This is a genomic window from Marinilactibacillus piezotolerans, from assembly GCF_900114235.1.
GTDB classification, from domain to species: Bacteria; Bacillota; Bacilli; order Lactobacillales; family Carnobacteriaceae_A; genus Marinilactibacillus; species Marinilactibacillus piezotolerans.
Map to the genome: position 1 here is coordinate 1 of NZ_FOSJ01000016.1, position 49,460 is coordinate 49,460.

Genomic DNA, 49,460 nt, shown 5'->3' on the forward strand with positions numbered 1-49,460 from the left:
CCTGAATAATTCATACTTTTTAATTGAAACCGTCTGAAACTGCCTAACGGCAGTCTGATAATTACTTTTTTATTTTCACCCCTTAAGTGATGAAAAAAGAACCCCATTCTGCTATGGTAAAGGTGACGAAACCAACCATAAGAAAGGAGTTCTTCTCATGACTAGATTACACGAAAATCAAGTTAAATTCAATTCAAATATCACTATTTCACATACTGGTGGTCGTCTATCAAGTGATTCGGGGTTAGTCCTGGTTAAAGAATTGATGAATACCTTCGGCTTTTCACAATTAGCTAAACAATGGCTCCATATCACAGATCATCGGGCTTATTTTACCCATCATAACTTAGCGATATTGGAACAGCTTATTATGCAGTTAATTGCTGGTTACTCGGCAGACTCATCAGCTAATCTATTAAGACAGGATCCAGTCTTTCAAGCTGTACTCGGTAAAAAGCAGTTGGCCTCACAATCGTCAATCTCACGGTTTCTGGATCGTTTCACCGAGGAGAACATCGATCAACTCCAAGCATTAAATCAGTCGCTGATTAATAAAGCGCGTTTGATTCGCAATGATACCGAGTTAATCATTGATGTCGATTCCACACATTCGGATACCTTTGGACGCCAAGAACAAACAGATTATAATGCCCATTATCAAACCTACGGCTATCACCCATTAGTTGCCTTTGACGGACTGACCGGAGATTTCTTAAAAGCTGAACTGCGTTCAGGCAATCAGTACACATCTAAAGGGGTAAAAGCTTTTATCGCCCCGCTGTTATACCAATACAAGAGCACGTTACCTCATACCGAGATATTGGTTCGGGGGGACAGCGGCTTCGCCACACCAGAGGTGTATGAGTCTTGTGAAGCAACTGAAAGCCAGTACGTTATCCGATTAAAGAGCAATCGGAGGTTAAGTCAGTTAGCTGAACACTCTGTTCTTTACGGGGACAATCAAGAATGGGAAGAGCGAGAAGTGCAGTATTTTTCACTACCTTATCAAGCACAATCCTGGTCGAAACCCCGTCGTGTCTGTATACGTTCCGTCCGTGAAGGAGGAGAATTGCTTTTTCATCATGCGTTTATTGTGACTAATCTATCCGACAACGTCTCGCCTGAAGTCATATTTTCTCTTTACGGCAAGCGTGGAACAATGGAAAATTTCATCAAAGAAGCGAAAGGTGGCTTTTACTTCGATAAAACAGATAGCCCGCGTTTCTTAGAAAATCATGTCAGAATGATGATCAGTGTCCTTGCATACAACCTCGTCAATTTTTTAAAAACCATTGGTTTTGATAAAGTGAACCAGGGCATGACGATCCATTCCATCCGGCTGACATTGCTTAAAGTAGCCGGTAAACTTGTTCAAACTGGGAGACAGGTCTATCTCAAACTGTCAAGCTATCATGTGTATCAAACTGAATTTTATAAGGTTTTTGAACGCCTGCGGCGATCCAAACAATGGATTTAGACTAGTTATCACACAAATTTTTAAACCGATTTTTTTCAAGGGATTCGTCTGCCCTTAAATAGACAAATTTTTTTATTATGACCTTCTTCCGTAGGCATCCTGTTCGAAAACACATTATTTTGGAAGGAAGTATCTGCCTAATTTAAAAATGGGCAATTTCTTCAAAAAAAAAGCTTGAATTTAGATCTATGAATTATTCAGGTAAACATATATAGTTGCAGGCTTTCAGAAATTTGATTATTAGAACCAATTATAATAAAGCAAAGCTTTATTAAATCTGTAGGGATATTTTAATTAGTAACTCCCTGTAAAGTAAATCTCAACTTACAAAAGATAAAAAGTAATAAAGGGCAAAAATATTTTTTGTTTAGATAATAAGTAGGATTTGAATGAAATTTATACATTTATTCTATGTATTCAATATTCAGTTCGTTTACTTACTAAAAATGAGAAAATACCTTTTTTTAATAATTATCAGCAGATCCATGATAAAATAAAGCATCACATTTATAAGGGGATCATTATTAAATGACAAATGCACTTGAGATAAAAGATTTAAAAAAAGTCTATGCCTCAGGCGTCGAGGCGCTGCGGGGTATTGATTTAACTGTAGAAGAAGGGGATTTTTATGCGCTTTTAGGTCCTAATGGTGCTGGGAAATCAACAACAATTGGAATTATTACTTCACTCGTCAATAAAACTTCTGGAAAAGTAAAGGTTTTCGACTATGATCTGGATTCTGATCTGGTACGTATGAAACAGCAGATTGGTCTAGTTCCTCAAGAATTTAACTTTAATCCATTTGAAACAGTTCAACAAATCGTTGTCAATCAGGCTGGTTATTACGGTGTTTCACGTAAAGAGGCAATGGAGCGCAGCGAAAAATATCTTAAACAGTCGGATTTGTGGGAAAAGCGCAATGTTCGTGCTAGGATGCTTTCAGGGGGGATGAAACGTCGCTTGATGATTGCCCGTGCCTTGATGCATGAGCCGCGTTTGCTGATTTTAGATGAACCAACAGCGGGAGTGGACATCGAATTAAGACGGGAGATGTGGACTTTCCTGAGAGAATTGAATAGAAATGGAACAACGATTATCCTGACGACACATTACCTGGAAGAAGCAGAAATGCTTTGTCGTAATATCGGAATCATCCAGTCAGGTGAACTGATTGAAAATACCAGCATGAAATCCCTGCTGGCAAAACTCCAGTTTGAAACATTTATCTTTGATTTAGCACCTTCTACTAATAAGCCTGAAATCACTGGATATACGAGTTACCTCGAAGATGAAAATACACTTGTTGTAGAAGTCGAACGTAACCAGGGAATCAATGAACTATTTGAGCAGCTTAGTAAAAAAGGAATAAAAGTTCTTTCTATGCGTAATAAATCAAACAGATTAGAAGAGCTATTCTTGAAAATCACAGAAGAAAAACATCCAGTGGAGGAAAAAAATGTTTAATCTTTATTTTACAGCTTTAAAAAGTCTGGCAGTAAAAGAAACTAATCGTTATTTGCGTATTTGGGTACAAACGTTAGTGCCGCCAGTAATCACAACATCGCTATATTTTGTTATCTTTGGAAATCTGATTGGAGGACGAATCGGTCAGATGGAAGGATTCTCCTATATGGAATTTATCGTTCCTGGACTAATTATGATGTCTGTCATTACCAGTTCTTATTCCAATGTATCGTCATCATTTTTCTCTCAGAAATTTCAGAAGAATATTGAAGAATTATTGATTGCACCGGTACCAACCCATGTCATCATGTGGGGATTCGTCTTTGGGGGACTAGGAAGGAGTATTCTAGTAGGCATATTAGTTACTGTTATTTCTCTATTCTTTGTACCGCTTCAGGTTTATTCCTGGTTGATTATTATTCTGACATTGCTTATGACATCCATTTTATTCTCGTTAGCAGGATTATTAAATGGAATCTTCGCTCAGTCATTTGATGATGTATCCATTGTACCGACTTTTGTGTTACAGCCTTTAACTTATCTTGGAGGGGTCTTTTACTCTATCTCTATGTTACCACCGTTCTGGCAGACAATTTCAAAAGTTAATCCGATCGTTTATATGATTTCTGGGTTCCGTTACGGATTTCTAGGTGTGATTGATGTGCCAATCATGGTATCTATGGGAATACTAGTCATTTTTATCATAGCATTATATGCGATTTGCTGGTACTTGATTGAAAGAGGCCGAGGGTTAAGAAGTTAACTGAAAAGATTCTGTATTAATGCTGATTTTGAGTAGCTTTATGTTCGAAATCAGCTGTTTTTAAAATAATTGGTTAAAAAATTTTCTAAAATGTTAAGATAGTTCGGTAGTTCTTAGAAGCAAAGCAATTATCACAGTAAACAAAGAAATGACTCAATTAAAAAAGAGGTTTTAAGATGACAATGAATAACGATTTTTCAGATATAATTTTTAACAGAAAATCGATTCGGGTATATGATGAAAAGGTTAAAATTTCTCATGAAGAAATGCTGGAGATGATTCAAGAGTCAACAACGGCTCCTTCATCAGTTAACATGCAGCCGTGGCGTTTTGTAGTTGTAGAAACTGAAGAAGAGAAAGCAAATCTGAGACCACTGATTCGTTTTAATAAAAGACAGAATGATACCTCATCAGCAATGGTTCTGATTTTTGGTGATATGCAGTGCTACGAATATGGGGAACAAATTTATAATAGAGCAGTAGCAGAAGGGAAAATGTCTCCGGAAGTTCGAGATGAACAGTTAGCTGTAATCATTCCGCATTATAAAAACTTTACAAGACAAAGAATGAGGGATGTTATAAAAGTTGATTCAAGCTTAGCAGCGATGCAGTTCATGCTTGTTGCCCGCAGTCATGGATACGATACAAACCCAATTGGTGGCTTTGAACATAATCTTCTGGCAGGAGCATTTGGATTAGACAAGGACCGATACATTCCAGTAATGATAATATCGATTGGAAAAGCTGTAGAGGCAGGCTATAATTCAATACGATTAGATGCAGAGAAGATTACGACTTTCACATAGAAAGAATCTATTATTCAGTTAGGGTAGAATTTTGTAATAGTCAATCAACTGCAGATGGATTTAATATCATTTTCTAGTTTCAATAATTAAAATGAACGAAAACGAACACATAGAAAGCAAAGGTAATCAGTTCGAGTCTTGTAAAAGCATCTTTCATAGGAGAGATGCTTTTTTACATAAATTGTATAAATAATCTTTTTTTCTATATACATTTACAGATATTTTAAAGGGACGATTATTCGTTTATAAATGTTTAAAATTATTTATTAAAGTGAAATAATTATAAAACAGAAAATAAAAGCGAATGATTTTGTTAGAATATACAAATAAAATTTGTTAATGAGTGAAGTAATCTGATATGATAGTCTTTAAAATATAGTTCAAAGGTAAAAGGAACTGAAAGCAGGAGAGTAATAATGAATAGAGAGTGGATTAAATCATTACCGAAGGTAGAATTGCATTGTCATCTAGACGGATCTATACCTATAGAGACTTTAAAAGAATTGGCTGAAGAAGCAGGATTACCAGAGAATTGGATGAATCATGCTGTGGCACCAGCAGTATGTGCCGATCTAAATGATTATTTGTCCACTTTTGATGCTGTTTTACCTGTTCTGCAAAGTGAAGATAATCTGACGAAAGCAGCTTATGCAGTTGCAAGAGCAGCACATCAGGAAAATGTGGTTTATCTGGAAATGAGATTTGGACCATTGCTGCATCAGAGAGAAGGGTTAACGACCAGACAAGTTATCGAAGCAGTCTGCAAAGGTATAGAGCAGGCAACCGCTGAATTTCCTATCATCGTTACTATTCTAGCATGTGCTTTGCGCCATCACTCAGAAGAAAGAAATACTCAACTGTTCGAAGAGATACACAACCTGCAGGTAGAACTAGTGAGTGGAATCGATGTAGCTGGAGATGAAGGGAATTTTCCAAATGAATGCGTTGAGTCTGCTGTTAGAACTGGAGTGGCATCGGGTATGCAGTTGACGATGCATTCAGGAGAAACAGGTAGTTATGAGAATGTACTAACTGCGATAGCATTAGGAGCGACACGAATCGGACATGGCGTAGCTATACAAAATAATGTTGATGCCATTGCGAGTGTTAAGGACAGAGATATCCTTCTTGAGCTCTGCCCAACCAGTAACTTGCAGACAGGCGCTGTCACTGGCTGGGAAGATTATCCGCTTAGAACGTTTTTGGATCAAAATGTACCGATCAGTATCAACACAGATAATCGCACTGTCTCTGATACGACTTTGACGGATGAATTCATGTTATGTGCAGAACATTTTCAATTAACTGCTCAGGAAATCAAAGAGTTGAATATAACAGCAATGCAGCATGCGTTTACCAGCGATGAAGTGAAACAGTCGGTCATAGATAAAATTGACCGCTTTCGAAATAAATAAATTTATCTAATATACTGATGATATCATGCTTAAGAACTGCTCCTAGAATATTTTCTAGGAGTAGTTTTATGTTTAAGGGATACGATTGTTATCTTCATACAAGAAAACAGGTCATACATTACATAAATTATTTCATCTCAAATATCTATAGAATGATACAGTGAGCGCGATAAAAAATAAAACTCAATGCGACTTCTGTTAATAAAATTAGATTTTTTGAAACAGCCTTAATTATTAAAATCTATAGCATATTAGTAGAGTTATTTTAGAGTGAGTTTGGATAATAACATTCTAAAAGTCAGATTTGAAAGTTCGACTTTTGGGTTTTTAATGAAATTTACAGAAGAAGTCTTAGAAAAAATGTTAGTCTTTTTCTAAACATATTCCTTTGATTCGCTCAGGGAATGACTAAATAGATTGTGTTTCTTACTAAACAGACTAGATTCATTACGATATGGTGCTGCAAATTCAAAATAATTGAATGAAAAACTGAGTGGGTGTAAGGTAAGGGATGTAAGGAGAAGAGTTTATTTTCTCATGATGATAGTTTAGCTTAATTAATAAGCTAGACTACTGAATATATACTAATAATGAAGAATTTTTTTAATGACAGGAGGAATGGAGAATTATGAATAAACAAACTGGTAAAATCGAAGCAGGGGTTGCCGCGATCAAGGTATTAGAAAACTGGGGAGTAGAACAGATCTACGGAATACCGGCAGGATCTTTGAACTCTTGGATGGATGCCTTGAAGCATGAAGAAACGAATATGGACTTTATCCAAGTGCGTCATGAAGAAGTCGGAGCATTGGCCGCATCCATGCAGTATAAATTTAATGGGAAAATTGGAGTAGCTTTAGGATCAGGTGGACCGGGTGCGACGCATTTAATGAACGGGCTATATGATGCACGCGAAGACGGGGTACCCATGCTGGCGATTATTGGACAACGTGCTGAGAATGAGATTAATATGGATGCTTTTCAAGAAATGAATCACAATCCGGTATTTGCGGATGTTGCAGTTTATAATCGACGAGTAGCGTATCCGGAACAATTACCGAAAATAATCGATGAAGCAATTCGAACAGCGATTACGCGTAATGGAGTAGCCTGCGTGGAGGTACCGGTCAGTTATGGCTGGGTCGAAATTGAAGAAGACAGCTGGTATTCATCCGCAAGTGCTCACCGTGAATTACCATATCCAGTTCCAGATGAAAAAGATATCGAGGCAGCAGTTGAAATTCTGGAAAATGCGGAGCGTCCCGTTATTTATGCCGGAATCGGAACACGCGGTAATGGGGAAGCTGTTATGGAATTATCTCGCAAGCTGAAAGCACCCGTAGCTGTTACAGGAATCAATTACGATACATTCCCGCATGATTTTGAGGCATTACTTGGTTCTGCTAACCGGGTTGCTAGAAAACCGGCAGTAGAAGTGTTTGAAGAAGCAGATGCCGTACTGTTTGCTGGAAGTAACTATCCGTTTACTGAAGTGACGGGTGTATTTGATCACGTTAAGAAATTTATCCAAATCGATATAGATCCATATAAACTAGGAAAAAGACATCCAGTCGATGCATCGATTCTGGGAGATGCAGGCGCAGCAATTCGTTCTATTACAGATAAAATCTCTGAGAAACCAGAGAGCGGCTGGTATCGTGCAAACTTGAATAATATCAAAAACTGGGCTGCTTATATCAATAAGCTGGAAAATAAAACAGAAGGCAAATTACAAGTCTATCAAGCCTACAAAGCAATCAATAAAGTGGCAGATGAAGATGCCATCTATTCTACAGATGTTGGGAATACCACACAAACTTCTATCCGTCATTTGAAAATGACACCGAAGAATATGTGGAGAACATCAGGCGTATTCGCGACAATGGGAAATGGGCTACCTGGTGCCATTGCCGCCAAGAAAAATTTCCCGGATAGACAAGTATGGGATCTGACTGGTGAAGGTGCATTTGCGATGGTGATGCAAGACATTATCACGACTGTTCAGCATAAACTGCCGAGCATTCATGTTGTATTCTCAAATGACGAGTATGCGTTTATCAAAGCAGAACAGGAAGACACTAACCATTATTACTATGGTGTCGATTTTCAGTCAGCTGATTATGCCAAAGTCGGCGAAGGGCTGGGTGCTGTCGGATTCACGGTAAGAGAAATCAGTGAGCTCGAGGAAGTCTTCCAGAAAGCTGTTGAGCTGGAAAAATCAGGACGTACTGTGGTCATCGATTTAAAAGTCAGTGACGACCGTCCGATTCCAGTAGAAAAACTGAAACTGGATCCGAAATTATATTCAGAAGAAGATATCAATCAATTTAAAGAACGTTATGAAGCAGAAGAGCTCGTCCCGTTCAGTCAATTCCTGGAACAAGAAGGATTAGACGTGCATGTGCATAAACGCAGAGGGAATAATGGATTAAAAGAATCAAACGTAGATACTGAAGAACAGATTTAAATCTATTTTATTTTAAAAGGATAGAATGAGTAAAGGACGCTGGGATTTTTCACCAACGTCCTTTTTGCTTGTATTAAAATCATGGGTTAAGCTATTTTCTGAACCGTTTGAGTCCGTAGTATAGTTTGGCTTGCAGCCGTCTAAAGAACAGAAACTGTTTATGAGATTTCCACATGCCTTTATGCCGCTTTGGGTTCTTCTTATAAAACTGCTGATGATAATTTTCAGCCGGCCAGAAGGTTCCGGCGGATTTGATTTCAGTCACGATCGGCTGTTTGAACGTATGAGATTCCTCCAGCTGCAGCTTGGAACGTTCAGCGGTCAACCGCTGTTCTTCATCTTTGACAAAGATGATTGAACGATACTGTTCCCCGCGGTCCTGGAACTGACCGGAAGCATCTGTTGGATCCGTTAATTTCCAGAAAATGTCCAACAGTTCTTCATATTCAATCAACCGTTTATCAAAAAGGATTTCCACGGCTTCTACATGACCGGTATACTGACCCACTACCTGGTCATAGTTGGGGTTCTCAAAATCTCCTCCGGTATATCCGGATAAGACAGATAGGATTCCATTCCGTTCTTCAAAGGGTTCGACCATGCACCAGAAACAGCCTCCAGCAAAGGTAGCCGAATCCTGATATTCTGCACTCTCAAGCTGATGGTTGGAGAAATCAAATGAACCAACCGTCGAATCATTTCCCGTGATCTGGTTATAAAAATCCATCACGTCCGGCGTTAGATTGTTCCTTAAAGCCAGCGGACGCAATTGAGCCTCAATTTCTGCCAAGTGGCGGTTCAGATTTCTATCGTCATCTAACGTATCTTTAGCAGACTGCAGTATAGAACGCTCAAAGTTCCGAGTCGCCGGATTCAGAATAAGGTTGTACAGCGTATTGAGTAACGTTTCCTGATCAGGTTTCATTTCAACCTCCACCTCTGGTTCAAGTTTGCTCCTTCTGTTAGTAAAAGGTGGACTAAGTATAGCATAACGAATTGTATAGCAAGTACATCTCTGCAGTTTGTTTTTCTAAAATTCTATTATATTTCGTTCGTTAGCGACTAGGTTTGATGACTGTGCGGTACCAAAGTGATCGCAATCTCCATATTAGAACCAGTTCGTGCGCGTATTCCAGATTAACTGGTTCCAAAAAGGATATTGCGACTAGTTCTGACAACTGTGCTGCAAGGAAGTGGTCGCAATCCCCCTATTAGAACCAGTTCGTGCAAGTATTTCAGATTAACTAGTTCCAAAAGAGATATTGCAACTAGTTCTGCCGACTGTGCTGCACGGAAGTGGTCTCATTCTCCTTAAAAAGAAATACTGACAGTAAAGAGGATTGAATATAGTAATTCCTCTGCCGTTAAATGAAAATAATAATCCGATTAATGATCTTTTATACAAATAATAAGTCATTCCATGTTAAAATAAAGCATCAAAGTTTAAGGAGATTGTTCGTACATGACATATGCACTAGAAATAAAAGACTTGAGAAAAGTCTATGGAACCGGGGTTGAAGCTCTGCGAGGCATTGACCTGACCGTAGAAGAAGGAGACTTCTATGCGCTATTAGGTCCAAACGGTGCCGGAAAATCAACAACAATCGGTATTATTACCTCACTCGTGAATAAGACTTCTGGAAAGGTAAATGTACTTGGGTATGATTTGGATACGGATTTAGTCCGCTTAAAACAACAGATTGGATTAGTGCCGCAGGAATTCAACTTCAATCCATTTGAGACCGTACAACAGATCGTCGTCAATCAAGCGGGATATTATGGTGTATCGCGTAAAGAAGCGTTGAAGCGCAGTGAAAAATACTTGAAGCAATCTGACTTGTGGGAAAAACGGAATGAACGTGCTCGTATGCTGTCTGGCGGAATGAAGCGGCGTTTGATGATTGCACGCGCATTGATGCATGAACCTCGTTTACTGATATTAGATGAACCGACAGCGGGCGTGGATATCGAGCTGCGCCGGGAAATGTGGACTTTCCTGAAAGAATTGAATCAGAACGGAACCACCATTATCCTGACGACCCATTATCTGGAAGAAGCAGAAATGCTGTGCCGCAATATCGGAATCATTCAAAAAGGCGAACTGATTGAAAATACCACCATGAAATCACTGCTTGCAAAACTGCAGTTTGAAACGTTCATTTTTGATCTGGACGATCATACTCAGGCACCCGAGATCAAAGGGTATACTAGCACGCTGGTAGATGAAAATACACTTGAAGTTGAAGTGGAGCGGAATCAGGGAATCAATGAGGTCTTCAACCAGCTTACACAACAAGGAATAAAAGTTCTTTCGATGCGGAATAAATCCAATCGTTTAGAAGAACTGTTCCTGAAGATCACAGAAGAAAATCAAGTGGAGGCTGCACATGTTTAATCTTTATTTAACCGCACTGAAAAGTCTGGCGGTCAAGGAAACAAACCGCTATTTGCGTATCTGGGTACAGACATTAGTACCACCAGTTATCACAACATCACTATACTTTGTTATTTTCGGAAATTTGATCGGAGAACGAATTGGACAGATGGAAGGCTTCTCTTACATGGAATTTATCGTTCCGGGTCTGATCATGATGTCTGTCATTACCAGTTCTTATTCCAATGTTTCTTCATCATTTTTCTCTCAAAAGTTTCAGAAGAATATTGAAGAACTGCTGATTGCGCCAGTACCGACACATGTCATTATGTGGGGATTCGTGATTGGCGGACTCGGCAGAAGTATACTTGTTGGTACACTGGTAACGATCATTTCACTCTTGTTTGTACCGCTTCAAGTGTACTCCTGGTTTATGGTCATTCTAACACTATTAATGACCTCGACATTATTTTCATTAGCAGGATTGCTGAACGGAATTTTTGCTCAATCATTCGATGATGTATCGATCGTACCAACATTTGTCTTACAACCGCTGACTTATCTAGGTGGAGTATTCTACGCGATCTCGACACTACCGCCATTCTGGCAGACAGTTTCTCAGGTCAATCCGATCGTTTATATGGTTTCAGGATTCCGTTACGGATTCCTTGGCGTAATCGACGTACCTGTTTTACTATCAATAGCTATTCTCATCATATTCATCGTAGTATTGTATGCAATCTGCTGGTACCTGATTGAAAAAGGCCGCGGATTGAGAAGTTAATAATAGAAAAGCTGGTTCTGAACAAACTCCTGTTCAAAATCAGCTTTTTATTTTACCTGCAGCTTTAAATGATTAATTTTGTTGCAGCAGTTATATGCAAATCATGATGACAAATTAACTCATTAAATGATGAATTTAAGTATTTAAACTGAACTGCAAATTATATGTATAAAGTTGTTCTTGTTATTTATTTCTTTTAGTTGAAGTAAAGACTTTTTTACTTTATCGTTAGGAATGTAAAAAAAGTAAGTTACAACCATATTGTTTTAATAAAAATAAAGGAATATTGATTATAGATTTATTAAGGTTAAGGAGAAGGAAGATGGAACTCTACAAGTTATCAAAGCTCAGCTCTGTTACTGAACTTCAAAACTCGACAGAAAATAAGGATATCACAGGGATAACAGAAAGTTCTACTAAAGTAAAAGCAGGGTATCTGTTTATTGCAGTAAAAGGACATGAAGTGGATGGTCATGATTTTATAGAGGAAGCAGTCGAACGAGGCGCTGCTGTTGTGATTGGAGAATATCCGGCTGAACAGATTTCTGTTCCTTATATTCAAGTAGATAATTCAAGAAAAGTATTAGGTCAGTTGGCTGCGGCTTTTTATGGATTCCCCAGCCGCGATAAATTAGTTATAGGGGTTACAGGTACGAATGGAAAAACAACGACATCATTATTTATTCAGCACTTATTGAAAAAAATAGGCTATCGGGTAAGTTACTTTGGGACAATTTTCAATGAAGTAAATGGTGTTCGAACTAAAAGTGCATTGACTACTCCGCCATCATGCTTCATTCAAGAACAGTTATCGCAATCTGATGATGAAGCAGTAGTCATTGAAGTTTCCTCTCAAGGCTTAGCTCAGCACCGTATGGAAGGTCTAGAATTCGACTATGCGTTATTTATGAATTTGCAACATGATCACTTAGATTATCACAATACAATGGAAGACTATTTTTATTCAAAAAAACGATTATTCTCATATTTGAAAAGCAATGGGAAAGCCATCGTCTATACAGACGATGACTGGGGAATGAAACTTAAAAACTTGTTAGAACAAGAAGGTCAGGAAGTACTGACAGTCGGAAGTAAGAATAATGCTAATATTCAAATAGATGAAATTCTAAAGACGAATGGTATGATATCAATAGAACAGGATACTTATAAGGTGAAATCTCCGCTGCCAGGAACTTATAATGTAATCAATACAATAATGGCAGGATCAGTTGTTTATGATATGGGTAAGTCATTTGATCAAGTAAATGATTGGATACAAGATATTGAACAGATAGCGGGAAGATTTGAGAGCTATTTAATAAAGGATGAAGTCTATTCAGTAGTCGATTATGCTCATACTGCTGAAGCTGTAGATCTGCTGCTGAAAACGGTAAGGGAAATTTATCCAAAGTATCATCTGATCCATATTTTTGGATTTAGAGGAAATAGAGATATAACGAAACGAAATAAAATGATTGAGGTCTCTTCTAAAAGAAGCGACAAAACGATTTTAACTTTAGACGATTTGAACAAAGTACCTGAAGAAGAAATGAAAGAAGAGTATAAAAAATATCTAGATAAGAGTATTGTCGTAGAAATGGATCGAACGCGTGCTGTTTATAAAGCTGCAGCTGCAGCTGCTGGCCCGACGATCATCGTCGTAACAGGTAAAGGACATGAAACTTACCAACAACACTTTGAATTAGGAACTGCTACAGATACAGAGACAGTCAAATTGATAAGAAAACAATTGAAAAATGAAGAATATTGTTGAATCCAGCATCCAGCTCTCGACACGCAGTGAAAGATACTCTCCAATTGGAAAGTATCTTTTTTCTTGTCTTCCTGATTTTTTCGCGCTGACGTACATCCATACTGGCTTTTACACTTTGATCCAATTCGTCTTGCCTGAGCACAAAATCGGTCAGTTGATGACGGCTTTCACTACATTGAAATCTACAATGGAACTGGCGACTGTCGCTGCGGTAAGCGGATTGGGTAATTTTTGTGATATAAGACTCGTGCTGATAGAGACGGAGCTAGTAGTGGTGGGCATTGTCATTATTATTTTTCTATCACTGATTAAAATAAGGAAAGCTGAATGAGTATCTATACAGTTGCTATTATCACTATCTTGTCACAAGGTCTCTTACTCAATCATTCTGCTGCTGGATGATATGATGAAAATACGAGTAAAAAATATCAGATGAGTGAAAAGAGGAATGGCATATGGCTTTTAACTATGATTTGGACTTCGACAAAATTGATTTTCGCGAGCAACCCGAGCTGTATAGAATCGGACGCGGCGAGCAGGGTGTACTGATGGTCGAGCCGTACAAAGGTGAGATCCTGCCGCACTGGCGCTTCAAGACACCTGAGATTGCCAAGAAATCATCTGAAAAAATTTATCAAATGTATCTGGATTACAAAGAAGCAGAGGACTTTGTCGGAATGGATATGGCCAGGAAATTTTTGCAGATGGGCTATACCCGCTCGCGCCGCTATGCAAACTATAAAGGCGGGAAAAAATACGACGAGAACGGTGAAGTAAAAGAGCGGGAAATCAATGAAGAAAAAGCTGAGTCAGCAGCAATCTTTGAGGAAAAGTGGAAGATTGTCCGCGAAGATAAAGCATACCTGGAAATGAAAAGGGCTCATCAGAAAAAGTATGGTTGATTGTTCACTTCATTATACTTCCTTATAAAAGTCAATCGACTTATTTATTCAAAGTTCATTTGACAAAATCGCTATAACAGCTAAAATAGATAGAGTTAGTCTAGGTAAATTGAAAGATGAACTTACCTATTTAAATGAACAGAATAGTGGATTTGAATAAGAAAGGATTCGTTATTAAATATGGAAAATAATTTTTGGAAAGACTTGCCGAAGCCGTTTTTCGTCTTGGCACCAATGGAGGATGTCACGGACGTTGTCTTCAGACATGTCATCGCTGAAGCCGGCAGACCGGATGTCTTTTTTACGGAGTTTACGAATACAGTGAGCTACTGCCACCCAGAAGGACGCAATAGTGTACGCGGACGTCTGACCTTTACAGAAGATGAACAACCGATCGTGGCGCATATCTGGGGAGACCAGCCGGAATTTTTCCGTGAAATGAGTATCGGGATGGCGGAAGCAGGTTTCAAAGGAATCGATATCAACATGGGCTGCCCGGTACCGAACGTGGCTAAAAAAGGAAAAGGAAGCGGTCTGATCAAGCGTCCAGAAGTCGCTGCTGAACTGATTGAAGCAGCAAAAGCTGGAGGACTTCCAGTCAGCGTGAAAACAAGACTGGGTTATGCGAAGTTAGATGAGTGGCGCGAGTGGATTACACATTTGTTGAAACAAGATATCGTCAACTTGTCGATTCATTTAAGAACCAGAAATGAAATGAGCAAGTATGATGCACACTGGGAAATGATTGGAGATCTCAAGCAACTGAGAGACGAAATCGCTCCCGACACCTTACTTACGATTAATGGAGATATTCCTGACCGCAAAACCGGCTTGGAGCTGGTTGAAAAATACGGTGTCGACGGAGTCATGATTGGACGCGGAGTCTTCACAAATCCGCACGCTTTTGAAAAAGAACCTAGAGAGCACAGCGGCAAAGAACTGCTGGATCTTTTAAGAATGCATCTGGATTTGTTTGATCAGTATTCTGTTGAAGACGGACGTTCATTCAAACCGCTGCGTCGTTTCTTCAAAATCTACGTCCGCGGAATAAAAGGTGCCAGCGAGTTGAGAACAAAATTGATGGAAACCGTCACCACCAATGAGGTTCGTGCATTGTTAGACGAGTACGAAGCACATCATCCGGAAATACTAGAAGTACCAGAAAAAACGGTATCTGTAAAATAGTAATCAAAAAATAGGCTTCGCTGATTAAATGCCAGCAAAGCCTATTTTTTATTTTGTGATTTCAGTTAAAAAGCTCGCTTCAATCATCCAGAAAGTGTCTGCTGACTACAGCGTCGTAATGATTGGGCCAGATTTTGAAAGAATGATTGTATGCTCATATTGAGCGACATAGCTGTCTTTGACTAAAAAAGTCCATCCGTCATCGCCTTCAAAAACTTCTTCTTCAGAGGTAGAGATAAAAGGTTCCCATGCAATGACCATACCTTCTTTTAATAGCGTATCGTCATAACGAGTGTAGTAATTGAAAATATGGTTGGGTGATTCATGGATAGAACGCCCGATGCCGTGACCAGTCAGATTTTTGATGACGGTCAAGTTATGTTTTCTGGCAACATTATGTGCCGCTTTTCCGAGTCCGCTGGCGTTTGAACCAGGTTTTGCCTTTGCAAGTCCCGCTTCGAAAGCTTCTTTTACGACTTCACACACCTTATGTGCATCAGGATCCCCTTTTCCGACGACAAATGAAACACCCGTGTCCCCAAAGTAACCGTCTTTAGAACCGGAAACATCAATATTGACCAAGTCACCTTTTTGAATGATTCGATTACCAGGAATACCATGCGCTACTTCTTTATTTACGCTGATACAAGTATACCCGGGAAAGTTGTATTCTCCTTTAGGGGCAGACTGAGCTCCAGCCTTTTCAAAAAGGTCTTTTGCCATTTCATCCAGCTCGTTCGTCGTTATACCCGCTTTTGTATGCGCCACTAATGCGTCACGAATGGATCCGCAAATTTTGCCGATTTCTTTTAATCCATTAAAATCTTCTTCTGTTTTTGCTATCATGTTGTTTCCTCTATTCATTATTTTAATTTGGGGTATTTTGTCGGTTAAAGTGTATCATAAATCGAATGGTTCTATCAGGTATTTATTTTTTTGCTTATTAAACCTGGCGGATAGAATCATGTGTTCTGTTCAAATATCCAAAAGGCTTATTTATAAGACTATTCATTTTCCACACTATTCACATAAAAATGAGAAATACGACAGTTTTGCTTCTAAATGATCGAGTCATATCTCAGTGACTTTGTTATTATACAGTTATGAAAGGAGGAGACCATGTTAAAAGAACTGAATCAAGTAATTGACTATATTGAGGAGCATTTGACTGAAGATGACTCCCTTGAAAAACTATCGGAATATGCGGGGGTTTCTGATTATCACTTAAGGACGTTGTTCTTTCATTTATCTGGTATGACGGTTACTGAGTATATAAAAAACCGTAAATTAACAGAAGCCAACAAAGACTTATTGAATGGAGAAAAAGTAACAGTAGTGGCATTCAAGTATGGATACCAATCGCTTGATGGATTTACGCGAGCCTTTAAGAATTGGTGTGGGTTCTTACCATCAGATGTTCACAAAAAAGGGATGAGTAAATTTGTACCAAGACTATCTTTCTTCATTGATGTAAAAAGAGGCATTTCAATGAACTACCGAATCGAAGAAAAACCGGCATTTACCTTCGCAGGGGTCAGCAAACGAGTTCCAATGCAGTTTGAAGGCGTCAATAATGCAATTGTCGAGCTGGCTCAGAGTATTACAGAGAAGCAAAGGAAAGAAATGCATACTCTTCAAAATATAGAACCACGTGAAATTGTAAATGTGTCTTATGATGCTGACGAAAACTTTATGAAAGAGGAGGGAGAATTGACGCACTTGATTGGGGTAATGACAACCGAAAGTCAAATCAGCAACGATTTAGATACTATATTCGTTGAAGCTTGCACTTGGGCAGTATTTCCATGTGAAGGACCTTTTCCTTCAGTATTACAAGAAACCATGGCAAGAACTTACTCAGAGTGGCTGCCGGCTTCTGATTATGAATTGATTCAGGCACCGAATTTTTCATTTACTAAAATGGATGATCAGAAAAGTGGGTATGCGTACAGTGAAATATGGTTGCCAGTCAAGAAAATTACGAAGTAAACATAAAACGCAATAATAAATCAGTAAAAAAAGTATTTCTTTAAGGAGAAATACTTTTTTGCTTTTCATTCAATTTTAAATGGATACATCAGTATTTAGTCAGACAGCGCAGTTATTCTTCTACAGTAACATTTTCAACAATGGGCTGAAGGCGTTTGATGAAAAAGCCTAAAAGCGGGGCAAAGATCAGCATGCCGATTACAGTTCCTTCTCTTGCAGTCATCGGAACGCCAACTGATAAGGTCAGCAAGACAGTAAGGAGAACAGCGAGGACATCGACCATCTGCCGTATGACAGCGAAGCGGGTGTGAGTTTTTTCTGCCAGTGCCATACAAAAGCCTTCCAGCGGAAATGTGACGATATTCAGTGTCATAACCATACTTACCGCAAAAGCAGCCAAGACGGTTCCTGTTAAGAACAACAGCAAAGTAAATACATAGTGAGTTAAAGTCAGAGAAGCAAAGAGGGTATAGTAAAAATAATTAATTAAGACGCCTAGTAAAACGCTGACTGGAATTTGCAGCAGTTGTCTAGGCGGAAATGCGCTCTTTAATAAAAGCAGTTGTCCGAATACACAGGAAATATTTAAAATCATACCGATCGTGCCGACTTTTATGGCAGAAAGGTGCGCCAGAGACTGAGCGATGGCATCCCATGCGGCTAGACCAATAGCTGCTTTGATTGTCAGTGAAGCCGAAAATGCTACAAATACCATAGAGATTACCATCAAACTCAGTCTTTTCATCTGCTGCACGTTTATATCTCCTCATCATTCATTCATCGTTATTACAAGCTAAGTCTATCACAGTCAGGATATGATTTTAAGCTTTTATCGAAATGACCCTGTTATTTAATGATATACCGGATAGTGAAGCAGTAAATCAGTTGATCATTTAGTATAGAGCATCGAAATTTGTTATAGTGTAAAGAAAGCGATAGAATCAAGCAAATGAGATCAATTCAAAAGATAAAAAATAAAGCAAGGAGATCGTTAAGGAAATGACCACAATAGAAGCAATCAGACAAGAAATCATGGCGGATCCGATGAATGAAAGCTATACAAAGCGCGGCGTTCCTCCGTTGTTTAGTGCACCAAAAGAAGCCCGCATTGCAATCGTCGGCCAGGCACCAGGACGAAAAGCAGAAGAAACCCAAATGTTCTGGAATGATGCCAGCGGAGATAGACTGCGTGAGTGGATGGGTGTTTCTAGAGAATTTTTCTATAGTACGAATGAAATTGCTCATCTGCCGATGGATTTTTATTATCCTGGCAAAGCGAAATCAGGGGATGTTCCGCCCCGTAAAGGATTTGCTGAAAAATGGCATTCTCGTCTATTAGCAGAGATGCCGCATATTGAAACCATTATACTGATCGGCAGTTACGCTCAAAAATACTATCTGGGAAAACGCCGGGAGAAAAACTTGACCGAGACCGTTCGGAACTTTGAACAATATGCACCTGAATATTTACCGCTTGTTCATCCATCGCCGTTGAATTACGGATGGATGAAGCGGAATCCCTGGTTCGAAGAACAGGTATTGCCGGTTTTGAAAGAACAAGTGCTCAAAAGCTTATAAGCCTATATTAGGTAATAATGAGTGGAAAAGAGGATGATCACAAGATAAAAAAGTACGAGTTCACCCAAAATTTACAGTGAACGCGTACTTTTTGATTTAAAGGGCTTTAAGATCTAATTCTAGTAATGTGGCGTCGATAAATTCTCTGCGCATGATAAAGTCGCTCCCATACTGCTTGACGGCGGCGATTTTTCCCTCGTCTGAATAAACACCAGCATATTTTTCAGGATGATCAGCGGCTAAAATAATCGGCTGGGCACCTTCATCGACCGTCACGAATAAAGGATCCAGCAGCTTGAAGACAAAATCTCCAACTTTCTGACTGACGTTGTTTCTACCGATATTAGTTGAGACCATTCCCGGATGAACGGCAGTTGTTTTTAAGCCTTGTCGTGAATACTGTTCATGCAGTTCCTGTGCCAGATACAATGTTCCGAGTTTTGATCTGCCATATCCAGCGAGTGGATTAAAATGCTGCGGGCTGAAGAAGGGTCTTTTCATCGGGACAAATTTATAAGCACCAGAAGAAACCACTATGACTTGTTTGCTTTCACTATTCATAACCAGCGGCAGCAATTCATGCGTAAGTAAAAACGGTCCAAGATAGTTTGTTGCCATCATCAGCTCATAACCATCGCTGCTTTCTCTTTTTGTTGTAGAGACCATGCCGGCATTATTGATCAGACAGTCGATGTGATTCACTTGTTTATGAGTCGTTGCTGCAGCTGTTTTGACAGAAGATAAATCACTCAAGTCACATTCAATCAAGTCGACTCTTGCTTGCGGATTGATTTCAAATAACGCCTTCTTTAGCGCTTCTCCCTTAGTGAGATTTCTGCACAACAGCAGAACACGGTCATATTGCTTTACCAACACTTTGACCGCTGCTTGTCCAATACCAGAAGTTGGACCGGTAATAGCTAAAATAGATTCATACATAACATATTCATCCTTACTAATTGTTTTACTAGCTGTTTTATCTAGTATACCAAAAAGAATGCCACCTTTAAGCCAACGTGTCTTTTAGTCGTCATCCAGCTCGTCATCTCTTTTCTTTCTTAAACGAAAAACGTAATAAGCAGGGATAATACAGCAGATAAACAGTATTCCCGGCATAATGACGGCATTCATCCAGCTGAGGCCATCGATCACGGAATTGAGAATTCCGCTGACGATCACAAGCAGACTGATAATGATCAAGGTGATGATGAATCCTTTATTAGGAGAGGTATTTTCCTTTCCTGTTCTACACTAACAGTGGCTGATTGATAGGCAGCTATAATCCCTGTTATCACCAGTAAAAACCATAATGGCCGATCCGTCATTTCACTGAACCCTCTAGTGATCAAGTCGTAACCTAGTATCCCTAAAATTCCGACCATTTGAATCGCAAACAACACTCTGATCTGTTTTAGGTTTTTTAGTATAAGTCGCTCATCCGTGATTTTCTTCATGTTTCCGTTCCTCCTCGTTTATCCAGAACAGTTCATCCAATGTTTTATTGACGATGTGACAAATGTTCAGGCATAACTTTAGCGTCGGGTTATAACTTCCTTTTTCAATCAAACTGATTGTCTGACGAGTTACACCTGCTTTTTCCGCTAACTGCTGTTGCGTCAGGTTAACGGCTGCGCGTGCACTCTTTAAATGATTTTCCACAAACTGAATCATCCCTTCCATGTAATATATAGTGTACGTTGTACAGTATATATTACATTATTCAAGATATATATTCCGTGATTGATGAAAATTGATTCTAAAGGAGATCTGAATTAATATGTTTACAATCGTAAACGTATGTGATATAGTGTATCCATAGTTAAGGTTACAATCGTAAACGAATAATAAAAAATCATCAAGCAATAGAGGAGGAAGCCTTATGTTAAAAGAAACGTATGAAATAGAAGGAATGTCCTGTGCATCTTGCGCACAGACGGTTGAAAAGGCGGTAGCCAAGTTAAAGGGTGTCGACTCGGTCAACGTCAATCTGGCGACAGAAAAAATGAGTGTCGCTTACGACACAAACGTCCTTAAAAATCAAGAAATCGAACAAGCTGTTAAAGATGCCGGGTATAAAGCCAGTAAAAATACCCTGAATCATACTTATGAGATTGAGGGGATGTCTTGTGCATCTTGCGCATAGACAGTTGAAAAAAACGTCAGTAAACTCAGTGGCGTCAGCAGTGCCTCAGTCAACTTGGCCACTGAAAAGATGACTGTTGAATACGAGGCAAAAGCTTTATCTAAAGCGGACATTATGAAAGCAGTCCAAGATGCCGGCTACAAAGCAATCGATCTGGAAGAAAACAAAGAAGCAGGAGAAGAACAAGCAGACTAGAAGCAAGCACATATAAAAGAGATGTGGACCCGTTTCTTCTGGTCAGCCATTTTTTCCGTACCGCTTCTTTATATTGCAATGGGAGAAATGATTGGACTGCCGATTCCGGGATTTTTACATCCTATGGAACAAAGTACCGCTTTTGCGACCACACAATTGATTTTGACACTGCCGGTCATGTATTTCGGGCGTTCTTTCTTTACAAATGGATTTAGAAATCTATTTAAAGGTCATCCCAATATGGACTCTCTGGTTGCATTGGGAACAAGTGCCGCATTTCTATACAGTTTATACGGCACAATCTTGATTTACATGGGAGACAATCATTTTGCGATGAGCCTGTATTATGAATCAGCCGCTGTTATCCTAACGCTGATTACTTTAGGGAAATATTTTGAAGCCGTCTCAAAGGGCAAAACTTCTGAAGCTATCAAGAAACTGATGGACTTAGCACCAAAGACAGCCAATGTTGTCCGTGACGGTCAAGAGATAGAGATCGGCATTGATCAAGTGATGACAGACGACATCGTGATTGTTCGACCAGGAGAGAAAATTCCAGTCGATGGTGTGATCGTTGAAGGTACATCTGCAGTAGACGAATCGATGATCACTGGAGAAAGTCTACCTGTAGAAAAGAATGAAGGAGATAATGTCGTCGGTGCCAGCATCAATAAAACCGGCTCGTTCAAATTCAAAGCAACAAAAGTCGGAAAAGACACCACGTTATCTCAAATCATTCAACTAGTAGAAGAAGCACAAGGATCAAAAGCACCGATTGCACAGCTGGCGGATAAATTATCTGGTGTATTCGTACCGATCGTTATTGGCTTAGCGATTCTCTCTGGACTTGTCTGGTTCTTTTTAGGACAAGAGTCTTGGGTATTTGCCTTGACAATCACAATCTCCGTACTGGTGATCGCTTGTCCCTGTGCACTTGGCTTGGCAACACCGACAGCGATCATGGTCGGAACGGGCAAAGGAGCAGAAAACGGCGTCTTAATTAAAAGCGGAGATGCGCTGGAATCTACCCAGAAAGTCCAAACGATTGTATTTGATAAAACCGGAACGATCACAGAAGGTAAGCCCGTTGTGACAGATATCCTCAACTACAATGGGTATAGCCAAGAAGAGGTATTGGAATTAGCGGCTTCTGCAGAAACAGGTTCTGAACACCCGCTTGGTGAAGCAATTGTGGAAGGGGCCAGAGAACGCGGCTTGCGGTTAGAGTCAGTGAAGAACTTTAATGCAATTCCGGGACAAGGCATCAAAGTAACCGTTGGAAAGCAAGACTTGCTGTTAGGAAACAAAAAACTGATCACAGAAAACAACATCGATCTATTGGATTCACAAGCAGCAGCTGATCATCTGGCAGCTGAAGGAAAAACGCCTATGTTTATCGCAGCGGACGGTCAACTGATTGGGATCGTTGCAGTAGCCGACACGATCAAAGAACACAGTGTCCAGGCAATCGAAAAACTGCATAAAATGGGTATTCAAGTAGCGATGATTACCGGCGACAACAAAGGGACTGCAAACGCAATTGCCAAACAAGTCGGCATCGACCGCGTATTCAGTGAAGTCTTGCCTGAAGATAAAGCCAACGAAGTACAAAAACTTCAAAGCGAAGGGATACACGTGGCAATGGTCGGAGATGGTATCAATGATGCACCGGCATTAGCACAAGCGGACATCGGAATCGCAATCGGTTCAGGAACAGATGTCGCGATCGAATCAGCGGATATCGTTTTGATGAGAAGCGACTTGATGGACGTACCGACAGCAATCGAGCTCAGCCGTGCGACGATCAAGAATATCAGAGAAAACCTATTCTGGGCATTTGCTTATAATGTACTTGGAATCCCGGTCGCAATGGGTATCCTCTATGCATTCGGGGGACCATTATTGAATCCGATGATTGCCGGAGCCGCAATGAGTTTCAGTTCAGTATCTGAATTGTTGAATGCACTAAGATTGAAACGATTTAAAGCGAAACGCATAGATTGAAAATAAAGAAAGGGTCAACTTCTCAATCATAGGAGAGGTTGATCCTTTTATTATGGATTTTTTTGCTTATGTAAAGCAGCTGCCCCAATCCAATTGAAACGATTTATTCATTTGTACAATCATTTATACATATAGAAGCGGTTTAATTGTATTCAGTATCCAGATATGATAACCTTTAGACCGTTGTAAATTGGAGGAAATATAAGTGATCAAAAATTCATTCAAGTTTATCTTTTTATCATTATTGGGACTTGTCTTTTTCTTAGTTCCGTTTGAAATCGGCGGCGAAAGCAGCATTATGATCTCGCATATCATTGACTTTATTACGGAGAATATCTTTAATGCCTTTATTTTATTTACTCAAATCAGTGCTTGGATCGTTTTGCTGGGAACAATCATTTTTCTATTTTATACTTCTAAAAATAAATATGTGAATTCAGTATTTAAGGCTTCTCCTTTGAATGTAATATTGCGGATTGTCGGATCTTTCTTATATCTGATGGTGATCAACAAATGGTTCCTGCAGACGGGCGTTGGAAGTATTATTATAGATCCGGGAACCGGCGGGACCATGGCAGGAGAAGAAGGCCTATTGACGACCTTATACATCACATTTCTGGTCGGACTGCTGGCACTGCCTTTGCTGACACACTTTGGGATCGTTGAATTCCTGGGTGTGATTCTGGGACCGGTTATGGAAAAAGTTTTTAAAGTACCCGGCTTCTCAACGATTGATGCTATTGCCTCTTTCGTAGGAGATGGAACGATTGGAATCGTCGTGACGGATAATCAGTATCAGAGAGGGTACTACAGCAGAAGAGAAGCTTATGTGATATCGACTAGTTTTTCGGTCGTAGGGATCGCTTTTGCGGCTGCAGTGGCACAGGAGCTGGGGTTCAGCTCAATTTTTCCAATCTTTTACGGTTCAATTTTAGTAGTAACACTGATACTGGCATTTATCACAGCGAGATTGCCAAGGAAGAAGTTTCCGGCAGCCTACTATCAGGGGAAAGAACCGAAAACGGCAGAGACCCCGGAGGGTAAATCGAAGTTCAAACATGCTTACGAATCAGCGATCGAACAAGCAGAGTCTTCTACAGTCGGTGGAGCTTTAAAAGAAGCCGTTAAAAATATCATTAATATTTACGTCAGCTTTTTGCCGATCATTATGGCTGTTGGAACGGTTTCACTGATTATCGCAGAGTACACGCCGTTTTTCGACATCATTAGTGCTCCGCTGTTTTATGTCTATGACTGGATCGGTTTCAGTTCGGAAGTAGCCAGCCAGATGGCACCAGCATCTCTAGCAGGATTTGCAGATATGTATCTGCCGGCACTATTCATTACGGATGTGTCTTCTGAAGCAGCTCGCTTCTTTATCGGCGTTCTCGCTTTCACACAGCTGGTCTTCATGTCAGAAACGGGCATGATTTTGATCAAAACAAAAATCGGACTGAATTTCTGGGATATTGTAAAAGTCTTTATTTTTAGAACCGTTATTTCAATTCCGATTTTGATGGGCATTACTTACGGCTTATCCTTGATTGGCGTTATTTCATTTTAAATAATCATTCTATACAGTATCTGGATCAGTGAGAGCCGCTGAGACGGATGCTGTATTTTTTATAGAAAAGCAAAAGTCTCTTTGCATAAAGCATGTAATTTCTATAAAATTTACCTAAGAGAATAGGAATCATTACATAAAGAACAAGTTGAATAGAATAACAGAAATTGGGGAGAACAAATTTGAAAGTGAATAATCGACTGTTTCTGAGTATACTTGGAAGCATCTCAACCATCGCAATCATAGGTTTTTTATTTTTAAGTTACATAAAATTGGACGAACCGCTGTTTTTTGAACAGTATTATGAGCAGCAAGTGACCGTTTTGTCAGATGGAGATTTAGACTCGCATGGCGGGGAATTTGAGTTGAAATACCTTACAAATGCGTTTGAAGATAAGACAGTCATTCATGTGGAGTTTCCAGAGGAACCGGATTTAGCATTTCAGGCTTCAGAGTATCCATTTGGTATAAGTCCGAATTCAACTCCAACTCCAGAGGAAACTAAGGGGCCGTATTCTGTCCGAACCGTTTATGTACAACCGCTTGAACTATTTGGGGCTGAACAATTCGACCAGACAACCTTGACCCAAGTAAAACTTTTCTTCAGTGATAACAGTTCAATGACTGTCGATATAGGGGAAGTGAACTTCTATACTGTTTCTCCTGATCAATTAGATACAGAGCCGCTCAACTTCTTTAGTTCCACCAGCACCTCTGAAGGAGATACTAGTCATTTTTATGAAGTGAAAAGTGAGGTCACACTGACAGGGATACATTCTGAGCATTTAGACAAGTATGCTGACTGGATAAATTTTAAAATAAACGACCAGCCCTTAGAAACCTGGATTGGAAAAACATTCCAATCTGGGGAAACGATCAGTGGCAGCAGTGAAATGGTTGAAAATTATAATAGAGATACTCTGGACCGCTTTACCGAAATCAAGATTCGTCCAGAACTCACTCTCACGGATGCGGAGGGACAGCAGCATACGAGCCGAACGTTTGAAATAGAGGACAGAGAAGCGTTTACGTTCTTCAACTTGTTGGAATATGTAAAAGCGAGAGGAGCATTGTAATGTCAGAAGCATATAAGAAACTATTCTGGGGTGTGTTTTTTGCGAATATCCACCTGCACATTGGGGCCATCACGCTGCTTCCGGCATTTGTCGGATTTCTGATCGCCTATTCAGGACTGTCAGATCTAGATATGAAAACGGAGACGGCAGCAAAATCATTTGACTTGCCGCAAGGAACACTGCTGGCTCTCGTAATTTTGACTGCTATCTATTCTGCATTCAATTTATTTACAGGCAGTCAGTATGAAACAATGCCGCTGGTGTCGTTTATTCCGACTGTATTCTCCGTGATGGAGTTAGTCGCTTTTCATAAGATTCTTGAAGTGTCCGTAACTGAGTTCCAAGCACGCGACTTTACATATGGAGTGGAAAAATACAGCCGCCGAGACAGAGTCTATATCCTTTTAAAAGGACTCTCTGCGCTGTTGCTGACGCTGAACCTCGTATTCAGCAGTCTGGTATTGTTCATACCAGGAACTTTGCTGGAAGTCGCTGCCATCATTTACCTGCTGGTGATCTTCCACTCATTGAAAAAAGATACAGAAGAAATGGAGATAGAGTATTTTAGGGATATTCTTTAATAGGAAGTGGTTAAACTGCTTTGATTTTAAAAAGAGGTTGGAGCATAAGTCTTTGATTAACATTGTTTTGCAAAATCAGAAAAGTATAAAATCCGTTAAATCAAGGATTAGATATCCTAGATTTAACGGCTTTGTTCTATTCGGCTAGTTTTGTTCCAACCTCTTATTTTTGATCGGTTAAATTAAAGAAAGTGTTAGAGTTGTAATGTCCTATTCAGCTGCTAAATAAGAAAATAATCTAAACGTGTCTGTAACTTGTGCATGATCTGGATCGCTGATGTTTTCTAAAGGAACCCCCATGACAATGCTGATATACTCCTGGCCGTCTACTAAGCCGAGAGTTGCCCAATTCTGTCCAGATTCTTCTGTGGTTCCGGACTTGCCGCCGATAATTTCAAACTGTATATAGAATAAAAGAACAATTTTAAATTTGAACTAGGGTAATCCTTAAACCTTTCTTAAATCAAGATTGGCTGTTCTCTAGAGGCAGTCTGACTTCAAAGACGGTTTGAACAATATCACTTTCAGCAGAAATCGTTCCGCCATGTTGTTCAACAATATTCTTAGCAATAAAGAGTCCTAGACCAGTGCTGTTTTGTTGCTGTGTACGCGAACGGTCTCCTGTTGGAGATGCAGGTACAGCTTACTTGATCAATAAATATAAGACGCTCGCAGTTTTATCGATTATCCTGATGGCGCACCTTTTGTTTTTCGCTGTCCTTTAAACTGAGATCAAAAGTTTTTTTACAACTGGTCATGATGCACGCTGCGTTTTTGCATCCGAGACAAAGAGCAGAAGCTGGCAGAATATGATTAAACTAGAGCCCCGGATAAAATGAACCGGAAAATAAAACTCCGTCAAATGCAGGGAATCATTTCCTTGATTTGATGGAGTTTTTAATGCTTTCCTTTCCAATACTCACTCAAAAAGATGATTATTCCTGATCTATTATTATTCAGTAGCAGTATCCAGCTTTAGTGACTAATTCCGGTGGATTTTCTTCAGGAAGTGGTTCCAAACGGGATATTGTGACTAGTTCAGGCGGATTTTCTTCAGGAAGTGGTTCCAAATGCGGTATTGTGACTAGTTCAGGCGGATTCGCGTCAGGAAGTGGTTTCAAACGGGATATTGAGACTAGTTCCGGTGGATTTTCGTCAGGAAGTGGTTCCAAACTCGATCTAGGCACCTGTTCTGTGATCAGAGAAAGGGTCAAATCATTCCATCAGGTCTTTTGGCAATCGTTTATGACCTGTCCAGGTTTATTCTCGCATGCAAATTCCTATTTCTATTGAAGAATAGATATGGCTATAATGGAACTAATAAACGTTCTGCTTTCTAGAGAATGTATCATAAAGAATAAAAAAGAATAAAAAATTTATTTAATTCTGCAACATTATGACTTGTTGAGTTGTATATAAGGTAAGACAGCTTTTTTAAGCCGTCTGATTTACATGGTTAAAATGGGTAAGGAGGAAAACAGATGCAGCAAGCTGACTTAATGAGTAATAGAGGAAGGAGGAGCGGACGCTTTTTTCAGACAATCTGTCATATGATTCAAGCCGTTTATTCTTTTGCGTTTAGCCGCCCTGAATCGGCGCAGTCAAAGCAGAAGGAGACCCATCAGGAACAGGCAAGCAGGTTAATGACATTATACGGGAATGCAATTTTCCGTCTCGCCTATTCTTACTTGCATAATAAAAGTGATGCGGAAGATATTTTACAAGATACACTGATCCAATATTTGAAAAAGCATCCGCAGTTCGAATCCGCTGAACATGAAAAGGCCTGGCTTTTGAGAGTGGCAATCAATCTCAGTAAAAATAAAATCAAGTACAACCATATACGCAAAACGGACGAATTGAATGAGACACTGACTGCAAAAAAGAGTGAGGACTTGAGCTATGTCTGGGAAGCCGTAAAATCGCTACCGATCAAATACCGAGAAGTGATTCATTTATATTATCAAGAAGGCTATTCTACTGCCCAAACAGCTGATATGCTCTCCAAAAAAGAAGCCACGGTCCGCTCTTTACTTAGACGTGCCCGTATTAAGCTGAAAACAGTATTGAAGGAGGCCTATGATTTTGAAGAATAACTATAATCAGGTGATGGATCATCTTGAAGTGACGGAGGAGATGCAAGACAGCATCCTGTATGCCATCAGTAAATATGACTTTGACCTATCTGAACAATCAGAACCTCAGAAGAAAACTTTCCGGATGCCGAAACATACCCTGTCTGTGGTAACAGCCGTCTGTTGTATAGGGCTATTCATTTTCGGAAGCGTCCTGATCTACAATCAGAGCAGCCGAAACGATCAGACAGAAATAGCCAGCGAGGATTCAGCGCTAGAAAGTGCACCATCGAGTGATGTTTATGCTTCAAGAGCGGCATTGTCAGAAAGTGTCGGTTTTGAGGTAGAGAACATCCAAACAGTACCATTTGAGGTGAAGAGCCGTCAGTATACATCCGGAGAAGCGGGTCAAGCCATGATCGAATTCTTTGGGGCAGAAAATACTCTGACATTTATTAAAGAAGAAAGATTTTATGAATTTGGAGACGGAGAGAACTCCGCTGCGGTGACTGAGACAATAAAAGTTAACGGCGTAACCGTCAGCTTGTCAGGAGAAGAAAATCAAATTTACTTGGCTGAATGGCAAAACGATGGATTCAACTATCGTCTTCAATTCGACCAGCCGATCTCAGAATCAGCTCTCATAGAAGTAATCAACAGTATACAGTAAAGAAAAAATGAATATAGAAATAGACGCGATAGCCATTAAGAAGACTATCGCGCCAATAATACTCATTAAAATTTCTTTTTCGGATGCTTGTCGATGATCTCAGGATATTTTCCAAGCAGTGCCAGACCAGGAGAGGTCAGCTTGTATCCGCGAACAGAGAAAAGTGATTCTAATTCATCTTCCAAGTAAGCAGAACGTACACGCTGCATCAGCTTGCCTTTGGTCAAGTTGGAAAAGCCGGATCCGCCTCTTTTCTTCAGCAGATCTTTTAACTGAGCAGCGTTTAGGTAGGTCAGAGATTCAAAGGTAGACATCTCTTTAACATAATGTTTTTCCAATAATTCATCCAAGGCCTGCTCTGCATTGATACCGTAAGTATATTCGAAATATTTTGGAAAAGGACTTTCGTTGGTAAAAGTCGAGAAACTGATACGCCAAAGTAAAATCAGATAGCCAGGCAGAATCCCTTCTTCTAAACGCACCATGTTACGCTTAGGAACAAGCGACTCAGAACCAATCTCTACAGCTTCCAGCCACTCATCCAGGTTTCGGTTAGGAGAGATATAAGGTGCTTCTTCATGCTGGTCATACAAAGATAGTGCCTTTTGAACTGCTGGATCTTCTAAGTCCAAGTGACTGTTCTGTAATTCAATATGTTGTGTATTCATCTTTCGTCGCCTCCTGCTTGCTGTTTATTACAGTTTACTAGAGGAAAGCGCAGAAGACAACGCTAATGCAGAACGGAATAACAAAGGGGAAAAGTGTGGAACATTAACAGTAGATTTAATATGTTTACATGTTGAGGAATTATAAAACAGCATAACGATCATCATTAGGGGGAAAGAAAATGAGAAAAAGAATAGTATGGATAGCATTAGTAATTATAATGATCCTGTCAGCCTGTTCATCAAACGGTGACGGCGACATGGCAGAAGAATCAGCTGATTCAAGTGTTGAAATGTCCGATTCGGAAATGGCATCAGAACCTGGGTCTTCACCCTCAGAAAATACAGTGATAGAACCGAAAGAAGGAGCTTCCAACACCAATCAAAGTGGGGAATTGATTGGTGAAAAAGTCATCAAGACAGTATCTTTAGAATACGAGACCTTAGATTTTCAGCAGACAACCGACACAATCGAAGATCTGGCCGACCAGTTTGACGCATATATAGAATTTTCCAATGAAACAACTGATGAACCGGGTGGTATTTCCGGGCAACAATATAAAAGCATCAGCTACACACTGAGAGTGCCGACAGAATCGCTGACAGACTTTCTAAATGCCTTGGAAGACATGAAGGCTTATAAAAAGAGTGAGACAATCGGAACACAGGATGTCACGCAAACGTACCGCGATACAGAAGCCAGAATCGAAGTCCTCAGAAACAAGGAAGCACGGCTGACAGCTCTGCTGGAAGAAGCAGGGTCTATTGAAGACATTATTGAGTTGGAAAACAGCTTGAGCGAGACGATTCAAGAACGAGAATCGTTACAGGCTGTACTGGAAACATTTGACAGTCTGATCGATTATACTGAGGTACAGCTGTATGTTATGGAGCGTCCAAGCCTATCAGATTCCAGCGGTGATCATCTGCCATTTATCGACAGAGTGAGCGAAGCCTTTATGGAATCGATGTACGGATTCTTTTATTTCCTGCAATCCCTTCTGATCTGGATCATCTATGCCATTCCTTTCCTGATCGTGATTGGTTTGATAGGCGGTATTCTCTATTACGTTCATAAGAAGAGAAAGAAATAAGCCATACCGAATAATAAAATAAGGCAGCAATAAAGAGGCGTTTTTTTTCTAGAAAAGACGTCTCTTTACTTGTCCTACTAAACAATTAAATAAATAGCAGATTTTACAGTAAATATATATAACAAGTTATGTCAATAAGGTAGAATAACAAGTGTTAAAGGATGATTCGAAGAAAAGTTGCGGGGTAAAAGGGGAGAATGCTCATGGAAAAATCGAGGGAATATGCTATTGAAGTCAGGGGGCTGACGAAGCAGTTTGGTGATTTTAAAGCAGTAAAGAAAATAGATTTGAACATCGAAAAAGGCATGGTCTATGGGTTTTTAGGACCAAACGGAGCGGGGAAAACAACAACCGTGCGGATGCTGGCGACACTGCTTGAGATTGATGGGGGAACAGCTACGATCTTCGGATACGATGTGCAGACAGAACCGAAAAAAATCCGTCCGCGAATTGCTTTGACAGGACAGTATTCCTCGGTAGATGAAGACTTGACAGGAAAAGAAAATCTGGTCATGATCTGTCGATTGATGGGCTTTTCCAGAAAAGATTCAAAGAAGCGCGCGCTGGATCTGCTGGAAGCTTTTGGGTTATTTGATGCTGCAAACAAGCAGACAAATCAAGCACTATTAAAAAGGTGGGCATTTCTTAGCTTTTCCATACAGCTGCTGGAATCTTTCCGAAAATACACATGTGAAAATCGGCAAATGACGATAACCTTTGGAGGAACTAAGTAAGCCAATGCACATGCAATGGATGAATCCTTATTGATAATTATAGAGTTTGTTGAAATCATTTATAAGGCCAACCATATCAAAAGGTTAAATAAAAATAGCGTATTCCAACTATCTTGGATTTGTACCCAAAGTAATTGTTATACGCTTTTTTTATTTGCAGTTAGTCAAAATAGAATATCTCTTCAAAGGTTTTATCTAATGCGATACATAAAATTAAAGCAAGCTTTGCCGTCGGATTAAATTGCCCCGTTTCGATTGAACTGATAGTTTGTCTCGATACCCCTACTTCTTTAGCTAATGCACCTTGACTAAGATTTTTTTCAGCTCTAGCCACTTTCAAACGATTTTTTAAAATAAGGGAATCATTGTTAGTCTTCATCTAATAAACTCCGTATTGGCTGAGCAAGGCAGCAAAATTTAGAGCGACAGCAACTAAACTTATGACTCCGGTAACCAAGTGTTTTTTATTATGAATATTGGAATACTGATAAAATGATGCTGCTGCAAGTTGAGTCATTAGAATCAGCAATATATCGCTGACAGTTTCTTTATTGAGCATCCTTAATACAAGAATAAACAGTGTAACTAGTACTACACCAATCCATCCAATACGAAATGCATAGGTTTTAATAACCTTTTCTCGTTCGTCCTGTTCTTTTCTGGCTTTTTTTAGAATTTCTTGCTTATCCATATGAATTCCTCCTTAACCTTACTTTATCAAAACTTGAGTTATTTGACAAGTTTTATTGTCATTTTGTAGTTAAAACTTGTCGAAACATTGAATTGACTTTTTATTGTTTTGTATAAATTTTTCGTAACAAGTTATAAATAGAAATGTTCATATATTTATTAAAAAGCGGTTTCTACTGAGTAGTCTTTTTTGTTAAAATAGAATAAATTAAACATACCACAATCATTTTTCAATAAAAGATGAATAGACAATTGATAAACAGGAGGTTCGAATGAAACTATTCAAAGACTGGTCACATATTGTATTAAAAAGCACCGTATTTTTAGTTATTCCTATTGCACTATTGATGCACTTTTATTATGGCATTCGTTTTTTGGAAGCTGATGCACTGCAGTGGATTGTGTACCTTTTATACATATTATTGATTTACAGATGGACGATTGATATTTATAGAAAGATTCAGAAAAAAGTTGAAGTGCAATCTTTTTCTGGACTAGAACAGCTGATAACAAAATACAAATGGAAAGTGATTGAGCGCCGCGTTCACCGGCTGATCGTCAGACCTAGATTCGATTTTCCCTTCAATAAACTATTTAATGGAAAAGTTGAAGTCATCTACGCTAACCAGCAAGTCACAATGATCGGGCAGAAATATTACGTAGATATTTTAAAAAAGAATCTGCAAGGAAAAAACAGTTTTGCAAATGGGAAAATCGTGACGGGATTGAAGATTGCTTTTGTCCTTTTCATTTTAGCGGCACCGGTTCTTCAAGGAAGAAATCTGGTCTGGGAATGGAAGGTGTATCAGCATAATGCAGCTGCAGAATCTATGAGCACTGTTTCTGGACTGGATCACAATGGACTGGGGAATACTGTAGAAAACACTAATAACTACGGATACGCCGTAGAAAATGAAGATCATGTATTTTACGTTGAAGACAGTTTGAATCTCGTTCGAACAAATCAGTTATTTGAACAGAAAACGTATCTATCTGAACAGACACAGGGTATAGGGATAGATGAACTGAATATTGTGGGAGAATGGCTGTATTACACCAGAGGAGAGGAACTGATCCGCAGTCGATTCGACGGGTCGGAACGAGAGATTATTTATAACTTGAGCTACTCATCTGATATACATATATACGAAAACTGGATTTATTTTATTAATTTCAACGAGGATAGCGCTCTCTACAAAATGGATTTGAACGGCGGTCAGCTGCAGAAAATGATGGATGGAGAAATCCAGGACCTGGCTCTGTATGGTGAGTTCTTATATGTCAGCCATCAGAACGAAGCAGGTCAATCGGTTGTTGAGCGCATGACGCTGGACGGACAGTATACAGATGTAGTGTTAGAAGCATCAGCAAGAGCGCTTGTTAAGCGAGAAGACGAGTATTACTATGTTGGGGAAAATGATCGGTTATATCGGAATCAGTTGAATAGTAGCACACACCCGGAGCTGATTATCGATGAGCGGGTGGCATACTATACGATTCATGAGAACCAGCTTTACTATAGCCCTTATCAGGCGGAAATGGGACACGAAGGAAAGGGGATCTATCAAACTGACCTCTCAGGCGCAGAACCTGCTCGAAAACTGTCAGAAGATACAATTGAAGGACTGTTCAAAATAAAAAGTGCCCTTTTATATAATGCTGTGAATGAACAATCGGGAGAATCTACAGTTCAGCAATTGGATACTGAAACAGGAGAAAGCAAGACACTCTAAGAAATAGACGAAAAGAACAATCAGCATGTTTACACTGAATGCTTCAGTACTTGGGGGAGAATAAGGATGAATAAATATCGTAACTGGATCGAGATAGCTGTCAGGAGTACTATTTTCATGCTTTTGCCAGCATACTTGCTGCTATTTTTAATTTATCGGTTGCTGTTCAATGCAGATTTAGACGTTTACTGGTTAGCACTGATTCCAATCTGGTGGATGACAAGCTCGCGACCAAGTTAAATATTACAAACGAATCAATCTATTAATACGATGTTTAGATAGAGAAGTATAGATTAATTATATAAACAGTATTAAAAGTATGTATGAAACAGTAGATACCTATTAACATAAACATAGAATCTGAAGATTTAATAATCAAAGGAGGAATACCTTGGACAATAGAAATGCAACAGCGAGTTGGAGTGGATATTTACATCAAGGAAAAGTGGGTATGTTTTTATCACTTCAAAAAATAAATGACTGTCTTTTAAATGATAAAGATTTTAATAGAATAACGATGGAATATGAATCAGCAGAAGATATTGATTTAAAACTAGGCAATGTAGTAATATCCAGACATCAAGTTAAAGCATATAAGAATGCAGAATATCCTAATGATTATATTGATGTATTGTCAAAGCAAAAATATGAGATTGAAAATGGAAAAAGAAAGTTAATCCAAAAAGGATTTCAAATAATGAAATACAATGAACAATCAGGCGAGTACGAATTAGAAGTAGACGAAGAAAGCAGGTTTTTGCATGTGATAAATGAAGTTAAAGGATTTAACATGGATAAAGTTGAGTTTGAAAGTACTTATAAACGGTCGAAGTATGTACCTAACGATAACAATATAAAACTATATAAATACCCTGATGGAAAAGATTTTTGCCCCTTACGCAAAGACGACAATGACAATTTAAAAGAGTTTTGTATTAAAGAAATTGAAAAAATCTTACACTCGCAAGATCACATATATAAAAATGATAGAAGCCATTGTGAATATATATATTATGAGCTTTTAAACCTATTAGATACTGAAATAAGGATTAATCACATAGAGGGAAAATATCCAAAAATTTTATTTGAAGATATTATTAATATTGTTACTAGTATAGAAAAAAAGAAAAATCAAGCTTTAAATATTATTAGAAGATCATTTGTAGAATGCTGGGATAAATTTGTATATGATCTAGAAATTAATAATATAACTGTTTCTGATGAACATTTTAGAAAAACTGAAAGTGTTATTAAAGATTTGAACTATCTAGATGACGCACAGTTCATAGAATTTCTCATGAAAATTAATATTCACAGAGTTATTGTGCCGGACGAAATTACGCCAGAAGATGTTCCGAAAATTTGTTCAGTAGATGCCTTTAATGAAATATTCTACAGTATCTTAATACAAGTAGATTCTCTTGAATTTGATAAGAATATTGTGGGGTATGATTTTGGAGAAGGATATCTTTTAACTCTAATTAATCAAAAGCCTGCTCGGATTGGGTCATTGTTGAATGATTTAATAAGTAAAAAATATTCAGTAGAGAAAATTTACAATGAAAAATACTTAATTAATGGCCATATTGATAACCATTTCATAGGAGAAAAGATTGATGAGGTTGCAGCCACGAATAGTGTAAATTGGAATCGAGAGGTTAGTTTAGATAATATATTTTACTTATCAAAAATGCACTTAATTAAGGTTGAGACGGCAATAGAAAAATTAAATGAGGAGAGTTAAAAATGTTAAAATATATTGAAAAAATAGTTAAAGAGTATAAAATCAAAACCTTAGATAAACAGGAAAGTTATAATTACTATGGTAACAATTCTGATTACTATATAGTATCTGAGTATAATTTTAAAGACTTTATTGACTTTTTTAACTCTGAAAAAACTAATAAAATTGTGGACGACTTTTTGTTTAAAAGTAAGAATAATAATGACTATATAAAAAATACTTCACTAATTATCTTGTTGAAAGTTAGTGATATAAAATATTTTATTGAAAATTATAAAAATCAAATGATGGCAGTAGAAGAAGATGAATACTTTTTTAGAAAGTATATAATAATTTATACTCAATCTGGTGTAGATGAATTAAATGATCTCTCTCTCAGCACTTTATTTGAAATGTTAGAGAAGCCTAGTAACATAGATAAGTTTGAAGTGGATACTTACTTTAGTGATGAATATTTTATAAATATGCAATTAGCAATCAAGCTTCCTTTTGTAACTATCCCAAAAAAAACAAGTAAATTTATATCTATGCAAGATAAAATAGATATTGCTATTAAAGAGAATATAGGTGCTACCAATATATTGAATGACTTTTGGGAGATCAAAAATATTAACAGTGATAACTTTTATAATAAATTTGAAGAAGAATTTCTTGACGAGAATAGTGAAGGGGAATTGTTGAAAGAAGTATATAAAATATTTAAGGACGGTGGAATATGATTATAAAAAAGGTATATATTAGTAATTTTAAAGGTATAAAGAATAAGATTATACTTGATTTTAGTGATAAAACTTCTTTACTCGTAGGTCCAAATGGGTTCGGTAAAACTACAATATTCGATGCAATTGAATTGGCTTTTACAGGGAAGATTCATCGTACAGATATATTAAAGGTAACGAAAGATAATAAAAATTACAAGAAGCCATTTTTTCAAAATGATGAAAACAAAGATGTAATAATAAAAGTTTGGTTAGAAAATGAGGATCAAGAACAATTAGTTATCGTTAAATTCTTTGATAAGGACTACTATCGAAAAAACCAGGTAACTGAAAGAAAAAATAAACCAAGTGACTTTTCTATTTTTAAGACATATACGGAAGATCCAAAAAAATTCGACAATGATGAATATAGTTCTGAAAATAGTAAAGTAATAGAGGATAAAGAAATTGAAAAATTTTTAAAGATTAGTGACAACCTTTTTAATGTTGAGAAAATTTACAAACTGTTTAATTATTTACAACAAGAAGAGACAACATATTTCTTGAAACAATCAGAAGAAAACAGGAAAAGGTCTTTAGGATTTTTATTTCAAACAAGTAAACAAGAAAATGAGTTAAAAAATATTTCTGAAGCAATAACGAAGCTAGATTCGATTTATGAATCTCTAGATAAAAAGATAGCGAGTTATAAAACAGCAGAATCATACAAGAAAGAGGAATATTATAAGTTAATAAAGGGAAAAGATATTGAATTCGATCAAGAAACGTTATTTGGAAATGAAAGTATAGTAGATTTAGAAGTAAAATACAAAAAATATACTGATGAAATTAATAAGATTATAGATTTTAAACAAAATTTTTCACCCAAAGAGTATCAAAAGAGAAATAAACTGAATTATATAGAAAATGTATTAAAGCAAGAAAATTTGTTAAATTATGTGGCTCTTAAAAATTACACTAATGAGAACACGATGAGTCTATTAGATAAAGAATATAGATACTTAAATAATAAACAATACGTAAAAAGTTTTATTTTAGAAAAATATTTTAATAAGGTTAGTTACTTAGAAAAAGAAAAAGTTCAATATAACCTCTATCGAGATTATATTAAACATTTAGAAAACGATGTATATAATGAGGATACAAAAAAGATTCAGGAAATTTGTAATAAAATATTTCCTGAAAAAACTAAAAGTTTGCTTGAAAAATTAGACGAATTATTGTTAATTCAAAAAATGGTCCAAGTGAATGATAATTCACTACAGAAAATTTTAGAAAATCGAAAGACAATTCATTATGAATATCACCAAAACCCTGACTTGAATGATAAGGGTATGTGTCCATATTGTGGTAAAAGTTGGGAATCAACAGAACTTGATCAAAAATTTATTGAAACAGAATCTATTATAAGTGATCTTATGAATATACAAAGCCGTAGAGCAATGGAATTGAAAAATCAGATAAAGAAAGCATATATAGATCCTATGTTAAGTATAATAAAAGAAAAGAGCGAAAATCTGACACTTATTGATGATGAAGTATTAGCGACTATTAAACAAATTGCAAATGCCAAATTAAACATTGATCATATGTACAAATTAACAGAAGGTTTTCGATTTGATGATAATATAAATGTTTTAGAATTAGACTCGAATGGATTAAATTTAATTTGTAATAAGGTTAAAAACTATATAGAAAGCAAAACATTAGTTAGTAGAGACTTATATGATGTGATTACGAGATTGAATACAATTTCTTTTAGTGAAGAGCTAAAATTTATTAAGAAATGTTTAGATGATTTAGATTTGAATGATTTTTCTTTACAGATTGATAGCAACCAACAGAAGTCTTTATTGGATCTTAAAAGTGTTACGAGATCATTTGATCAAAAGCTAACACAATCTAAGGAAAGGTTTAAATTTAGCCACGAAAAAGTGATTGATCTTGAAGGAATATATGATTTTTATTTTGACAATAATAGTCATAGATTTGAAGAAGTAACGATAGATCAAATAACAAAGAAAAAAAGATATATTCATAATCAGTATAAGTGGAAGTTAAATAAAAAAGTTAGTCGCATTGAAGAAAGAATGGATGTTATTCAATCTATGTTAGTTGAATTTGGAAAATTTAAAAAGGTATATGGAGATGAAATTACTTCCTATAAAAAAGAAATGATAGAAAGAATAAAATTCCCATTTTATCTATATACAGCAAAAATACTACAGAACTATCAACAAGGGTTTGGTATATTCTTGTCTACCTTGAAAAAGGATGACTCCATAAGATTTATAACAGATCCGACTACAGATCATGATGCTATGCACCATTTAAGTTCTGGACAAATAGCTGTAATATCACTTGCTTTTACACTAGCGATAAATAAAACATACAATATATCAAATAATTTAAAGTTTCTAGTAATAGATGATCCAATTCAAGATATGGATTCATTAAATATACATTCATTTATAGAATTGTTAAAGTATGAATTTAGTAGAGAATATCAAATTATACTCTCAACACACAAAGATTTTAGCGCTATGTACACTAAATACAAATTTGAGCGGTTAGAAGGAAATGGAGTAAAAGTAATAAACGTTCAAAATTTACTTCATAAATCTATTGAAATGTCAGATGATTAAATAAAGGAAGCTAACAACTAAAAAATGATAATCAAGTAGAATAGTATTTATTATGATTCTGCTTGATTTTCTATTATTGCAACTTAATAGTATTAGATGAAGCACGGTTGTCTTTTATCATTTCTATTCAATTTGGCTTTACTGTTGTTACTATTTGTAAGGATAAGTAGGCAAACTGTATGTTCGTTGGGCCTAATCAAACAGAAAAACTATTTGTATATCCCCAAATAGGTACAAAGTAAAATTTAAATATTGCAATATTTGTTTTATAATAAAAGAATGTAGCAAGTTAATCATTAAAGCAAATAGAGGAGTAACTTATAATGGCAAACCAGAATCCGAAAACAATTTATCAGTCACTATGGAACAGTGCGGATATCCTGCGCTCCAAAATGGATGCAAGTGAGTATAAAAACTATACATTAGGGTTAATTTTCTACAAATACTTATCAGACAACATGCTGCATCATGCGGCAGAATTATTGGAAGAAGAGGTCACTGATCTAAACGAAGCACAGCAAGTGTACGCTGATGCTTTTAACGATCCTGAAATCAAAGAAGACTTGATCGATGAATTGAAATTTGATTTTTCTTACGCCTTAGAACCAAATCTCACGTTTACGGCTTTGATGCAATCGATTTATAAAGGGAAATTTCAATTAGAAGATTTAGCGCAAGGATTTCGCAATATTGAACAGAGCAGCGAACTGTTTGAAAATTTATTTGAAGATGTAGATTTGTATTCCAGAAAATTAGGGGCTACACCGCAAAAGCAAAATCAAGTAATCTCCGATGTTATGAAAGAGCTAGCTACGCTAGATATGGCACATCAAGGAGACATTTTAGGGGATGCATATGAGTACCTGATCGGTCAATTTGCTTCAGATTCTGGGAAAAAAGCTGGAGAGTTTTATACACCGCAAGCTGTTTCTAGTTTAATGACACAAATCGTTGTTCAAGGAAAAGAAGATCAAAAAGGATTTTCCGTTTACGATCCGACTATGGGATCAGGTTCACTCTTATTAAACGTCAAAAAATATACGAATGAACCAGGTACCGTTAATTACTTTGGTCAAGAATTAAATACTTCTACTTATAACTTAGCTCGTATGAATATGTTTCTTCATAAAGTAGACGTAGCGAATCAGCATTTAAGCAATGCAGATACATTAGATGCAGACTGGCCTACAGAAGAACCAACGAACTTTGATGCAGTACTGATGAATCCACCTTATAGTGCAAAATGGACAGCAGATAAAGGCTTTTTAGACGAACCGCGCTTTTCAATGTACGGAGTACTAGCGCCTAAATCTAAAGCCGACTTTGCTTTCTTATTACATGGATATTACCACTTAAAAGATTCAGGTGTAATGGCTATCGTATTACCCCATGGTGTTTTATTCAGAGGAGCAGCAGAAGGCAAAATCCGTAAAATCTTGCTTGAAAATGGCGCAATCGATACAGTGATTGGATTGCCGGCAAACATTTTCTTTAATACAAGTATTCCAACAACCGTTATTATTCTAAAGAAAAATCGTGAAAATAAAGATGTTTTATTTATCGACGCTTCAAATGAATTCACAAAAGAAAAAAATCAAAACAAGTTAGAAGAAAAGCATATTGAAAAAATATTAAATACCTACAAAGAGCGTAAAGATATTGAAAAGTATTCCCATGCAGCAACTTATGATGAGATTGTAGAGAATGATTTTAACTTAAACATTCCAAGATATGTGGATACGTTTGAAGAAGAAGAACCTATTTCGTTAGCTGAAGTAGCACAAGACATGAAAGAAGTGCAAAAAGAAATTGCCGAATCAAATGCGGCATTAGCTCAAATGGTACAAGAATTAACTGCATCAAATGACGAAGCTCAGCAAGAATTAAATCAATTCATTGAACTCCTAGGCTTTAATGATGTGCAAGGCGGTGGACAATTTGAGTAGTAAAAGTCCTGAAATTAGATTTAACGGATTTACTGACGATTGGGAACAGCGTAAGTTATCAAAAGTGGTTAATGTAATGGATGGAGATAGAGGCAAAAATTATCCGTCAAAAGATGACTTCTCAAACAAAGAGCATACATTATTTTTGAGCGCAAATAATGTAACAAAGGAAGGTTTTTCATTTAAGAAAAATCAATATATTACTGAAGAAAGATCAAATGCTCTGGGTAATGGAAAACTTAAACACAATGACATTATACTTACTTCTCGTGGCTCAGTGGGGCATATTGCTTGGTATAGTAGGGAAGTTGAATCTAAAGTTCCTCATGCTCGTATCAATTCGGGAATGTTAATACTTCGATCGAATAATAATATTGAAGCAAATTTTATCTCTCAATATTTAAAATCACCAATTGGAAAACGTCAAATTGATTTAATTAGTTTCGGTTCAGCACAACCCCAGTTGACAAAAAAAGATGTTTCAAATTACAACATTTCTTTACCAGATAGACAAGAACAGCTTAAGCTTGGGAAATTTTTCACTGATTTAGATAAAACTATCGCTCTTCATCAACGTGAGTTAGATAACTTGATCAAAAGTAAAAAAGGGTTTCTTCAAAAAATGTTTCCGAATAATAATGAAAGTACTCCTGAAATTCGGTTTGAAGAGTTTGGTGAACCATGGAAAAAATATGAACTTGGATCATTAATAGAGTATGAACAACCTTCGAAATATATTGTGAAATCAACTGATTATGATAACAGTTTTAAAACTCCAGTTTTAACAGCTGGAAAAAGTTTTGTCTTGGGATATACAAATGAAACAGAAGATATAAAGATGGCAAGTGCTTCAAATCCTGTAATCATATTTGACGATTTTACAACAGGATCTCATTATGTTGACTTTCCTTTTAAAATCAAGAGCTCAGCTATGAAATTACTAAGCCAAAGAACAGAAGGAAATGATTTTTACTTTCTGTATTATATTTTAAAAAATATTTCGTATGTTCCGCAAAGTCACGAGCGTCATTGGATATCGAAATTTTCAGAATTCAGTGTAAAAATACCGTGTTATAATGAGCAACTAAAAATTGGTTCCTTTTTCAAACAACTTGATGACAGTATCAATCTTCATCAACAACACATAGAAAAGCTTAAACAAACCAAAAAAGCATTCTTACAAAAAATGTTCGTATAACTAATCAGTAGAGGAACGAGGTGAAACAATGGCAAATTTTACAGCTGAACAAGTACTGGAAGATAACTTAATTAAAAAGTTGATTAGCGGAGATTCGCAGTGGACTTATCGGGATGACTTGCATACTGAAGAGGAGCTATGGGAGAATTTCCGCCATAAGTTGGAGCTGAATAATAAAAGTACTTTAGATGGCAATCCGTTGACTGAACAAGAATTTAAACAAGTTCAAAACCAGCTGTTGTTTCCAAGTTTTTATGCGGCCGCGAAATGGCTGGCTGGAGAGAATGGTATTGCCAAAGTGCAAGTTCAAAGAGAAGATGCTGCTTTAGGAACCATTCGATTAAATGTTATCAACCGACAAGATGTTGCGGGCGGTATGTCTTCTTATGAAGTGATCAATCAATTCAAGTCAGATAAGAGGTCCATTGAAGATATGAATCGTCGGTTTGATGTGACGCTGTTGATCAATGGTTTGCCGATGATTCACATCGAATTGAAGAATCGTGCCCATCCTTATATGGATGCGTTCAGACAAGTGAAAAAATATTTAAAAGAAGGAAAATTTACAGGAATTTATTCTTCGCTTCAAATGTTTGTGGTGACGAACGGAACAGATACCCGTTATATTGCTTCTGCACAAGATACGAAGTTGAACGAACAATTCTTAACGAAGTGGGTCAATAACCAAAACCAGCCAGTAAATGATTACTTAGAATTTGCGGAAGAAGTATTATCTATTCCAATGGCGCATAAAATGGTTACGCAATATACAGTGATTGATCGAGATAAAAAAGCATTGATTCTGCTGCGTCCGTATCAAATTCATGCCATAGAGGCAGTTAAACAAGCGTCTCGTAACCAAAAATCAGGATATGTATGGCATACAACCGGTTCGGGTAAAACATTGACCTCTTATAAAGTGGCTCGGAATTTGTTGCAAATTCCTTCACTGCAAAAAACAATTTTTATTGTCGACAGAGTAGATTTGGACCAGCAAACCTCTGCGTCCTTCACTTCATATGCAGAAAATGACGTCATCAACATTGACGAAACAGAAAATGTAAATGATTTGATCAAAAAATTGCTTTCTGATGACCGCACAGTCATTATCACGACGATTCAAAAGCTAAATTTTGTGATGAAACGATTCGCCCATCAAGAAGGGTCGAAAAAGCATACCCAGTTAACTCAGTTGAAAATTGCTTTTGTCGTAGATGAATGTCACCGTGCTGTTAGTCCCGCAAAGCAAAGAGAAATTGAAGAGTTTTTCGTTCATTCTTTATGGTACGGATTTACAGGGACACCGATCTTTTTTGAAAATGCTAAAAAAGTGGTCGGAGACTTGCCCAGAACAACAGCGAAACAATACGGAGACCGACTGCATGAATATACCGTTAAAGAAGCAATTAATGACCATGCCGTACTTGGGTTTCAAGTGGAGTATAAATCGACGTTTTCTGAAGAAGAGTTAGATGGTGCCGTAATGGAACTCTCCGGTAGAAATGAACTAGACATGGGAGATATGAGCTCAGAAGACAAAGAAGCTTGGCTGCCTAAGTCTGTCTATGAAGATGAACGGCATATGCTGGAAGTCATTGACTCGATCATTAATAAGTCGCGTATGAAGTTGGGATTCCAAAAGGGATCTGGACAAACTTATAATGCTCTTTTGACGACTTCTTCTATTGCGCAAGCTCAGCGTTATTATGATTTATTTAAAATGGTCAAAGCAGGAGAAACAACCGTCACGATCGATGAAAAAACAAAACGGGTCTTGCCAGATTTTCCAAAAGTTGCCATCACGTATTCAATTAGTGAAAACGAAGAAGCATCCATTGCGAACCAAGAAAAAATGAAAGAATCACTAAGAGACTATAACGAAGAATTTGATACAAGTTATAAAATCGATACAATGCGTGCTTATAATCGAAACGTAAATGATAGACTATCTCGCAAAAAAGAAAAATATTTAGCGCGTGCGGAACAGTTGGATGTTGTTATCGTAGTCGATCGACTGCTTACCGGGTTTGATGCACCGTCTTTATCAACCTTGTTTATTGACCGGGCGCCGATGAAACCTCATGATTTGATCCAGGCATTTTCACGGACCAATCGTTTATTTGATAAACCGAAAAAATACGGACAGATCGTAACGTTCCAAACACCCACAACGTATGAACAAAAAGTAAAAGAAGCTTTGATTTTGTATTCTAACGGCGGAGAGAATGAAGTGCTTGCCCCAGAATGGGAAGAAGCAAAAGAAGCATTTATTGAAGCCATTACGGAATTAAAAGAATTGGTTGAAACACCGACCGAAGTAGACGGATTAAACCGAGCGGAACTTAAAAAATTCGTGAAAGCTTTCCAGAAACTAGATAAAACGTACGCTGCTGTTCAAGTATACACGGATTTTGATGTGGAACAGTTAGGTACAGAATTTCCAATTATTCCAGCTGAAATCGAAGAGTTTAACGGCAAGTATGTGAATGCCCTTGAAGAGTTGAAAGAGGATCCCAATGAAAAAGAACTCATTGAGATCAATATCGAATATGAACTAGAATCTGTGAAAACAGAAGAAATCAACTATGAGTACATTTTGCAGCTGATTCAAGCATTCGTGCCAAGCGGTGACGACGAATATGAATTGCTGGCTAGAGAAGACGCAAAAGCAACCGCTGAAGTGGATAAGTATATTGATGATCTGGCAAAAAACAACCCAAGATTAGCCGGAATCATGCAGAACCTTTGGGGCAACATTCGATTAAACCCAGAGAAATACCGTGATCAGAATATCTCTAACGTTTTAGAAGACGTCATCCAAAGCGAACAACAATACGTCATCGAAGACTTTTCACAAAAATGGCAAGTAAAGCAAGAAGAGCTGAGTTATGTAGTCGCCAACTACAGTCCTAAAAAAGACAAACAGAATGGCGAAAGCGAATTAAAAGAGTCTGCCAATTACTATGCCTACAAAGAAAAAGCTGAAAAACCAGTATCCAAACTAAAATACTGGAAACATGTACGTTCTGATTTTGAAGAAATAATGAAGAATGAGATCTTGCCGTTGCAACGGCGGTAAAGATTGTAACAAATATTAATTTATTTTAGTACTTATTAGACAATGATAAAACCTAACGTAGTCTGACTAGATCTCAGTTATTATGTATATAAAAGAAATACCTGAATTTTACTATGACCGGTTCTTTGAATGTATAGGTGATGAAGGGAAAGAAAGACATTTGGATAATAATTCAGAAAAAAATAGTAGTGATGGTACCAATCTGTTTGGTGAGAGAGAGAAAAAAGAAGATCAAAAAAGTAACTATGTCATAGTTGGAAATGGGTTTGATTTAAATTTAGGATTGAAGAGTTCATATAATAATTTTTTAGAAGAAACCATAAGGCAGTACAGACTTTATGACAATAATTTACTTTATGAATTCAACAATCTTTTTATCAAAGAATTTGATGGTAAAGAGTTAAACTGGTCTGATTTTGAAACGATTTTCGAAAATCAAATAATAGAAATAAATAAATCTTACATGCAAAGCAATAGTGATTATACAAATAATTTCAGAGTTGATAAAATTAACCGAAATTTGAGAGAGCTGGAAAAACTGTTCTATCATTATATAAAAAAAGAATATGAAAATTGGACAGAAAATAGAAAGAATAAAAAGAGTAAAATCAATAGGTTTTATAAAGAACTTTTTTCCAATAAAGATACCCATATACTTTCTTTTAATTTTACAAATGCTTTAAAGGATGTTCTTAAAGAAAACGGAATAACAAATTCAAATAACTACCAGCTTCATGGATCCCTAAAGGATAACAATATCATTTTCGGAGGGGGATTTACTGGAAGTGAAGGTTTAAAGAATGTTAATTTGAATGACTCATTAACCAACGATAAACTAGTGAGAATGAAAAATGATCCTACTTTATTTTCAAATAGACAAAGACTAATTCAAAATTTGAAAGCGAATAAGAATGAATCTTTCAATCTTTTTATAATGGGTCACTCTATTATAGGAAGCGATTTTATATTTCTTAAACCTTTTTTTGAAAAAGCTCACAAAATATATTTATTTTATCACGAGAAAGATTACTCTACAAAACTGCAATACTTTATAAAACAATTAGGAAGGGAGCAAGCTGAAAAGATATATCTTATACCATTTTTTAATGTTTTGCAGAAACAAGAAGATCTTGTTGTGATTGACGGTTTAGAAAATTATAATTTAGTAAAAGATAATTTTACTTTTTCAATTCCACAGGATAAAGAAAGTAGTTTGATCTTCGAAAATGTCCAAATAGACTCTCATAGTTTCATAGTTTACAAACTAAGGCAAATAAGTATAAATGGAAAGATAGAGTTAGAGAATCTATTAAAGGTACTAGAACAGTTCGAACAGGAATATACTGTCGAATTCCAACCGAATTTTGCAATCCACATACAGGAAGTTAAAGATAGCAAAGCATTATCAAAATTATTTGCGAATCGAGTTTTCAAGAATAGTTTAAAGTATGCTAATAGAATAGAAATCTTAAATTCTACGTTTGAATGGAAAGCTTTATATAATATAATAGATATTAACAAACTAGAAGAATGTATCATGAAAAATAATAATATAATCTTTGATGAAAGTAATAGTCAGTTTGACATATCCAAGCTTCCTGAAATGAAAAATTTACAAATTGAGAATAATGAGTTTCAAGACGATGCCAATGAACTTAATGTTAAAAGCATTTTTGAAATAACTATTGAACACTCATTAGCTAATATGTATAGGCTTATAGTGATATATAATAATAATTTGACTGTAAACCAGAAAATAATGGATATAGGAATAGAAAGCACAATTATAAAAATCCAAATAGATTCTTCAACTGCTAATGTACATTTTCCTAAAGTGGAACATTTAGAGATGTATGGTATAGATGATATTTCACTTCCAAGTATAACAATTAATAATAAAATAAGTGTTTTAAAAGTAAATGATTTTGCTGATGAAGAATTAAAATTGAGTATGTTTTTCCAGAAAGAAAATAATTTACTATCAAAATTGCAAGAAATAGAAATTAACAATATGTTTTTAAATACTCTAGAAGTTGATATTTTTTGTGATATTTTCAATTATTCTCCTATACTAAGATATAATACTGATAAAATTTATTTTTCGAAAATTATAAGTGAAAGTAACAAAAATGCTAAGGAATTAAACATATTAGATCTAATAGTAGAAAGAAGCGAACCGTTTAGATCCTCCTCTAAAACTAATGAGGAGAAAAATAAGGCAATTAAAAATATCATAATAATGGATGAACAAATCTCTGAATTTGTCGATGAATGGGGTATAAACAAAGAGAAACTTAATTTCTTCCTAGAGAATTATCAGTTAAAAAAAGAAATAAATATGCAAAATGGTTATCAGGAACTTCGTAGAAAAGAATATTTTCATAACAGCAGCAAAAGTAAAAATATGAACTATTTAGAGTATTCAAATGCGTTCAAAAATGAATTAAAGTTATTGGTTGAAAAGGTGCGAGATAACTAAAATACTTTTTTGATGAAAGGTATATACTGATTAATGTGCTTCGATGAAGTGATAGTGAACTTACACATAACAATAAAATTTTCTTAATAAACTTCTAATATAAATAGGGTAAGTTACTAAAGGAAAGTGAAAAAGGTTTCTTTAGATTTTAATCAGAAGGAGCAATATAAGAACTGATTTTATACAGCAAGTGAAGCTGTATAAAACATACAGAACAGTAGTCAAATACAATTTCTTCAGGGCATTCCAATAATGTATTATTGAAAATAGAATGAAATAGTAATTGAATTCTCTGTATTAACTGAAAAGTTTTAGGTTGATCATTTAAAATATATTAAATATAAAAAAAGCCTTCCATCATATCTAAGCAAGATTAGATATGATGGAAGGTTTTCAAAGAATGGGGAAATTAATTGTAAGCGATGAATAGCTAGGTACCTATGAGGCTTGACAGCCTCCTGTTAAACTTAAGACAGCTTAAGGATGCAGGAGGTTTTTATTTGGAAAACAAGAGACAAACGATCGTACCGGTAACATTGCAGAGTGATCCTATCTATCGTTCTGCAGGTGAGAAAAAACAGCCGACACAGAAATTAGTGGCGCAATTCAAACAGAATCAAGCGGAGCTGCTTATCTATGAAGGAATCAAACCCTCAACCTTGAGAGTGCTCCTTGCGGAGATGTCATCGAATGAAACTCGTTGACTTTACTCAAGTAGAGAATATTTTTATTGTGTGTGGTAAAACAGATATGCGCCGACAAATCGATGGGTTAGCCGCCACTGTCACGGAAGAATATGATATGGATGTATACAGTGAGGCACTCTTTCTGTTCTGCGGAGGAAAGAAAGACCGTTTCAAAGCGCTTTACTGGGAAGGCGACGGCTTCCTTCTCTTATACAAACGGTTAGAGAACGGAAAATTAAACTGGCCGCGTAATCAGAACGAGATCCAAAAGTTAAGCGCACAACAACTGCGTTGGCTGCTGGAAGGATTATCAATCGACCAGAAAGTCTCTGTTAAACCCGCAGTCAAAGGGAGTATAGCCTAAGAAACGAGAGAGAAATTGATAAAAAAATCAATGGCTCTCTCGTTTTCTGTTCCGGACTAGTGTAAACTTTAAGTACCATTTATGTGAGGAGAAGCAGACATGTCGATCAAGTGAGTATTGCGAAGAAATAGAGCCAGCTGTGCGGAGTTTAGAGCCAGTGATTGCGGAGAACTGAGCCACTGAGTGCAGAAGAAAGAGCCGCTCATAGTCATAGACTACAAGCAGCTCGTTCAAGCTTATTCTTCTAGTGCTTCGTCCATACATGCGATAGCTAATTTAACCATATCATCTGCCGATGGCTCTTCCTCGCCTAAGTAATAGGGAAGTAAAAGAAATTCTAATTCTTCCATCACTTCAGAAGGAAGGTAGCGATGAAAATAATGTAAAGCAATTCGTAT

42 protein-coding genes and 2 pseudogenes are annotated in these 49,460 nt (G+C 37.1%); 33 read left to right on the top strand and 11 right to left on the bottom strand.

Features of this window, described 5'->3' with window-relative positions; all coding sequences use genetic code 11:
• Positions 1-157: 157 nt before the first annotated feature.
• The 6 genes from BM212_RS05415 to spxB all read left to right on the top strand — a co-directional run bounded on the left by BM212_RS05415 (position 158) and on the right by spxB (position 8,392).
• Positions 158-1,477: an IS1380 family transposase gene (locus tag BM212_RS05415; RefSeq protein WP_056947192.1), complete on the top strand. Its 1,320-nt coding sequence runs from the start codon at positions 158-160 to the stop codon at positions 1,475-1,477.
• 528 nt (positions 1,478-2,005) lie between these two features.
• Positions 2,006-2,941 (top strand): ABC transporter ATP-binding protein, encoded by a 936-nt coding sequence (locus BM212_RS05420; RefSeq protein WP_091897041.1) that lies wholly within the window; start codon positions 2,006-2,008, stop codon positions 2,939-2,941.
• Positions 2,934-3,704 carry an ABC transporter permease gene (locus tag BM212_RS05425; protein ID WP_091897045.1) on the top strand — a complete coding sequence of 257 codons (771 nt, stop codon included), beginning with the start codon at positions 2,934-2,936 and terminating at the stop codon, positions 3,702-3,704. Before BM212_RS05420 ends, BM212_RS05425 begins: the two co-directional genes overlap by 8 nt.
• A 176-nt stretch (positions 3,705-3,880) precedes the next feature.
• A complete protein-coding gene (locus BM212_RS05430; RefSeq protein ID WP_091897049.1) occupies positions 3,881-4,510 on the top strand; it encodes a nitroreductase family protein in 630 nt (209 codons plus the stop codon).
• Between the two features lie 416 nt (positions 4,511-4,926).
• Positions 4,927-5,925 carry an adenosine deaminase gene (add, locus tag BM212_RS05435; protein WP_091897052.1) on the top strand — a complete coding sequence of 333 codons (999 nt, stop codon included), beginning with the start codon at positions 4,927-4,929 and terminating at the stop codon, positions 5,923-5,925.
• 628 nt (positions 5,926-6,553) lie between these two features.
• Positions 6,554-8,392 (top strand): pyruvate oxidase, encoded by a 1,839-nt coding sequence (gene spxB / locus BM212_RS05440; protein ID WP_091897055.1) that lies wholly within the window; start codon positions 6,554-6,556, stop codon positions 8,390-8,392.
• Positions 8,393-8,483: 91 nt separating this feature from the next.
• Here spxB and msrA read toward each other — a convergent pair whose 3' ends face one another.
• Positions 8,484-9,317, bottom strand: coding sequence for a peptide-methionine (S)-S-oxide reductase MsrA (gene msrA, locus BM212_RS05445; RefSeq protein ID WP_072693412.1), 834 nt, complete (start codon positions 9,315-9,317; stop codon positions 8,484-8,486).
• A 537-nt stretch (positions 9,318-9,854) separates the two neighbouring features.
• Between msrA and BM212_RS05450 the strand changes: the two genes are divergently transcribed.
• The 6 genes from BM212_RS05450 to BM212_RS05475 all read left to right on the top strand — a co-directional run bounded on the left by BM212_RS05450 (position 9,855) and on the right by BM212_RS05475 (position 15,411).
• Positions 9,855-10,787, top strand: a complete 933-nt coding sequence (locus tag BM212_RS05450) for an ABC transporter ATP-binding protein (protein ID WP_072693411.1) — start codon at positions 9,855-9,857, stop codon at positions 10,785-10,787.
• Entirely contained in the window at positions 10,780-11,550 is a 771-nt protein-coding gene (locus tag BM212_RS05455; RefSeq protein WP_072693410.1) for an ABC transporter permease, read from the top strand. Before BM212_RS05450 ends, BM212_RS05455 begins: the two co-directional genes overlap by 8 nt.
• 322 nt (positions 11,551-11,872) lie before the next feature.
• A complete protein-coding gene (locus BM212_RS05460) occupies positions 11,873-13,324 on the top strand; it encodes a UDP-N-acetylmuramoyl-L-alanyl-D-glutamate--2,6-diaminopimelate ligase (RefSeq protein WP_072693409.1) in 1,452 nt (483 codons plus the stop codon).
• Positions 13,308-13,655, top strand: a complete 348-nt coding sequence (locus BM212_RS05465) for a hypothetical protein (protein ID WP_072693408.1) — start codon at positions 13,308-13,310, stop codon at positions 13,653-13,655. The genes BM212_RS05460 and BM212_RS05465 overlap by 17 nt, the downstream gene beginning before the upstream one ends.
• 124 nt (positions 13,656-13,779) lie before the next feature.
• The gene (locus tag BM212_RS05470; protein ID WP_072693407.1) at positions 13,780-14,226 is read left to right on the top strand and encodes a DUF4385 domain-containing protein; all 447 of its coding nucleotides are present in this window, start codon (positions 13,780-13,782) and stop codon (positions 14,224-14,226) included.
• Between the two features lie 180 nt (positions 14,227-14,406).
• The gene (locus BM212_RS05475; protein WP_080147274.1) at positions 14,407-15,411 is read left to right on the top strand and encodes a tRNA dihydrouridine synthase; all 1,005 of its coding nucleotides are present in this window, start codon (positions 14,407-14,409) and stop codon (positions 15,409-15,411) included.
• A 105-nt stretch (positions 15,412-15,516) separates the two neighbouring features.
• On the opposite strand, the gene map is transcribed toward BM212_RS05475, so the two are convergent.
• The gene (map, locus tag BM212_RS05480; protein WP_091897058.1) at positions 15,517-16,257 is read right to left on the bottom strand and encodes a type I methionyl aminopeptidase; all 741 of its coding nucleotides are present in this window, start codon (positions 16,255-16,257) and stop codon (positions 15,517-15,519) included.
• A 273-nt stretch (positions 16,258-16,530) separates the two neighbouring features.
• Between map and BM212_RS05485 the strand changes: the two genes are divergently transcribed.
• Complete coding sequence (locus BM212_RS05485) at positions 16,531-17,400, top strand: AraC family transcriptional regulator (RefSeq protein WP_091897061.1); 870 nt, start codon at positions 16,531-16,533, stop codon at positions 17,398-17,400.
• Positions 17,401-17,512: 112 nt separating this feature from the next.
• Here the strand turns inward: BM212_RS05485 and BM212_RS05490 are convergent, their stop codons facing one another.
• Positions 17,513-18,145, bottom strand: a complete 633-nt coding sequence (locus tag BM212_RS05490; protein ID WP_072695907.1) for a YczE/YyaS/YitT family protein — start codon at positions 18,143-18,145, stop codon at positions 17,513-17,515.
• A gap of 254 nt (positions 18,146-18,399) precedes the next feature.
• On the opposite strand from BM212_RS05490, the gene BM212_RS05495 reads away from it, so the two are divergent.
• Positions 18,400-18,978: a uracil-DNA glycosylase family protein gene (locus tag BM212_RS05495; RefSeq protein WP_072693403.1), complete on the top strand. Its 579-nt coding sequence runs from the start codon at positions 18,400-18,402 to the stop codon at positions 18,976-18,978.
• A gap of 96 nt (positions 18,979-19,074) precedes the next feature.
• On the opposite strand, the gene BM212_RS05500 is transcribed toward BM212_RS05495, so the two are convergent.
• The 3 genes from BM212_RS05500 to BM212_RS05510 all read right to left on the bottom strand — a co-directional run bounded on the left by BM212_RS05500 (position 19,075) and on the right by BM212_RS05510 (position 20,649).
• Positions 19,075-19,917 carry an SDR family NAD(P)-dependent oxidoreductase gene (locus BM212_RS05500; RefSeq protein ID WP_072693402.1) on the bottom strand — a complete coding sequence of 281 codons (843 nt, stop codon included), beginning with the start codon at positions 19,915-19,917 and terminating at the stop codon, positions 19,075-19,077.
• Between the two features lie 257 nt (positions 19,918-20,174).
• Complete coding sequence (locus BM212_RS05505) at positions 20,175-20,432, bottom strand: hypothetical protein (protein WP_091897064.1); 258 nt, start codon at positions 20,430-20,432, stop codon at positions 20,175-20,177.
• Positions 20,413-20,649: a helix-turn-helix transcriptional regulator gene (locus BM212_RS05510; RefSeq protein WP_218149690.1), complete on the bottom strand. Its 237-nt coding sequence runs from the start codon at positions 20,647-20,649 to the stop codon at positions 20,413-20,415. The genes BM212_RS05505 and BM212_RS05510 overlap by 20 nt, the downstream gene beginning before the upstream one ends.
• Positions 20,650-20,857: 208 nt before the next feature.
• Here BM212_RS05510 and BM212_RS05515 point away from each other — a divergent pair.
• The 4 genes and pseudogenes from BM212_RS05515 (at position 20,858) to BM212_RS05530 (ending at position 26,541) form a co-directional block, all read left to right on the top strand.
• A pseudogene (locus tag BM212_RS05515) lies at positions 20,858-23,320 on the top strand (heavy metal translocating P-type ATPase).
• A 205-nt stretch (positions 23,321-23,525) separates the two neighbouring features.
• Positions 23,526-24,884, top strand: a complete 1,359-nt coding sequence (locus BM212_RS05520) for a YjiH family protein (protein WP_245750937.1) — start codon at positions 23,526-23,528, stop codon at positions 24,882-24,884.
• A 182-nt stretch (positions 24,885-25,066) separates the two neighbouring features.
• The gene (locus BM212_RS05525) at positions 25,067-25,960 is read left to right on the top strand and encodes a hypothetical protein (protein ID WP_091897067.1); all 894 of its coding nucleotides are present in this window, start codon (positions 25,067-25,069) and stop codon (positions 25,958-25,960) included.
• On the top strand, positions 25,960-26,541 hold the full coding sequence (locus BM212_RS05530; protein WP_072693399.1) for a hypothetical protein: 582 nt from the start codon (positions 25,960-25,962) through the stop codon (positions 26,539-26,541). The genes BM212_RS05525 and BM212_RS05530 overlap by 1 nt, the downstream gene beginning before the upstream one ends.
• A 463-nt stretch (positions 26,542-27,004) precedes the next feature.
• On the opposite strand, the pseudogene BM212_RS05535 reads toward BM212_RS05530, so the two are convergent.
• Positions 27,005-27,166, bottom strand: a pseudogene (locus tag BM212_RS05535) (ATP-binding protein); the annotation flags it as partial.
• A gap of 331 nt (positions 27,167-27,497) precedes the next feature.
• A complete protein-coding gene (locus BM212_RS05540; protein ID WP_072693398.1) occupies positions 27,498-27,713 on the bottom strand; it encodes a hypothetical protein in 216 nt (71 codons plus the stop codon).
• 309 nt (positions 27,714-28,022) lie between these two features.
• Between BM212_RS05540 and BM212_RS05545 the strand changes: the two genes are divergently transcribed.
• Positions 28,023-28,637 (top strand): RNA polymerase sigma factor, encoded by a 615-nt coding sequence (locus BM212_RS05545; RefSeq protein ID WP_232226916.1) that lies wholly within the window; start codon positions 28,023-28,025, stop codon positions 28,635-28,637.
• Positions 28,638-28,665: 28 nt separating this feature from the next.
• Positions 28,666-29,286 (top strand): hypothetical protein, encoded by a 621-nt coding sequence (locus BM212_RS05550; protein WP_143744913.1) that lies wholly within the window; start codon positions 28,666-28,668, stop codon positions 29,284-29,286.
• Positions 29,287-29,351: 65 nt separating this feature from the next.
• Here BM212_RS05550 and BM212_RS05555 read toward each other — a convergent pair whose 3' ends face one another.
• Positions 29,352-29,954, bottom strand: coding sequence for a hypothetical protein (locus BM212_RS05555; protein ID WP_072693396.1), 603 nt, complete (start codon positions 29,952-29,954; stop codon positions 29,352-29,354).
• A 179-nt stretch (positions 29,955-30,133) separates the two neighbouring features.
• On the opposite strand from BM212_RS05555, the gene BM212_RS05560 reads away from it, so the two are divergent.
• The gene (locus tag BM212_RS05560) at positions 30,134-31,045 is read left to right on the top strand and encodes a DUF4349 domain-containing protein (RefSeq protein ID WP_072693395.1); all 912 of its coding nucleotides are present in this window, start codon (positions 30,134-30,136) and stop codon (positions 31,043-31,045) included.
• A 203-nt stretch (positions 31,046-31,248) separates the two neighbouring features.
• Positions 31,249-31,779 carry an ATP-binding cassette domain-containing protein gene (locus BM212_RS05565; protein WP_072693394.1) on the top strand — a complete coding sequence of 177 codons (531 nt, stop codon included), beginning with the start codon at positions 31,249-31,251 and terminating at the stop codon, positions 31,777-31,779.
• 160 nt (positions 31,780-31,939) lie between these two features.
• On the opposite strand, the gene BM212_RS05570 is transcribed toward BM212_RS05565, so the two are convergent.
• Positions 31,940-32,158 carry a helix-turn-helix transcriptional regulator gene (locus tag BM212_RS05570; protein WP_072693393.1) on the bottom strand — a complete coding sequence of 73 codons (219 nt, stop codon included), beginning with the start codon at positions 32,156-32,158 and terminating at the stop codon, positions 31,940-31,942.
• Positions 32,159-32,470, bottom strand: coding sequence for a DUF6442 family protein (locus BM212_RS05575; protein WP_072693392.1), 312 nt, complete (start codon positions 32,468-32,470; stop codon positions 32,159-32,161).
• A 271-nt stretch (positions 32,471-32,741) separates the two neighbouring features.
• Between BM212_RS05575 and BM212_RS05580 the strand changes: the two genes are divergently transcribed.
• From BM212_RS05580 to tnpB, 11 genes are all read left to right on the top strand, one after another.
• A complete protein-coding gene (locus BM212_RS05580) occupies positions 32,742-34,202 on the top strand; it encodes a DUF5050 domain-containing protein (RefSeq protein WP_072693391.1) in 1,461 nt (486 codons plus the stop codon).
• A gap of 66 nt (positions 34,203-34,268) precedes the next feature.
• Positions 34,269-34,442, top strand: a complete 174-nt coding sequence (locus tag BM212_RS12580) for a hypothetical protein (protein WP_156849195.1) — start codon at positions 34,269-34,271, stop codon at positions 34,440-34,442.
• Positions 34,443-34,593: 151 nt separating this feature from the next.
• On the top strand, positions 34,594-35,946 hold the full coding sequence (locus BM212_RS05585) for an ABC-three component system protein (RefSeq protein WP_072693390.1): 1,353 nt from the start codon (positions 34,594-34,596) through the stop codon (positions 35,944-35,946).
• Positions 35,947-35,948: 2 nt separating this feature from the next.
• Positions 35,949-36,665, top strand: coding sequence for an ABC-three component system middle component 1 (locus BM212_RS05590; protein ID WP_072693389.1), 717 nt, complete (start codon positions 35,949-35,951; stop codon positions 36,663-36,665).
• Complete coding sequence (locus BM212_RS05595) at positions 36,662-39,310, top strand: AAA family ATPase (protein ID WP_091897070.1); 2,649 nt, start codon at positions 36,662-36,664, stop codon at positions 39,308-39,310. The genes BM212_RS05590 and BM212_RS05595 overlap by 4 nt, the downstream gene beginning before the upstream one ends.
• Positions 39,311-39,633: 323 nt before the next feature.
• A complete protein-coding gene (locus tag BM212_RS05600) occupies positions 39,634-41,256 on the top strand; it encodes a type I restriction-modification system subunit M (RefSeq protein WP_072693387.1) in 1,623 nt (540 codons plus the stop codon).
• Positions 41,249-42,454: a restriction endonuclease subunit S gene (locus tag BM212_RS05605; protein WP_245750938.1), complete on the top strand. Its 1,206-nt coding sequence runs from the start codon at positions 41,249-41,251 to the stop codon at positions 42,452-42,454. The genes BM212_RS05600 and BM212_RS05605 overlap by 8 nt, the downstream gene beginning before the upstream one ends.
• A gap of 28 nt (positions 42,455-42,482) precedes the next feature.
• Positions 42,483-45,533, top strand: coding sequence for a type I restriction endonuclease subunit R (locus BM212_RS05610; protein WP_072693385.1), 3,051 nt, complete (start codon positions 42,483-42,485; stop codon positions 45,531-45,533).
• A gap of 82 nt (positions 45,534-45,615) precedes the next feature.
• Complete coding sequence (locus BM212_RS05615; RefSeq protein ID WP_091897073.1) at positions 45,616-48,012, top strand: AbiH family protein; 2,397 nt, start codon at positions 45,616-45,618, stop codon at positions 48,010-48,012.
• A gap of 500 nt (positions 48,013-48,512) precedes the next feature.
• Positions 48,513-48,716, top strand: a complete 204-nt coding sequence (locus BM212_RS05620) for a hypothetical protein (RefSeq protein ID WP_072693380.1) — start codon at positions 48,513-48,515, stop codon at positions 48,714-48,716.
• Positions 48,703-49,062, top strand: coding sequence for an IS66 family insertion sequence element accessory protein TnpB (gene tnpB, locus BM212_RS05625; protein WP_072693379.1), 360 nt, complete (start codon positions 48,703-48,705; stop codon positions 49,060-49,062). The genes BM212_RS05620 and tnpB overlap by 14 nt, the downstream gene beginning before the upstream one ends.
• Positions 49,063-49,460: the final 398 nt, after the last annotated feature.

Excerpts from the sequence above, each read along its gene's own strand:
- BM212_RS05415 (WP_056947192.1), top strand. The coding sequence starts at position 158 with ATGACTAGATTACACGAAAATCAAGTTAAATTCAATTCAAATATCACT.
- BM212_RS05420 (WP_091897041.1), top strand. The coding sequence starts at position 2,006 with ATGACAAATGCACTTGAGATAAAAGATTTAAAAAAAGTCTATGCCTCA.
- BM212_RS05425 (WP_091897045.1), top strand. The coding sequence starts at position 2,934 with ATGTTTAATCTTTATTTTACAGCTTTAAAAAGTCTGGCAGTAAAAGAA.
- BM212_RS05430 (WP_091897049.1), top strand. The coding sequence starts at position 3,881 with ATGACAATGAATAACGATTTTTCAGATATAATTTTTAACAGAAAATCG.
- add (WP_091897052.1), top strand. The coding sequence starts at position 4,927 with ATGAATAGAGAGTGGATTAAATCATTACCGAAGGTAGAATTGCATTGT.
- spxB (WP_091897055.1), top strand. The coding sequence starts at position 6,554 with ATGAATAAACAAACTGGTAAAATCGAAGCAGGGGTTGCCGCGATCAAG.
- msrA (WP_072693412.1), bottom strand. The coding sequence starts at position 9,317 with ATGAAACCTGATCAGGAAACGTTACTCAATACGCTGTACAACCTTATT.
- BM212_RS05450 (WP_072693411.1), top strand. The coding sequence starts at position 9,855 with ATGACATATGCACTAGAAATAAAAGACTTGAGAAAAGTCTATGGAACC.
- BM212_RS05455 (WP_072693410.1), top strand. The coding sequence starts at position 10,780 with ATGTTTAATCTTTATTTAACCGCACTGAAAAGTCTGGCGGTCAAGGAA.
- BM212_RS05460 (WP_072693409.1), top strand. The coding sequence starts at position 11,873 with ATGGAACTCTACAAGTTATCAAAGCTCAGCTCTGTTACTGAACTTCAA.
- BM212_RS05465 (WP_072693408.1), top strand. The coding sequence starts at position 13,308 with ATGAAGAATATTGTTGAATCCAGCATCCAGCTCTCGACACGCAGTGAA.
- BM212_RS05470 (WP_072693407.1), top strand. The coding sequence starts at position 13,780 with ATGGCTTTTAACTATGATTTGGACTTCGACAAAATTGATTTTCGCGAG.
- BM212_RS05475 (WP_080147274.1), top strand. The coding sequence starts at position 14,407 with ATGGAAAATAATTTTTGGAAAGACTTGCCGAAGCCGTTTTTCGTCTTG.
- map (WP_091897058.1), bottom strand. The coding sequence starts at position 16,257 with ATGATAGCAAAAACAGAAGAAGATTTTAATGGATTAAAAGAAATCGGC.
- BM212_RS05485 (WP_091897061.1), top strand. The coding sequence starts at position 16,531 with ATGTTAAAAGAACTGAATCAAGTAATTGACTATATTGAGGAGCATTTG.
- BM212_RS05490 (WP_072695907.1), bottom strand. The coding sequence starts at position 18,145 with ATGAAAAGACTGAGTTTGATGGTAATCTCTATGGTATTTGTAGCATTT.
- BM212_RS05495 (WP_072693403.1), top strand. The coding sequence starts at position 18,400 with ATGACCACAATAGAAGCAATCAGACAAGAAATCATGGCGGATCCGATG.
- BM212_RS05500 (WP_072693402.1), bottom strand. The coding sequence starts at position 19,917 with ATGTATGAATCTATTTTAGCTATTACCGGTCCAACTTCTGGTATTGGA.
- BM212_RS05505 (WP_091897064.1), bottom strand. The coding sequence starts at position 20,432 with ATGAAGAAAATCACGGATGAGCGACTTATACTAAAAAACCTAAAACAG.
- BM212_RS05510 (WP_218149690.1), bottom strand. The coding sequence starts at position 20,649 with ATGATTCAGTTTGTGGAAAATCATTTAAAGAGTGCACGCGCAGCCGTT.
- BM212_RS05530 (WP_072693399.1), top strand. The coding sequence starts at position 25,960 with ATGTCAGAAGCATATAAGAAACTATTCTGGGGTGTGTTTTTTGCGAAT.
- BM212_RS05545 (WP_232226916.1), top strand. The coding sequence starts at position 28,023 with ATGCAGCAAGCTGACTTAATGAGTAATAGAGGAAGGAGGAGCGGACGC.
- BM212_RS05555 (WP_072693396.1), bottom strand. The coding sequence starts at position 29,954 with ATGAATACACAACATATTGAATTACAGAACAGTCACTTGGACTTAGAA.
- BM212_RS05560 (WP_072693395.1), top strand. The coding sequence starts at position 30,134 with ATGAGAAAAAGAATAGTATGGATAGCATTAGTAATTATAATGATCCTG.
- BM212_RS05565 (WP_072693394.1), top strand. The coding sequence starts at position 31,249 with ATGGAAAAATCGAGGGAATATGCTATTGAAGTCAGGGGGCTGACGAAG.
- BM212_RS05570 (WP_072693393.1), bottom strand. The coding sequence starts at position 32,158 with ATGAAGACTAACAATGATTCCCTTATTTTAAAAAATCGTTTGAAAGTG.
- BM212_RS05575 (WP_072693392.1), bottom strand. The coding sequence starts at position 32,470 with ATGGATAAGCAAGAAATTCTAAAAAAAGCCAGAAAAGAACAGGACGAA.
- BM212_RS05580 (WP_072693391.1), top strand. The coding sequence starts at position 32,742 with ATGAAACTATTCAAAGACTGGTCACATATTGTATTAAAAAGCACCGTA.
- BM212_RS12580 (WP_156849195.1), top strand. The coding sequence starts at position 34,269 with ATGAATAAATATCGTAACTGGATCGAGATAGCTGTCAGGAGTACTATT.
- BM212_RS05590 (WP_072693389.1), top strand. The coding sequence starts at position 35,949 with ATGTTAAAATATATTGAAAAAATAGTTAAAGAGTATAAAATCAAAACC.
- BM212_RS05595 (WP_091897070.1), top strand. The coding sequence starts at position 36,662 with ATGATTATAAAAAAGGTATATATTAGTAATTTTAAAGGTATAAAGAAT.
- BM212_RS05600 (WP_072693387.1), top strand. The coding sequence starts at position 39,634 with ATGGCAAACCAGAATCCGAAAACAATTTATCAGTCACTATGGAACAGT.
- BM212_RS05610 (WP_072693385.1), top strand. The coding sequence starts at position 42,483 with ATGGCAAATTTTACAGCTGAACAAGTACTGGAAGATAACTTAATTAAA.
- BM212_RS05615 (WP_091897073.1), top strand. The coding sequence starts at position 45,616 with ATGTATATAAAAGAAATACCTGAATTTTACTATGACCGGTTCTTTGAA.
- tnpB (WP_072693379.1), top strand. The coding sequence starts at position 48,703 with ATGAAACTCGTTGACTTTACTCAAGTAGAGAATATTTTTATTGTGTGT.